Source organism: Amycolatopsis dongchuanensis (assembly GCF_039542405.1).
Lineage (GTDB): Bacteria > Actinomycetota > Actinomycetes > Mycobacteriales > Pseudonocardiaceae > Amycolatopsis_E > Amycolatopsis_E sacchari.
On sequence record NZ_BAABIB010000145.1, the window covers coordinates 1 to 55,606 of the forward strand.

Sequence of the window (55,606 nt, forward strand, 5' to 3'; positions counted from 1 at the left end):
CACCCTCGGAGCCGCCATCACCTGCTACAAGAAACTCACCAAGTGAGACAAGCTCTAACTACCGGCCTTTTGGTGTCACGTTCAGCATCATGCCTGCCAGGCCGCGTGCCCTGACGGAGAGTTGCTTCGCGACGTCCTTGAGGACCTGGGCGGCCGGGGCTTCCGGCTCGGCCAGGACGATGGGGGTGCCCGCATCGCCCTGTTCGCGGAGGCGGGGGTCGAGCGGGACCTGGCCCAGCAGCGGGACCTTGGCGCCCGTCGACTTGGAGAGGGAGTCCGCGACCGTCTGGCCGCCGCCGGAGCCGAAGATCTCCATGCGGGTGCCGTCCGGGGTTTCGAGCCACGACATGTTCTCGATGACGCCCGCCAGGCGCTGCCGGGTCTGCATCGCGATCGCGCCGGCGCGTTCGGCGACCTCGGCCGCCGCCTGCTGCGGGGTCGTCACCACGAGGATTTCGGCGTTCGGGATCAGCTGCGCGACCGAGATCGCGATGTCACCCGTGCCGGGCGGCAGGTCCAGCAGCAGGACGTCCAGGTCACCCCAGAACACGTCCGCCAGGAACTGCTGCAGCGCGCGGTGCAGCATCGGCCCGCGCCAGACCACCGGGGTGTTGCCGGGGGTGAACATGCCGATCGAGATGACCTTCACGCCGTGCGCCTGCGGCGGCATGATCATCGTGTCGACCTTGGTCGGCTTCTCGGTCGCGCCCAGCATGCGCGGCACCGAATGGCCGTAGATGTCCGCGTCGACCACGCCGACCGACAGGCCGCGCTCCGCCATCGCGACCGCGAGGTTCACCGTCACGCTCGACTTGCCCACCCCGCCCTTGCCGGACGCGACGCAGTACACCCGCGTCAGCGAGCCCGGCTGCGCGAACGGGATCACCGGCTCCGCCGCGTCGCCCCGCAGGGACTTCCGCAGCTCGGTCCGCTGCTCGTCGCTCATGACGTCGAGTTCGACCCGCACGTCCCGCACCCCGTCGAGCTTGCCGACGGCCTTCGTCGTGTCGCGGGTGATCGTGTCCTTCAGCGGACAGCCCGCGACCGTCAGGTACACCGAGACCGTGACGACCCCGTCGTCCCCGACGACGACGTCCTTGACCATGCCCAGATCGGTGATCGGCTTCTTGATCTCCGGGTCGTAGACGTCCTTCAGCGCGGCGCGGACGTCCTCGACGCTGGGGCTCTGCTGCGTGCTGGTCATACCCCCATGCTACGGACGGGTAATGGGTTCCGAACGGCTGCCTTTGGTTTTGCGCGGCTTGGTGTTCAGGTCCTCGCGGAGCTTGTCGAGCTCGCCGCGCAGGTAGTCGCGCGTGGCGACCTCGCCGATGGCCAGCCGCAGCGCCGCCAGTTCGCGTGCCAGGTACTCCGTGTCGGCCTTCGTCTGCGCTGCCCGGTTGCGGTCCTCCTCCAGCGACACGCGGTCACGGTCGTCCTGCCGGTTCTGCGCGAGCAGGATCAACGGCGCCGCGTACGCCGCCTGCGTGGAGAACGCCAGGTTGAGCAGGATGAACGGGTACGGGTCCCAGCGCAGCGCGGCCGCGCCCAGGTTGACGCCGATCCACACCACGACGATGAGGGTCTGCCAGAACAGGTACTTACCGGTGCCCAGGAACCGGGCCAGCCGCTCGGAAATCCGGCCGAACGCGTCCGGGTCGATCGAGATGACCCGGCGGGCCGCGCGCGGCTGGTCCAGCCGCCGCCTCGGGAGCAGTTCAGGCACGCTCCACCTCCTCCTTGTTGGTGACGTCGTGCAGCCCGGTCTCGCGCCAGCCCTCGGGCAGCAGGTGGTCGAGCACGTCGTCGACGGTGACGGCCCCCAGCAGGTGGTCCTGCTCGTCGACGACCGGCCCGCAGGCCAGGTTGTACGCCGCGAAGTAGCGGGTCACCTCCGCGAGCGGCGCGCTGGGCCGCAGCGCGGGCAGGTCGGTGTCGACCGCGCTCGCGACGATCTCCGCCGGCGGTTCCCGCAGCAGCCGCTGGAAGTGCACGACGCCCACGTACCGCCCGGTCGGGGTGGCCGTCGGCGGGCGGCACACGAAGACCATCGTGGCGAGCGCGGCGGGCAGGTCGGCGTTGCGGATGTGGGCGAGTGCCTCCGCGACCGTGGTGTCCGGGGTGAGGACGACGGGCTCGGGCGTCATGAGCCCGCCCGCGGTGTCGGAGGAGTAGGCGAGCAGGCGTCGGACCGGTTCCGACTCCTCCGGCTCCATCAGTTCCAGCAGGCGGCTCTGGTCGGCGGGGGCGAGTTCGGCGAGCAGGTCGGCGGCGTCGTCGGGGTTCATCGCTTCGAGGATGTCGGCGGCGCGTTCCTCCGACAGGTGCTGCAGCAGCTCCTTCTGGTCCTCCTCGGGCAGCTCCTCCAGCACGTCGGCGAGCCGCTCGTCGTCCATCGAGTCGGCGACCTCGTGCCTGCGTTTCGTCGGCAGGTCCCGCACGGTCGCGGCGATGTCGACGGCACGCATCGTGTCGAACAGCATCAGCAGCTGCCCGGCGCCCTGCGGTTGCCCGGCGAGGTCGGTGAGGCCGAGCCCGGCGACGTCACCCCACGCCACGACCTGCAGCGACGAGCGCCGGCGGCCGAGCCCGAGCCGGCCGGTGCGCTCGCGGACGGCGAGCTTGACCAGCACCCAGTCGCGCGTGCGGACGGGCTCCATCGCGGCGTCGACGACGGTGACGCGGGTGCCGTTCTCACGCAGGTGCGCGTGGGCGTCGGTGAGCTGCCCGAGGACGAGGACCTCGTTGGGGCGCTGGTGGAAGCGGCGCATGTTGACCGAGCCGGTGGCGAGCGTGACGGCGTTCGGGTCGATCGAGGTGACCCGCAGCATCGGCACGAACACGCGGCGGCGGGTGGACAGCTCGACGACGAGCCCGAGCACCCGCGGCGGCTGCTGGTCCAGCCGCAGCCCGACGACGAGGTCCCTGACCTTCCCGATGGACTCGCCGTCCGGCCCGAACACGGGCAGACCGGCCAGCTGAGCGGCGAAAACCCTGTTCACGGGGGACACGCGCCCAGGCTAGCGGGAGTCGGAACCCGCCGCCCACCTCGCGATCCGGGCGGATCACGTGGAGGAGGGCAGACGCACCGAAATGGTCCAAAGTGGACCCGGGATTCCGTTGGTGTGGCACGGTATCCGGCACGTCCTCGTGCCCGACCATGCCGTGTGGACAGTGCGGCGGCCGCCACCGGCCCACGCGCCTGCCGCGGTGCCTCCCCGGTGGGCCCGGAACAGCTCCCAGAACGCGGGGTCCAACGGGCTGTGATGGAGGTAACATCGGAGGAAGGGTCCGCTTCCCGGGGAGCTGCCATGCTGGTGGAACTCGTCTCCGCGATAGCCGTCGCCGGCATCGCCTGGTTCGGTGCGAGCGTCCGGGTCGTCAAGCAGTACGAACGCGGGCTGGTCTTCCGCTTCGGCCGGGTGCGGCCGCAGGTGCGGGAGCCGGGCCTGGCGATGCTGCTGCCGATCGCCGACCGGATGCAGAAGGTGAACATGCAGATCGTGACCCTGCCGGTGCCCGCGCAGGAGGGCATCACGCGGGACAACGTCACGGTCCGGGTCGACGCGGTCGTGTACTTCAAGGTCATCGACCCGATCGTCGCGGCGGTGAACGTGCAGGACTACCGCTTCGCCGTCGGGCAGGTCGCGCAGACGTCGCTGCGCTCGATCATCGGCAAGAGCGACCTCGACGACCTGCTGTCGAACCGGGAGCGGCTCAACCAGGGCCTGGAGCTGATGATCGACAGCCCGGCACTGGACTGGGGCGTGCACATCGACCGGGTCGAGATCAAGGACGTCGCCCTGCCCGAGTCGATGAAGCGCTCGATGTCGCGGCAGGCCGAGGCCGAGCGGGAACGCCGGGCGCGCGTCATCTCCGCCGACGGCGAGCTGCAGGCCTCGACGAAGCTGGCGCAGGCCGCCGCCGCGATGTCGGACACCCCGTCCGCGCTGCAGCTGCGGCTGCTGGAGACCGTGGTGCAGGTGTCGGCGGAGAAGAACTCGACGCTCGTGCTGCCCTTCCCCGTGGAGCTGCTCCGCTTCGTCGACCAGTTCAACCGCACCGCCGAAACCGGGCGCAAGCCGGCCCCGGAACCGCCGAACGGGCAGGCCGCGCCCGTGCCGCGCCTCCCGGAGGACGACCAGCCGGGGTAAAAATCGCGCGAACGGCTCACCCGGTGCCGGGTTCGCGTGGTTTCCTGGGCCTTGGCAGGATTGGAAGCCCGTCCGCGACGACAGCACAGGTGATGACCGTGACCGGCCCGTTCAACCCGTCCGGCCGCCCCGCACAGGGACTGCCCCGGATGCCGACCCCGCCCAGCGGCTGGCCCATCGGCTCCTACGCCACCTACGAAGAGGCGCAGCGCGCGGTCGAGCACCTCGCGGACAACGACTTCGCCGTCGAGGACGTGACGATCGTCGGCGTCGACCTGATGCTCGTCGAGCGCGTCATCGGCAGGCTGTCGTGGGGCAAGGTGCTGGGCACCGGCGCGGTGTCGGGCGCCTGGTTCGGCCTCTTCGTGGGCATCCTGCTGGGCCTGTTCAGCGGCGGCGGCCCCGGCATCCACTACCAGCCGATCCTCGTCGGCCTGATCTCCGGCATGTTCTTCGGCGTGGTGTTCGCGGCCATCTCCTACGCCTCCACCCGGGGCCGCCGCGACTTCTCCTCCGCCAGCCAGCTCGTCGCCGGGCGGTACGACGTGCTGTGCCAGCCGCGCAACGCCGAGCGGGGCCGCGACCTCCTCGCGAAGCTCGCCATGCGTCCATCCGGGTCAACGAGCTAAAGCATTGCTCAAGTTGCTTGCGGCTGATCATCTCCCGGCATAGGTTGAGTCCCCACCGATCCACAGGCACGTCGTAGTGCGGGTGCGGTCTCCCGCCGGCGTGCGCGTCGGGTAAGGAGGCCTGATGGGGAAGGGCAGGAGGCGGATCGCGGCGCTGGGCGCCGGGGTGCTCGCCGCCGGCGTGCTGACCGCGTGCGGTTCCGAGCAGGGCACCACGATCAACCTGTACTACGCGCCGGAGGACACCTTCCAGAGCGTGGTGGACAACTGCAACGCGCAGGCCGCGGGCCGCTACCACATCGTCTACAACAAGCTCCCGCGTGGCGCGGACGACCAGCGCCAGCAGATGGTGCGCAGGCTCGCCGCCGGGGACACCGGGCTCGACATCCTGGGCCTGGACGTGACGTGGGTGCCGGAGTTCGCCGAGGCGGGCTGGGCCGAGGAGTGGACGGGGGAGAACAAGGCGGCGGCCACCGCCGGTGTCCTACCCGGACCGCTGGAAACCGCCACGTGGAACGGAAAACTGTACGCGGCGACGAAGAACACCAACGTCCAGCTGCTGTGGTACGACGACCGGATCACGCCGCAGCCGCCCCAGACGTGGGACCAGATGATGGCGCAGGCGCGGCAGCTCAAGTCACAGGGCAAGCCCGGCAACGTCCTGTTCACCGGCGCCCAGTACGAGGGCCTCGTCGTCATCTACAACACGCTCGTCGAGTCCGCGGGCGGCCACATCCTCTCCGACGACGGCAAGTCCGTCGTGATGGACGCGGGCGCGGTCAAGGCGCTGGAGATCCTCAAGCAGGTCACGTCCACGGGCATCACCGACCCGTCGCTGACGAACCAGAAGGAGGACGACGTCCGCCAGGCCTTCCAGCGCGGCAACGGCGCCTTCGAGCTGAACTGGCCGTTCGTCTACGCCTCCTTCGCCAAGGAGGACCCGCAGAACCTGGCGCACTTCAAGTGGTCGACGTACCCGGCGGTGTCGCCCGGCCAGCCGGCGAAGACCACGATCGGCGGTTACGACCTCGCGGTCAGCCCGTACTCGAAGCACAAGCCGGAGGCGTTCGAAGCCGCGCTTTGCCTGCGCAACAAGGACAACCAGAAGTTCTCCGCGCTCAAGGACGGCGTGCCGCCGACGCTGGAGTCGCTCTACAGCGACACCACGCCGCTCGACCCGAGCAAGCCGGTCGACGCGAAGAACAACCCGAGCATGCAGACCACCTACCCGATGAGCGAGTCGATCCTGACCGCGGTGAAGAACGCGGCGGTGCGCCCGCTGACCCCGGCGTACCAGAGCCTGTCCACGGTGATCTCGAAGGTGCTGTCGCCGCCGTCCGCCATCGATCCACAACGGACCGCCGACGAGCTGCGCAGCCAGCTTTCCGATGCTCTGCAGTCGAAAGGGGTGATCCCGTGAGTTCCGCTGTGACAGAGCCCGTCAGGACCGGTGCGGAGACCGGGAAGAAGGGCAAGCCGGTGCTCAGCGAGGGCAAGAAGGCGGAGCGGCGGCTGGGGCTGTTGTTGTGCGCCCCCGCGGCGATCGTGATGGTGCTGGTGACCGCCTACCCGATCGGCTACTCGATCTGGTTGTCGCTCCAGCGCTACGACCTCCGCTTCCCGGCACAGCGCTCCTTCGTCGGGTTCGCCAACTACGCCGCCGTGCTGTCCAATTCGTACTGGTGGACCGCGTTCGGCGTGACGATGCTGATCACGGTGCTGTCGGTCGTGATCGAGCTCGTGCTGGGCATGCTGCTCGCGCTGATCATGCACCGCACGCTCGTCGGCCGCGGTCTGGTGCGGACGGTTTCGCTGATCCCGTACGGCATCGTGACCGTGGTGGCCGCGTTCTCGTGGTACTACGCGTGGACGCCGGACACGGGCTACCTGGCGAACCTGCTGGCGCCGGATTCGGCTCCGCTGACCCAGTTCCTGCCGTCGTTGTTCATCATCGTGCTGGCCGAGGTGTGGAAGACGACGCCGTTCATGGCGCTGCTGCTGATGGCCGGGCTGGCGCTGGTGCCGGACGACCTGCTCAAGGCCGCCGCGATGGACGGGGCGAACGCCTGGCAGCGGTTCATCAAGGTCATGGTCCCGGTGATGAAGCCGGCCATCCTGGTGGCGCTGCTGTTCCGCACGCTCGACGCGTTCCGCATCTTCGACAACATCTTCGTGCTGACGTCCGGCGCCAACGACACGTCGTCGGTGTCCATGCAGACGTACAACAACCTGCTCAAGGGCCTGAACCTGGGCATCGGCTCGACGATGGCCGTGCTGATCTTCATCACGGTCGCGCTGATCGCGTTCATCTTCGTCAAGCTGTTCGGCACCGCCGCGCCCGGCTCGGACACGGGAGGTAAGCGCTGATGGTCATGCAGGGGGCGATCACCCCGGGCCGCAAGCTGAAGTGGACGCTCATCGACATCGTCGTCGTGGTCTACGCGCTGGTGCCGGTGCTGTGGATCCTGTCGCTGTCGTTCAAGACGAAGGACACCCTCGACGACGGGAAGTTCATCCCGCGGTCGTGGACCCTGCAGAACTACGCCGACATCTTCCAGACCAACGACTTCCTCCGCGCGCTGCTCAACTCGGTGGGCATCGCGCTCATCGCGACGGCGATCGCGGTGGTGTTCGGGACGATGGCCGCCTACGCGATCGCGCGGCTGGACTTCCCCGGGAAGCGCTTCCTGGTGGGGGTCTCGCTGCTGATCGCGATGTTCCCGCAGGTGTCGCTGGTGACGCCGCTGTTCAACATCGAGCGGACGCTCGGGTTGTTCGACACCTGGCTCGGCCTGATCGTCCCGTACATCACCTTCGCGCTGCCGCTGGCGATCTACACGCTGTCGGCGTTCTTCCGCGAGATCCCGTGGGAGCTGGAGAAGGCGGCGAAGATGGACGGGGCGACCCCGGCGCAGGCGTTCCGCCGGGTCATCGCGCCGCTGGCCGCGCCGGGCGTGTTCACGACGGCGATCCTGGTGTTCATCTTCTGCTGGAACGACTTCCTGTTCGCCATCTCGCTGACGTCGACGAACGCGTCGCGCACCGTCCCGGCGGCGCTGTCGTTCTTCACCGGTGCCTCGCAGTTCGAGGACCCGACGGGGACGATCTCGGCTGCGGCCGTGGTGATCACCGTGCCCATCATCCTGTTCGTGTTGTTCTTCCAGCGCCGCATCGTGGCGGGGCTGACCTCCGGTGCCGTGAAGGGGTAGGCGCAATGGCTGAGATCGTGCTGGACAAGGTGAGCAAGCGCTATCCCGACGGCGCGCTCGCGGTGTCCGAAGTGGACCTGACGGTCGCGGACGGCGAGTTCATCATCCTCGTCGGCCCGTCCGGGTGCGGGAAGTCGACGACGCTGAACATGGTGGCGGGGCTGGAGGACATCTCCTCCGGTGAGCTGCGCATCGACGGCCGGCGGATGAACGAGCGCGCGCCGAAGGACCGCGACATCGCGATGGTGTTCCAGTCCTACGCGCTGTACCCGCACATGACGGTGCGGGAGAACATGGCGTTCCCGCTGCGGCTGGCGAAGGTGCCCGACGCGACGGTGCGCCAGAAGGTCGAGGAGGCCGCGGAGATCCTGGACCTGACCCAGCACCTGGACCGCAAGCCGGCGAACCTGTCCGGCGGGCAGCGGCAGCGGGTGGCGATGGGCCGCGCGATCGTGCGCAGCCCCAAGGCGTTCCTGATGGACGAGCCGCTGTCCAACCTGGACGCGAAGCTGCGCGGGCAGATGCGCACGTCGGTGTCGAAGCTGCAGCGCCGGCTGGGCACGACGACGCTGTACGTGACGCACGACCAGACGGAGGCCATGACGCTGGGCGACCGGGTCGTGGTGCTGCGGGCCGGGTACGTGCAGCAGATCGGGAGCCCGCAGTTCCTCTACGAGCACCCGGCGAACCTGTTCGTGGCCGGGTTCATCGGCTCGCCGTCGATGAACTTCGTGCCCGCCGCGCTCGCGGACGGGCAGCTCAAGAGCCCGCTCGGCTCGTTCGCGCTGCCGGACAGGGTGCGGCGGCTGGCGGAGGCGGCGAACGCCCCGCGTGACGTGATCATGGGTGTGCGGCCGGAGCACTTCGAGGACGCCTCGCTGGTCGACGAGTCGGCCCGGCAGCGTGGCGTGACGTTCAGCGCGCACGTGGACGTGCTGGAGTCGATGGGCTCGGAGAAGTACGCGTACTTCACGGTCGAGGGCGAGCTGGCCTCGGCGGCCGAGCTGGCCGAGCTGGCGGCGGACGCCGGTGCCGACGACGTCCCCGGCGGTGGCGGCGGCACGCAGCTGGTCACGCGCCTGTCCGCCGCGTCGCGGATCACCGAGGGCGGCCAGGCCGAGGTCTGGTTCGACACCACGAAGGTGCAGCTGTTCGACCCGTCGTCCGGGGCGAACCTCACCTACGAGGAGGAATGACCGGGCGTTGTGCATGCATGCCTGCTAGCATGAAGGCATGAGTCAGGTGACCTGGCGTGCCGAGGAGGAGCTGGTGCGGCGTGTCCAGCTCGCCGCCAAGCAGCAGGGGAAGAGCATGAACGAATACCTGACGCAGGTGCTGGACGCCGCGACCGATCCGGAGCTGGCCGGGGACGAGGCCGAGCGGGTCCGGGAGCGGCTGCGCCGCGCCGGGCTGCTGTGGGAGGGAGGCACGCCGCGGTCCCGGCCCGATCCGGCGGCGGTCGCCAGAGCCCGTGCCGCGGCCGGGCGCGGCGCCGCTCTGTCGGACCTCGTCGCCGAGGGCCGCGGTGACGACCTTCGCTGATTCCTCCGCGCTGGTGAAGATCTACGCGGACGAACCGGGGCACGAGTACGTCCGCTCGTCGCCGGTGCTGGTGGTCTCGCAGCTCGCGCGCGTCGAGGTGCCCGCGGCGTTGTGGCGCAAGCAGCGGATGGGCGAGCTGACCGTCGAGGAGACGTCTGTGCTCATCGCGGAGTTCGAGGCGGACTTCTACGGCACGTGGGACGGGCCGGGCCGGTTCGCCGTCGTGCCGGTGTCCGACCTGGTGCTGGAGACCGCCGCCCGGCTCACCGGGGTGCACGGCCTGCGGGGTTACGACGCCGCGCAGTTGGCGAGTGCCCAGCTGGCGGCGTCCGCGGACCGGGACTGCCGCACCTTCGCCGCGACGGACAAGGCGCTGCGGGCCGCCGCGGCGGGCGAGGGTTTCACGCTGCTGCCCTGACGGGCCTCAGCGGCACCAGTTGTCCATGATGTCGCGCACCTTGAGGATGTCCAGCGCGGGCAGCGGGAGCGGCGCGGGCGTGCAGGGGTTGGCGCGCAGGCTGTCGAACAGCAGTGCCGCGTACCGGCGCCACAGGTCGGGGGCGAGCTGGTGGGTGTACTCCGCCACGCCGCCGATCATCTTGAACAGCATCGGCAGGTCCTCGGGCTGGAAGTCCGCGCGGAGCTGACCGGACTTCTTCGCCCGGCAGATCAGCTCGTTGGCCAGCGGGAGGAGCCGGTCGCGTGCCTCGGCGACCTTGTCGTGCCCGAACGCCGTGCTCAACATCACGTCGTGCAGCCCGCGGTCCTCCGCGATGAGCGTGCACGCCTCCCACAGGAAGTCGACCAGCGCCTGCCAGGCGTCCGGCTTGTCCATCGACTCCGCGATCAGCCTGCCGATGCCTTCGAGCCGGTCGGCGAACATCGCGTCGATCAGGTGTTCCTTGTTGGGGAACCGCCGGTAGACCGTGCCGACGCCGAGGCCGGCGTGTGCCGCGACCTCGTCGAGGGTCGCCTCGAACCCGCGCTCGCGGAAGACCTCGCGGGCGCTGGCGATGATGCGCTGCCGGTTGCGTTCGGCGTCGCGCCTGAGCGGCCGCTTCGTTGCGGTCCGCGCTGTGTCCCGCGTCATGCTGCCCATTCTACTCCGGAAGTCGAGGTAGCTCCTCCACTTCCTGTACGGTGGATCTGGAAGGGGAGGCTTCCACTCCACATCTAGTTTAGGGGACCAGTATGACTGACTCGTCCACGGTGGTCGCCGGGTACAGAACCGGCGGCGCCACGACAGAGGACCCGCACCACGCCCGACGCTGGCTGATCCTGGTGGTCATCGCGCTGGCGCAGCTGATGGTGGTGCTCGACGCGACCATCGTGAACATCGCGCTGCCCAGCGCCCAGCAGGACCTCGGCTTCTCCAGCGACGCACGCCAGTGGGTGGTGACAGCCTACGCGCTCGCGTTCGGCAGCCTGCTGCTGCTCGGTGGCCGCGTCGCCGACCTGTTCGGCCGCAAGTACGCGCTCCTGATCGGGCTCAGCGGGTTCGCGGTGGCGTCCGTCGTCGGCGGGGCCGCGGCCAACTTCGAGATGCTCGTCATCGCCCGCGCGGCGCAGGGCGTGTTCGGCGCGCTGCTCGCGCCGGCCGCGCTTTCGCTGCTGACCACGACGTTCACCGACGTCAAGGAACGCGGCAGGGCGTTCGGCATCTTCGGGGCGATCGCCGGCGGGGGTGCCGCGATCGGCCTGCTGCTCGGGGGTGTGCTCACCGAGTACCTGGACTGGCGCTGGTGCATGTTCGTGAACATCATCATCGCCGTCATCGCGCTCTTCGGCGGGCTGACGCTGCTGCGCCACCGCCCGTCGGAGCACCGGCCGAAGCTCGACATCCCGGGCACGCTGTCGGCGTCCGCCGGCCTGTTCGCCGTGGTGTACGGCTTCTCGAACGCCGAGACCCACGACTGGTCCTCCGCCACGGTGTGGGGCTTCCTGGTCGCGGGTGTCGCGCTGCTGGGCCTGTTCGTCGTGCTGCAGACCCGGGTCTCGCACCCGCTGCTGCCGCTGCGCGTCGTGCTGGACCGCAACCGCGGCGGTGCCTACCTCGCCGTGTTCATGCTCGGCATCGGGATGTTCGGCATCTTCCTGTTCCTGACCTACTACCTGCAGCAGAACCTGGGCTTCTCGCCGATCATGTCGGGACTGGCGTTCCTGCCGATGGTCGGCACGCTGATGATCAGCGCCACCACGGCGACCGCGATGCTGCTGCCGCGGTTCGGGCCGAGGCCGCTAGTCGCGCTCGGCATGCTCATCGCCGGTGGCGGCATGTTCTGGTTCAGCGGCATCGACACCAGCAGCACCTACGCCAGCGGCGTGCTGTTCCCGTTGCTGGTCACCGGGGTCGGCATCGGCCTGTCGATGGCGCCGTCGATGAACGTGGCCACCATGGGCGTGGACCGGCACGACGCCGGTGTCGCCTCCGCGACGGTGAACACCGCGCAGCAGATCGGTGGTTCGATCGGCACCGCGCTGCTCAGCTCGATCGCGTCGGGTGCGGTCACCTCGTTCGTCGCGGGCAGGCAGCTGACCCCGCAGCTGGCGGCCGAGGCCGCGATCCACAGCTACAGCACGGCGTTCACGTGGTCCGCGGTGATCTTCGTGGCCGGCGCGGTGATCTGCGGGCTGCTGCTCAAGCCGGGGGTGGCTGAGCAGCAGGGTGAGTCCACCGCCGCCATCCACATGTGACGAGGGGGTGGTCCCGCCGGCACGGTTTTTCAGTGCCGGCGGGACCGCAACGCGTCGATCACCTCGTCGTCCCAGCGGTGGGTGCGGATCAGGCGGTAGCGCTCGGCGGCCACCCACATGTAGGCCTCGGCCTCCGGGCGCTCGCCGATCAGGTCCGCCTGCCGCAGCATCTCCACCACCGGCTGGTATTCGTCCGTGTACCACCGGTTCGCCACCGTCGCGCGGTCGAGGAACGTGCCCTCGTCCTGCATCAGCCGGAAGCCCCAAGCCTCGACGTGCTCGCCCAGCATCGCGTAGTGCCACGGGTCCGACAGCACGATGGACGCCCGCGCCTGCCCGGTCAGCGGTACCCGCTCCAGGAACAGCCGCCGGTAGTCCTTGACGATCAGATCGCCGCGGTAGCGGATGCCGCCGGGCGAGAGCTTCGTCCTCACCTCGGTCACGTACGCGTCTATTGTGGACAGACCCATCGCGAGCGCCACGGACACCCGGTGGTGCCCGTCGATGATGAAGTGCAGGTCGCCCACGCGGTAGATCTCGATGGGCGGCAGCGCCTCGCCACGCCGCGCGGCGAGCGCCAGCCGTTCCCAGCGCTCCCGCACCCGGCCCGAGGTGGGCCGGAACCGGCGGTCGAAGTCGTGCCCGCGGTCCACGCTGCCGACGATCGAGTCGAGCTTGATCACCCGCAGCCCGACGCGCCGCTCGCTGACGTACCCGAGCGCCTCCACCACCTCGTCGAACGGCAGCGTGATGTTGACGTCGTCGGGCTCGCGGCGCAGCCGGTTCGCCAGCCGCGACAGCACCTGCCGCCTGCGGGCCCGCAGGAAGTCGTGCTCGGCGTCGGCACGGGGGAAACCGGTGTCCCTGGCGGGGGTCATACGCGCACCTCGTCGAGCTCGAGAACGTGGGCGCCCACGACGTTGCGCACCCTCGTGCCGCCGAGCCGGTGCTCGGGCAGGTGCTCGCCGTAGGGGTGGATGTGCCCGTGCAGCAACCACTTCGGCCGCAGCCGCTCTACCGTCCACAACAGACAGTCGAAGCCTTGGTGGGGGAGGTCCTCGCGGTCGCCGACACCGCGGGGCGGGGCGTGCGTGAGCAGGACGTCCACGCCGCGCCCGTCCCGGCGGCGACGGCGTTCGGCGGCCCGCACCAGGCGCCGCGCGCGGCGGGTCTGCTGGGCCTGCGTCCACTGGTTGGGGCCGCCGCTGTAGCGGACCGAGCCGCCGAGCCCGGCGATGCGCAGCCCGGCGACGTCGACCACCCGCCCGTCGGCGTTCACCGCGCCGGGCGGCCCCGGCCACTGCTGCGGGAACCCGGCGCGCGTCCACAGCCCGCCGGAGCGGCGGAAGCCGGTGAGGTCCGGGTCGTGGTTGCCCGGCACGAACACGCACGGCCGGTCGACGGCGTCGGCGAGGAAGGCCAGGTAGTCGAACGGCAGATCGCCCGCCCCCAGGACGAGACCGACCTCGGCGCGGACCCCGCAGGTCCACCACCGCTCATCGACCTCATCCGCGACAACGAGGGCGCGCATGCCTCCAGACTAGAACCCCGGGGTCACAGACCACCGACTTTGACCGGGAACTTCTGGATGCTCGCGATGGTCTCGCCCGAGTCCTGCAGGACGAGGTCGACGGGGTTCTCCAGTTTGTAGGCATCACCGTTCGGTGGGAAGTTGTTGAGCCGCCCCAGCAGCTTCCCGGGGTTCTTCGTGGTCAGCACGAGCGGCTCGTCCAGCTTTTCCGGCGGGTTCTCGATGCGCAGGGTGAAGGCGAGGAACAACGTCTGCTCCCACGTCGGCGGGAACTGGGAAATGCTGCGCAACAGGCTGTCCGGCGTTTTCGCGGAATCGTCGTGCCGGAGTTCGATCTCGCCGAGGCCCTGCCGGTCCTGGCCGGTGAGCCGGAAATCGGTGACCTTGAGCTTGAGGTTCCACGGGTCGGCGGAGTCCTGCTCGGCCACCCGGAGGTGAACCTGACCCGACAGGTCCACGCTCGCGTCGGACTCCCGTACCCGCAGCCCTGTGCCGGGTGCGTCCAACCGCCAGGTGAACTCCTCGCCCACCTTCGGCGGCGTGGGGGTCTGGCGTGGCCTTGCGGCCGCCGGAGCCGCGCCGGCCAGCGGTAGCGCGACCGCGAGGGCCGCTGTCGTGGTCAGGAAGCTCCGGCGGCTCGAACCCGCAGTGCTCATCGTTCGCCCTTCTCTCACTTTCAGTGACATGTACGACACTAAATGTGAGCAAAGCCGAGCGCGAGAGCCGCCACCCGGCTCAGTGAGCGGCGCGGGCGAGTTCCGGGTGGTCGGCGATGAAGAACACGACCGCGGCGATCCACAGCAGGCTGAACGCCAGTGCCCAGAACTTGAGGTTGGTCAGGAAGCGCGACACGGGTCATCACTCCTTTCGCGAGTTTTTCAGGAGAGATCGGGGGTCACAGCCACTTGTTCTTCCTGAATATTCGGTAGAGGAGCAGGCACGTCCCGAGTATCACGAGCAGTGCCAGCGGGTAGCCGAACTGCCAGTGCAGTTCGGGCATGTACTCGAAGTTCATCCCCTCGATACCGGCGAGCATCGTGGGGACGGTGATGATCGCCGCCCAGGCGGTGATCTTGCGCATGTCGGTGTTCTGCTGCAGCGAGATCTTCGCGACCGTCGCGTCGACGAGCGTGTTGAGCAGCTCGTCGAAGTTCGCCACGCGCTCCGACACGGTGATCAGGTGGTCGTCGACGTCGCGGAAGTACGAGCGGACCTCGTCGGGCACCAGCCGCGTGAAGCCCTCGGCGAGCCGCCGCACCGGAGCGGCGAGCGGCACCACCGCGCGGCGCAGCTCCAGTACCTCGCGCTTCATCAGGTAGATCTGCTCGGCGCTGACCATCGTGCGGGGCGCGAAGACCCTGGTCTCGATCTCTTCGATGTCGTCCTCGACCGCGGCGGTCACGTCGAGGTAGTGGTCCACGACGTGGTCGGTGATGGCGTGCAGCACCGCGGCGGGCCCGAACTTCAGCCGCTCCGGGTCCTCGTCGAGGTCCTGGCGGACCCGCGCCAGCCCCGAGTGCGCGCCGTGGCGCACGGTGATGATGAAGTCGCGGCCGAGGAACGTCATGAGCTCGCCGGTCTCGACGATCTCGTTGGCCGTGGTGGGCGACTCGTGCTCGACGTACCGCAGGGTCTTGAGCACCATGAACAACGTCTCGTCGTAGCGCTCGAGCTTGGGCCGCTGGTGCGCCTGCACGGCGTCCTCCACCGCGAGCTCGTGCAGGCCGTACATCTCCGCGATGCCCTGGATCTGCTGCTCGTCCGGCTCGTGCAGGCCGATCCAGACGAACCCCTCGCGCCGCCTGCGGACCTCCTTGATCGCCTCGCCGTGCGTCCAGCGCCCTGGCAGGCGTTTGCCGTCGACGTACACCGCGCAGTCCACGACGTAGGCCGACAGCGGCACCGGGATGGGCGGCTGGATGCGCGCGCGGCCGTTGCCGCGACCGCGCAGGCCGCCGAGGGACGGAATCGCAGGCATGGGATCTCCTGGCTGACGTAGTGCGAGCTACTACGACGGCCGCGCGGGGGTGTCCGCCCGGCCTTCGACCAGCGTCCCGGGGGAACGGGTTAGCGAGGAGACCTCGGCCCGGCCGGCGGGGGAACGCTGGTTTTCCTAGGGAGCGGACTATCGCCACTGCTCATCGTGCGTTCCTCACCTCCTCAGGCCGGGGACGGGTGCTTGCGGGAGATCGTTCCGACGCGACGCTCCCGTTGGTCGAGGGTACTCCTCGGCAACAGTCACGTCGTTCCCGGCCGGTGTGGTGTTACCCGCTTTTCCAGGGGAGTCGACCTCCTCCGGTGACACGCTTAGGGTGGGAACCCGAAGCGCGCACGAACGGAAAGGCGCCGCGTGGAACTGGACGAGGTCAAACAGCGGCTGCGCACGTTCGCCGCCGGGCAGGCGGCGGGTGTGTCGCCGCTGTACGAGCACCTGGCGGGGCACGCGGCCGAGGACGACGAGATCGCCGGCCTGCTCACGGCGGCGCCGGACGAGCACGCCGACGCGGCGTTGCTGCTCGCCGCGGCGCACCGGCTCGTGCAGGCCGATCCCGTGCACCCGCTGTTCCGGTACTACCCGTCGCTCGGCGGGTCCGACGGCGTGGACGAGTCCACGTGGCCGATGTTCCGCGATTTCCTGCTGGAGCGGGCGGACCGCGTCCGCGAGCTCGTCGCGACCCGGCACGTCCAGACCAACGAGGTGGGCCGCGCGGCCGGGCTGTACCCGGCGGTCGCGCTCGCCGCGAAACAGGCCGGCGGCAAGGTCGCGCTGCTCGAAGTCGGTTGTGCGGCGGGGCTGCTGCTCGGTCTGGACCGGTTCGGCTACCGCTACCAGTGCGACGGTGGTGAGCAGCTCGCGGCGGGGCCGGCGAAGGCGGCGGTGGGCCTGCACTGCGCACTCGACCTCGGGCCGGGCGCGAAACTGCCGAAGGTGCCCAAAAAGCTCGCGGTGACGGGCAAAGTGGGGCTGGACAACGCACCGGTCGACCTGTCCGACGAGGACGAGCTCGCGTGGCTGGAAGCGTGTGTCTGGGCCGACCAGCTCGACCGCATCCGGTTGCTGCGGGCGGCCGCCGCGGCGCAGCGCAAGGACGTGCCGGAGCTGCTGGGCGGGGACGCGGTGGACGACCTGGCCGCCGCCGCGGCGCGCACCGAGGGGCCGCTGGTGGTCCTGACCAGCCGGGTGCTCGGGCACACCGGCGGGCGGGACGCGGAGTTCGTCGAGGCGCTGGCGAAGCTCGCCGCGGACCGTCCGGTGTGGTGGGTCAGCGACGAGCCGTACGAGGTGTCGCTGGTGCACGTGCTGCCGGGGCGCGGCGAACTCGCCTTCGCGGAGACCTACGGGTGCACGCTGGGTCTCACCAGCTGGCGTGACGGCGTACCCGAGGCGCGGGCGCTCGGGCAGACGTCGAAGTACGGCAACCGGATGACCTGGCTGGCGGCCTGACCGGGCAGGCACCCCGGCGGTGAGCCGGGGTGCCTGGCGGTTGATCAGTACTTCACCCACAGCAGGAGGAAGTTGCCGGTGTTGTCGGCCTTGCACTGGTAGTCGCGGCCCGGGTACTGCCGCTGGGCGTCCTGGACGCACTGAGCCAAGGAAGCCATGCTGTTGCTCCCCTGGTACCACTGCACGTACACCCAGGTCCCCGGCGACGTGGGGGGCTGGGGGGAGATCCCGATGGGGTCCTTCGGGTTGACGTCGGCCACGGCCAGACCCGAAGCGGAAGCCATCCCGGCGAACACCGCGAGTGCGACCCCGACCCCGGTCACGAGCTTGCGCAGCACCTGAACTCCTTCTGTCGAAAGGGCATCGGTGGTGGAGCTGTCCCCCACCCCCTCGGACCCAAGCAGGTCAGACAGGACGAATCGGCACTCGCTTGTGGATCTTGATCGAAGGGGCAGCCGAACCGGCCCTTCCGGCCTCAGCAGCGGGGGAGGCTGTCCCACTCCTCGAGCGCCTCGGCCAGGCCCTCGGTCAGCCGCAGCGTCCCGAAGGCCGCCGCGTCGACCCAGCGGGCCTCGTCGGCGTCGTCGCCGGGGCGGAGCGTCCCGCCGGTGACCTCGCAGGCGTAGTCGTAGATCTCGTACCGGCCCCGCACGACCATGCCGACCAGCGCGCCCGGCCGCACCTCCAGGCCGGTCTCTTCGCGCATCTCCCGCACCACGGCCTGCTCGTCCGACTCCCCGGGCTCGACCCGCCCGCCGGGCAGCGACCACAGCCCGCGCCCCGGCTCGTGCCCCCGCCGGATCACCAGCAACCGCCCGTCCGGGTCATGCAGGATGCCGCCGACGCACCGCACCGCTCCCATCCCCGCAGCGTAACGGCGTACGGACCGTTCGAGGTGTACACGGAGAGTAGCCGTGCGGTACGATCTCGAGCGGGCACTGACCCAAGCGCGGGACTTTTCTCCCGTAACGGCGCGCAGTGCGGTACAACGTTACTGGTGAGCTTGCTGAACCGATGCCGGAGCAAGAGACGGGATTGATCGTTGTGGACGTGAAGAAGATCTTGTCGATCGCGGGTATCGCGTTGGTCTTGTTCTTCGTCATTGCGCAACCAGGACAGGCCGCGAACCTCGTCGGCAACATCGTGGACTTCCTGCGCAGCTCTGCCGAGGCCGTGATCACCTTCGTCAGCAACGTGTTCAACGGGTAGCCGTGTTCGCTCCCCGGGACCCCGACGAGTACCTGCTCGACACCGAGCGGCGGGTGGTCAGGGTCCGCAGGCACTGGGCGGTCCTGGCCTGGGACACCTTCGAGGCGGTGGCGCTGCTCGCCATCTGCGTGATGGTGTCCTACCTGCTGCCCCCTTCGATGTACATCGTCCAGAACATCCTCTGGTACGCCGCGCTCCTGGTCGTGCTGGTCTACGCCTTCAAGGTGATGGAGTGGTGGGTCGAGCGGCTGGTGGTCACGGACAAGCGGTTCGTGCTCACCACCGGCGTGTTCACCACCAAGGTCGCCATGATGCCGATCAGCAAGGTCACCGACCTGACCTACCAGCGCACGGCGTGGGGCCGCATGTTCGGTTACGGCACGGTCGTGGTGGAGTCGGCGGGGCAGATCCAGGCCCTCAACCGCATCGACTTCCTCCCCCGTCCGGAGGAGTTCTACGACACCATCTCCGAGCTCGTCTTCGGTGACAAGCAGAAGCAGAGCGAGCGCTTCTCGATGATCAAGGCGCAGCGGCTGGCGCGCGGCAAGAAGATGGTCGGCTGAAGCGAGCGGGTGCGGTCTGCTCGCCGCGGAGCACCCCCGAAGGTGGTCGCCTCGCGTTGCCGGGCCCGGTTCCGCATAGGTCAGAATGGGTCCGATGCGCATCGACCTGCACACCCATTCGACCGTCTCCGATGGCACGGACAGCCCAGCCGAACTCGTCCAGGTGGCCGCACAGGCCGGCCTCGACGCGATCGCCATCACCGACCACGACACGACCGCGGGCTGGGACGCCGCGATCGCGGCGCTGCCGCCCGGGCTGACCCTCGTCCCCGGCGCCGAACTGTCCTGCGTCAGCTACCACGACGGTCCGCACGGGATCAGCGTGCACCTGCTCGCGTACCTGTTCGACCCGGCGTCGCCCGCGATCGTCGCCGAGCAGCAGCGCCTGCGCCTCGAACGGCGCACCCGGGTGCGGGCGATGGCCGAGCGCATGGCCGCCGACGGACTGCCCGTCGACGCCGACGAGATCATGGGCCTGCTGCCCGCCGACTCCCCGGCCGGGCGCCCCCACCTGGCGCAGGCGCTCGTGCGCGCCGGCCTGGTGAGGACGGTGGACCAGGCGTTCGCGGAGTACCTCGGCGCCGGCCGCGGCTACTACCTGCCCCGGCAGGACACCCCGGTCGAGGAGGCGATCGACATGATCGCCGCGGCGGGCGGGGTGACCGTGTTCGCGCACCCGTTCGCCCGCAGCCGCGGCCGCGTCGTCTCCGTCGACACCCTCGCCAAGCTGGCCGAACACGGGCTGACCGGGGTGGAGGTCGACCACCCCAACCACGACGAGGAGACCCGCGTCCAGCTGCGGGGGCTCGCCCGCGAACTGGACCTCGTACCCACCGGCTCCAGCGACTACCACGGCACCAACAAGACGATCCCGATCGGCGCCGAGACCACGCCGCCGGAATCGCTCGAAGCGCTCGTCGCCCGCTCGTCCGGCTACCGGGTCGCGGTGGGCTGAGTGTCGTTCTTCGACGTCAACGTCTTCATCGAGGCCACCATCACGCTCGTCGTGATCATGGACCCGCCCGGCACGGTGCCGGTGTTCCTCAGCCTCGTCGGCCGCAAGTCGCCCGCCGCCAGGGCCCGCGCGGCCCGGCAGGCCGTGCTGGTGTCGCTGCTGGTGATCACCCTGTTCGCGGTCGCGGGCCAGGCGATACTGGCGTACCTCGGCATCGGCATCCCCGCGTTGCAGGGCGCGGGCGGGCTGCTCCTGCTGCTGATCGCGCTGGACCTGCTCACCGGCAAGGGCGGCACGGAACCCGAGGTCGTCGAGGACGTGAACGTGGCCCTGGTGCCGCTGGGCACGCCGTTGCTCGCGGGCCCCGGTGCGATCGCGGCGACCATCGTGTTCGTGCGCGAGGCGTCCGGGCACTTCGGCGCGTACGTGGCACTGGCGCTCGCGATCGTCGTCGTGCACCTCGTGCTGTTCCTGTGCATGCAGTACTCCGGCCTGGTCATCCGGCTGATCAGGGAAAGCGGCATCCTGCTGCTGGCGAAGATCGCGGGTCTGCTGCTGGCCGCGATCGCCGTCGAACTCGTGGCGAACTCCGTGCGCGGGTTCATCGCGGGGGCCTGAGTACGGTGGTGGCGTGGAACAACTGGGCTTCGAGTTCGCGGTCGAGCCGCGGCGCCTGACGAAGGTCAGCCCGGCGCGGCTGGCGACGTTCGCCGACTGCCCCCGCCGGTACCGGCTGACGTACCTCGACCGGCCGACGCCGACCCGCACCGGTCCCTGGGCGCACAGCACGCTGGGCGCGGTCGTGCACAACGCGTTGCGCGCCCTGTTCGAGCTGCCGCCGGAGCGGCGTACCCCCGTCCGCGCCGCCCAGCTGGTCAGCGAGCACTGGCAGGACGCGGGGTTCGCGGACGCCGAGCAGGCCGCGACCTACCGGGACCGCGCCAAGACGTGGGTCATGGAGTACGTCGAGCACAACGACGTCTCCTCGACGCCGATCGGGCTGGAGCGCTGGGTTTCCGCGCCGGTCAACCCCGAGCCGGGGCAGCCGCCGTCGATGATCATCGAAGGCCGTGCGGACCGCATCGACGAGCGCGGCGCGGAGCTGGTGATCGTCGACTACAAGACCGGCCGCCGCGCGCCGGACGAGTACGAGGCCCGCAGCTCGCAAGCGCTTGCGATGTACGCCGTGGCCGCCGCCCGCACGCTGCGCCGCCCGTGCCGCCGCGTCGAACTGCACCACCTGCCGACGGGGACGGTCGCGGCGGCCGAGCACACGACCGACACCCTGCGCCGCCACCTGTCGCGGGCGGAGGAGACGGCGGAGGACGTGCGCCTGGCGACGGACACCCTGGCCGCGGGCGGGGACGGTGACGTGCTGTTCCCGGTGAACACGGGCACGCGCTGCTCGTGGTGCGACTTCCGGCCGAGCTGCCCGGAGGGGCAGCAGGCCGCGCCGCAGGCGAAGCCGTGGGAGCTGCTGGCGCCGTGAGGGAGCTTGCGAGCGAACCGTTCAGCACCACGTCCGCCGAGGAGGCCGCGTGAGTACCGAGGAACTGCAGGTCGTCGCTGTCGAGGGTGAGCGACCCCGGCGCGGGCGGTGGTGGCGCGGGCTGACGGGCTCACTGGCCGCCGGCCTGGCGGGGCTCGCCGTGATCGTGCTGGGCGCCGGCGTCGTGAGCGCGCTGCTGGGTGCGCCGGGGCCCGGGGTGTGGCTGCTGGTCGGGCATCCCGTGGCGGCCGTGCTCGCGTTGGCAGCGCAGCGTTTCGCCGACCGCCGTGACGGCGCCGTGGCGGGTGTCGCCGGAGCTGTCGTCGTCGTGGTGGTGCTGCTGGCGCTGTGGCTGTTCTGGTGGGGCTAGCGCCAGGACCGCCAGACGGGGAGCAGGACGTCGAGCAGACCGCGCGGGTTCTCCGTGTTGGGGGAGTGCGCGGCGTTCGGCACCAGCGCGAACGGGGCGCCGAGGCGTGCGGCCATGTCCTGCTGGGAAGCGACGCTCCACGCGTCGTCGCCCTCGCCCGCCACGACGAGCGCGGGCACGTCGCGCTCGCGCAGCGTTTCCGCGAGTGACGCGACGAGATCGGGTTCGTGGCGCAGGCCGTCGGCCATGCCCAGCAGTCCCTGGGGGCTGGAGGAGACGAACCGGTTGCGGTAGAACTCCTTCAGTTCCGCTGGCATCGGGAGCTGTGCGTACATCTCCTCGCGTGTGGCGTACGCGGCCTCGATGCCCTGCCGGCGCAGCAGCGGTTCGCCGAGGCTGAGCGCTGTGCGGCGAGGGCCGTCGGGGAGCGCGGCCGGTCCGCTGTCCATGAGTGTCAGCCCGGCGACCGGCGCGCCCGCGAGCACCGCGGCCCGTGCGACGAGGCCACCGTACGAGTGGCCCAGCAGCAGCACCGGTTTTCCGTCGGCGGCCAGGTGTTCGACCACGCCGGCCACGACCCGGCCGAGCGGGGCGGGCAGGTACGCGGACTCGTCTTCGGGGCCGGGCGATTCGTACTGCCCCGGCAGGTCGATCGCGACCGTGCGGAACCCGGCTTCGGCCATGCCGTCCAGCATGGGTGCGAAGTCCTCTTTGGACCCGGTGTAGCCGGGCACCAGCAGCGCGACGGCGTCGCCGGGCTTCTTCGTGACGAGCGCGGCGAGCGGGCCGGGCAGGTCGACGCGCTCGGCGGCGTGCGGGGTCAGCGGCCCGGTCATCGGAGCGCCACCAGCGTCTGGCCGCGCTGTTCGAGGAGGACGGGGCCGATCGCGGCGAGCCGGACGGGGCCGGTGTAGCCGTGGCGGTCGATGCCGAGGGTGCGGATGGTGGAGCCGTCCTGTTCGTTGAGCACGGCCAGCCCGCCCTGGATCGGCACGACGAGCTGGTGGTCGAACAACACGCCCGGCCCGAGCGCGGAGCTGAGTGTCCACTTCGGAGTGAGGTTGTCCCGGGAGAGCGCCACCAGCTTGGAGCCGGTGAACCAGTACACAGTGGACGGTGTGGACGACGTGACGGGGATCCCGTTGGCCGGGTCGTTCGCGAGGTCCTCGGGCGGCAGGTCGAGCGGGTACGCGGACACCTCGTTGCCGTCGGCGCCGTAGAGCACGAGCTGCTTCTGGTCGGCGAGGGCGACCGCGACGTAGTCGCCGGACATCGCGACGAGGCGGCCGGAGACGCCGGGCAGCAGCGTGCTGAACGACACCTGGGGCTGGTCGGCGTCCTTGGGGGCGGCGCGGTAGACGGTGAGGCGGTCGCCGGGGTCGCCGGGGCAGCGCTCGATCACGCCGACGCGGCTGGAGGCCATGGCGACGGAGCCGTAGGTGCAGCCGGTGCGGGGCTGCTTGCCGGGGTTGACCAGCGCGGGGACCTGCCCGTATTCGACGGTTTCGACGAGGTCGTCGCGCCAGGTGTTGAGCAGGGTGTGGCCGAAGGCGGTGACGTACGAGCTGTCGGCGACGAGGCCGGCGCCGAGCTGGGCGCTACCGGTGCGTTGTGCTTCGCGGTGCCCGGTGTCGGGGTCGAGTGCGATGACTTCGCTGCAGCCGGTCTCTCCGCGGAGGCCGTCCTTGCGGAACAGGGCGACGGCGCGGGACCAGCCCTCGGCGGCGGTGCAGAGCTGCAGGTCGCGGGCGTAGCGCCAGCGGACCTGCCCGGTGAGGGGGTCGCGCCCGGCGAGTTCGCCGCCGTCGGCGGTGACGACGGACTTGCCCGCGGCGATCGGTTCTGGGGCGGCGCCGCTCGGTGCCTGCCAGAGCTCGCTGAGCTGGGCGGGGACGGCGGCGGGGACTTCGGGCAGGGCGGGAGCGGGGCCGGCGGTCTCGGAGATCGTGGCGCGGCTCTCGCTGTTCGCCCAAACGGTGACACCCACGGCGACGACGGCGACCGCGATGAGCACGGCGATGACCTTGTCGCGGGGCCTGCTCCAGGGCGAACGGCGGGCGCGCTGGACGTGCCGGCGGGGCTGGCTGCGGACGATCGGGGCGGCGCCGGAGGCCGCGGCAAGGACATCCTCGACGCCGATGATGTCGGTGGCGTCGGGATCGTCGGACCGGCGCCGGTGCCGCCCAGAGCCGGGCCGGGCGTCGGGGGTGAGCGTGACGGGGCGGAGGTTGTCCCGGGTGCCGAGGGCGTGCTTGGGCTCCCGGGGGGAGGTCGGGGCTTCGGCTGGGGTGGCTGGGGTGGCAGCTTCAGCGGTGGTGGCCGCCGAGGTGCCGGTGGTGGGTGCGGCGACGTCGGAGGCAGGGGTGGTTGGTCCGGCTCCGGGGGAGACGGGACCCTCGGGCAGGGTGGCCGCGGTGCCAGGTTCAGCGATGGTGGCCTCAGGGGCGGAATCCTCCGCCTGGATCCCAGGGCCTTCCGCTGGAGTTTCGGCGCGTCCCGCCGCCTGCGCGGTAGTTGCCGGAGTTTGGGCGGTCTCCGGCCTCGAGGGCTCCATTGGAGCCTCGGCACCTTCGTCTGCAGGCGCGGGAGCCTGGGCGGTCTCCGGCCTTGAGCGCTCAGCCGCCTCGGCCGAAGGGGTGGCAAGGGCCGGAGCCTGGGCGCTTTCAGGCGCCTGCGGCTCCGAGACCACCGCCGTGGGACCGGCCACCTCCGGCCCAGAGGTCGCCTTGGTCTTCGGGGCCGTCGCTGGAGCCGAAGCCTCGGGCCCTTCCGCCTCCGGAGCCGAAGCTCCGGGCCCCTCCGTTTCCGGGGCGGAAGTCGCCGGGCGCTCGGCACCTTCCGAGCCTGAAGCCGCCGGGGGGTGTGCTTTCGGACCCGAAGCCTCGGGCCCCTCCACCTCCGGGCCTGAAGCCTCGGGCTCAGAGGTCGCCGTGGTCTCCGCGGCAGCCGCCGGACCTGGAGCCTCGGGTCCCTCCGCCTTCGGCCCCGAAGGCTCCGGAGCCGAAGCTCCGGGCCCCTCCGCTTCCGGATCCGAAGCCGCCGGGGGTGGCTTGGGCAGTGACGGTTCAGCCGTCGACGGTGCGGTTGGTTCGGGGGGACCGCCGCGCTGGGCGGTCTCCTCCTGGCGCTCGTCGTGGTTCGACGTACCCTCGGCGGGCTCCCTCACCTGCACTTCTCCCGTGATCGGCGCGACTGGCGTCCTCGCTCAGTCTGCCGAAGCAGGCGTATCGGATGCGTTTGCCGCGCCGGAGCGGCGACGACGCCTCCGCCTTGCGGGGCGCTCCGGGTTCTCACCGCCCGCTTCACGCTCGGCCGACGGCGGAGCCGTCTCGCCACTGCGCGTCCGCACCCGGCGGCGCGTCGCGGGGCGCTCCTCCGCCGAGTCCGAAGCGGCAGCCGAACCCGCGCCAGCAGCCGAGCCGGAAGCACCCGAACCCGCGCCCGAGGCCGAGCCGGAAGCACCCGAGCCCGCCCCAGCATCACTCGATCCGGTCTTCGCGGCGGCGTCCGCGGCCTCGACGGCCTCCGCCGCGGCCGCGCCACCGCGCGTCCGGCGGCGCTTGCGCGTCCGCGGCGCCGGGGACTCCGGACCGCGGCGCTTCCGGCCGCCCATCTTCTCCTCCGGCTCGGCCGCCAGCCCGGCCCGCGTCCGCTTGCCCAGCGGCAGCCTGCCGGTCGCGTCCTCCGGGATGTCGAGGTCCGTGAACAGGTGCTTCGACGTCGAGTAGGTCTCCACCGGCTCCGGGATGTCCAGGCCGAGCGTGTCGGAGATCAGCTTCCAGCGCGCTTCCTCGTCCCAGTCGACGAGGGTGATCGCGACACCCGTCTTGCCCGCGCGGCCCGTGCGGCCGATGCGGTGCACGTACGTCTTCTCGTCCTCGGGCGTCTGGTAGTTGATCACGTGCGTGACGTCGTCCACGTCGATGCCGCGCGCCGCCACGTCGGTGGCCACCAGCACGTCGACCTTGCCCGACCGGAACGCCCGCAGCGCCTGCTCACGCGCACCCTGGCCGAGGTCACCGTGCACGGCCGCCGCCGCGAAACCCCGCTCGCTGAGGTCGTCGGCCACCTTCTGCGCCGTGCGCTTGGTGCGGGTGAAGACCATCGTCAGCCCGCGGTCCTTCGCCTGCAGCACACGGGCGAGCAGCTCCGGCTTGTCCAGCGAGTGCGCCCGGTAGACGAACTGGGTGGTGCGCTCGTGCACGGCACCGGCGTCGTTCTCCTCCGCGCGGATGTGCGTCGGGCGGTTCAGGAACGTGCGGGCCAGCGTGATGATCGGGCCGGGCATCGTCGCCGAGAACAGCATCGTCTGCCGCTCCTCGGGCACCATGCCGAGGATGCGCTCGATGTCGGGCAGGAAGCCCAGGTCGAGCATCTCGTCGGCCTCGTCCAGCACCAGCGCGCGGACCTTGCCCAGCACCAGGTGCCGCTGCTCGGCGAGGTCGAGCAGCCGGCCGGGGGTGCCGATCACCAGGTCGACGCCCTTGCGCAGCGCGTCGATCTGCTGCTCGTAGGGGCGCCCGCCGTAGATGGCGAGCGTGCGGATGCCGAGGTACTTGCCCGCGTCCTGGAGGTCGTGCGCGACCTGGACGCACAGCTCACGGGTCGGCACCACGACCAGCGCCTGCGGCGTGCCGTCACCCGGAGTGGTGATGCGCTGGAGCAGCGGGACGCCGAAGCCCAGCGTCTTGCCCATGCCCGTGCGGGCCTGGCCGATCAGGTCCTCGCCCGCCATCGCGAGCGGCAGCGTCAGCGCCTGGATGGCGAAGGTGCGCTCGATACCGGCCTCGGCCAGCGCGCGCACGATCTCGGGGCGCACCTCGAACTCGGCGAAGGTCGGGTTCTCCGGCTTGACCTCGGCGCCCGCCTGCAGCGGGTGCGAGGTGTCGGTGGCGGGCACGCCGCTCTCGCTGTGCTCGAGGGCCACCGGGTCGGTTTCTGTTCGGTTGGGGGAAGTGCTCGCGGTCAGTGTGATCGCCTCTCTCGTACCAGCGCGCACAGCCTGGTCGGATCTCGGCACTCGACCGCGGAATCGTTCGGCCGGCGGGAATGCCGCAAAAAGGCTTGCACGCACACTGTGTTGTCCGAGCCGCTTCCGAACGCGGCCCGATAATCCGCCCCACAGCGGCGTCGTCCCAGGTGGAAGGCACTGTGCCTCTCGGACGGGCGCACTGTCGCCGGAGCGGAAGCTCCGTCAATACACCGACTATTGTACCGGCCGCCCCCCTGGCCTCGGCATTTCGGTCCGGCGTGTCCACGTGGGATTGGTCTCTTCCAGTGGCGACTAGGCTCACGGCCGTGACCACCCAGATCAGTGAAGGTGTCGTCGACCTGCTCGGGGTCGTCGCCTACGGTGAGCTGTCCGCATTCGATCGGATGGCGGAAGACGCCCGCACCGCGCCCACCCTGTCCGGGCGCGCGGCGCTCGCCTCGATGGCGGCCGCGGAGATCGGGCACTACGAGGTCCTGGCGCGTTACCTCGCCAAGCACGGCGTCCCGGTGGAGGACGCGATGGCCCCGTTCGTCTCGCACATCGACGCGTGGCACGCCTCCACCGCGCCGAAGTCGTGGCTGGAATCGCTGGTCAAGGCGTACGTCGGGGACGGGCTGGCGGCCGATTTCTACCGCGAGGTCGCCAGCTGGCTCGACGACGAGACGAAGGACCTCGTGCTCACGGTGCTCGACGACACGGGGCACTCGGCGTTCGCCGAGCGGGAGGTCGCGGCCGGGATCGAGGCCGACCCCAAGACGAGGGACCGGCTCGCGCTGTGGGGGCGGCGGCTGCTGGGGGAGGCGCTGACGCAGGCGCAGTACGTCGCGGCGGAACGGGACGGGCTGGCCGAGCTGATCGTGTCCGGTTCGGGTGATCTCGCGGGAATCGCGGCGCTGTTCCGGCGGTTGCAACAGGGGCACACCAAACGGATGCAGAAGCTGGGGCTCGGATAGCCTCTAGGGCAACAAGCGTGACGAAGAGATAGGCGGAGGTCACCCGTGGAGGTCAAGATCGGCATCAAGGACACCCCCCGTGAGCTGGTGGTGTCCAGTGGCCAGACGGCCGAGGAGGTCGAGGCGCTGGTCGCCGACGCGCTGAAGGCCACCGACGGCGTCTTCCGCCTCACCGACGAGAAGGGCCGCAAGTTCCTGGTCCCGTCGGACCGGATCGCCTACGTCGAGATCGCCCCGACCGACGTGCGGCGGGTCGGGTTCGCGGTCGGTTCGTAGTCCGGCTTTCACCGCGCACGAGGGACGCTCCCGCTCCGGCGGGGGCGTCCCTCGTGCGTTGACCGGGTGCGGATGGCCGTGAGCTGCGCCGACGTGGCGCCGCCGGCCAGGAGGAGGCCTGCCGGGTCGAGCCCGTCGAGGGTGGCGCGGACGGCCCCCGCGAGGGTGGTGCCGTGGTGGCGCAGCGCGGCTTCGATCAGCGGGGCCTGGTGCGGCGCCGCGGACCGGGCCGCCCGCAGGTAGTCGGCGACGATCGCCGCCGGTTCGACGTCGGCGAGTGCGAGCAGGAGCAGTGCGACCAGGCCGGTCCGGTCGCGGCCCAGGCCGCAGTGGAACAGCACGCCGCCTGGCCTGGCCTCGGCGAGAGCGGCGATCGCGGCGGCGCAGCGTTCCGGCTTCCGCGCCAGGAACAGCGGGTAGTACAGCGGGCTCCCGTCACGGCCCTCGCGTCGGACCTGGCGCCAGAACTCCACGTCGGCCACGTCGTCGAGGGGCACGTGCACGACGTCCATGCCCGGCGCGTCGTACGGCTCGATCTCGTCGTCGTTGCGCAGGTCCACGACGGTGCGGATGCCGGCTCGACGGGCGCTGCGCCAGTCCGCCCCGGGGCGAGGTGCCGCCGAGCGGAAGAAGGCGCCGTGTGCGGTCACGCCCGATCGAGTGGGCAGTCCGCCGAGGTCGTGGCAGTGGGGGAAGCCGTGCACCCGGTCAGGTTCGGGCCTGCCCCGGGGGCAAGGTCAAATCTCGGCCAGGGACTTCGGCACCGAGAACGGGGGCGTGCTCGTGCCGAGGACGCGGTACCGGCCCCACGGGTCGGGGTCGGACAGCTCACCGTGGGCCGTGCCTTCCGGCGTACGTATTTCGGCCACCTTCTTCCGGCCGCCGAGCAGCTCGTGCAGGGTTTCGTTCGCGGCGACCCGGCCGTACCAGTGGTAGTAGCCGTCGATGGGCTGGAAGTGCCCGCGCAGCTCGACCTCCACCGCGAACTCCGTGCCGTCCACGACCAGCGTCGCGGTGCCGGTGTAGCCGTCCTCGTCAGCCGACATCCGACTCCTCCTTCTTCCCCGCCGAAAGACGTACGACCTTGTTCTCCTCCAGCGGGAGGTTCGGATCGATCGTGATGCCCTGCTGGCGCGCCAGCCCGTCGATCGCGGCCCAGATGATCTGCGTCAGGTACTCCACGACGCTGTCCCGGCTCATGGAACGCCGTTCCAGCCACCACTCGCCGGTGTTCTGGACCATGCCGACGATCCCGTACGCCCAGGGTTCGGCGGCGCCCGAGTCCATGCCGAACATCCGCATGTAGTCGCCGAGCAGCGCGGTCAGCGCCGTCGCGATCAGCTCCTTGTCCTCGGCGACGACGTCGGCGTCCGCGGGCTTCTCGGTGAACGAGCCGCGCGCGAGCAGGCGGTAGAGGTTCGGGTGCTCCTCGATGACGGTGAAGAACGCGTCGAGCGCCATGCGGATGCGCGGCACCGGCGCCAGCTCGGCGTTGATCGCGGGGACGAGGCGGGAGAACAGCAGCTCCGTGCCGCGCTGGCCGAGCGCGAGGTACAGGTCGGCCTTGTCCGCGAAATGCCGGTACAGCACGGGTTTCGTGACGCCCGCGGCGACCGCGACGTCCTCCATCGCGAGGTCGGGGCCGTGCTCGTCGAGCGCCTTCAGCGCCGCCTCGACGAACTCCGCACGCCGCGCCACGCGGTGCTTGCGCCACCGGTCACGCCGGGCGTCCCCGGTCGCCGGTTCGTCGGCCTTGGGGCCCTTTCCGCTGCGCTTGACACCTTCAGCCACGGCGCTCATGCTACCAAAGGTAACTGTTACCGGTGGTTACACACAAATCCGGAGGGGCGCGATGACGCGGGCACTCGAGGACGAGGGGCGGGAGAAGACCGCCGACCGGCTGCTGAAGTCGTCGGCTGGCAAGTTCTACGACCCCGAGGTCGACATCGACTGGGGAGCACCGCTGCCGGAAGGTGGTCTGTACCAGCTGGAACACCGGTGCTCGCTGTACGGCACGCACCTGTGGGACCGGCTGACGCCGGAGCAGCGCGTGGAGCTGGGCAAGCACGAGCTGGCGAGCATCGCGAGCAACGGGATCTTCTTCGAGGTGCTGCTCATGCAGCTGCTGCTCAAGGAGGTCTACAACAGCGACCCGACCACGCGGCACGTCCAGTACGCGCTGACCGAGATCGCCGACGAGTGCCGCCACTCGACGATGTTCGCCCGCTTCGTCGAGCGCGTCGGGGCACCGCCGTACGGGCCGGTGAAGATCGTGCACCGGCTGGGCAAGCTGCTGCCGTTCATCGGGTACGGCCCCGCGCTGTACGGCTCGATCCTCGTCGCCGAGGAGGTGCTGGACCGGCTGCAGCGCGAAAGCATGGCCGACGAGGGCATCCAGCCGCTGGTGCGGATGGTCAACCGCATCCACGTCCTGGAGGAGGCCCGGCACGTCACGTTCGCCCGCGAGGAGGTCCTGCGGCGGACGCCGAAGCTGTCGAAGGCCGAGCTGGGGTACCAGCGGTGGCTCATCGCGTCCGTCAGCTTCGCGATCACGCGCAGCCTGATCAACCCGCAGGTGTACAAGGCGGTCGGGCTGCGGCCGCGCGAGGCGTGGGAGACCGCGCTGGCGAACCCGCACTTCCAGGAGACGATCCGGTGGGCGGGGGAGCGGATCATGGGCTTCCTGACGGAGGCCGGGCTCGTCGGCGCGCCGGGGATGGGCCTGTGGCGCAAGTCCTTCCTGCTCGCGAAATGACGGCGGCGAAGGTCGGTCACCGGTTCGTCACCGCTGACGGGACGGCGTTGTACGTCGACGTTTCGGGGCCAGCGGACGCTCCGGTGACGTTGGTGCTGGTGCACGCATGGACGCAGGACTCCACCGAGTGGGAGCCGATCCTGCCGCTGCTGCCCCCGGACGTCCGGGTGGTGCGGTACGACCACCGCGGGCACGGCGCGTCCGCCCCGGCCAAGCCCGGGACGGCGACGATCGCGCAGCTTGCCGACGACCTCGCCGAGCTGGTCTCCGACCGCGTGCCGGGGCGGATCGTGCTGGCGGGGCACTCGCTGGGCGGGATGACGGTGATGGAGCTGGCGGAGCGGCACCCGGAGCTGGTGCGGGAGCGTGTCGCGGGGGTCGCGTTCATCGCCACGTCGTGCTCGAACCTCGACCGCATGACGCTCGGGCTGCGGGGCGCGGCCGGACGCGCGGCGATCCGCGTCGACAAGGCGCTGGCGCGGATGCTCACGCGGTACGAGAAGGAGTCCGTCCCGGTGCCCGCGGCGCTGGCTCGCCCGGCGACGAAGTGGCTGGCGTTCGGCAGGAAGGTCGACCGCGCGGACGTGCGGGCGATGACCGCGCAGTTCCTGCGGGCGCACCCGAGGAGCATCGGCGGTTTCCGCGACTCGATCTCGCGGCACGACCGGCGTGAGGCGCTGGCGAGGCTCGCGGGCAGGCCGAGCGTCGTGCTCGTCGGCGACCGGGACCGGCTCACTCCGGTGTCCCACGCACGGGTGATCGCGGCCGAGCTGCCGGATGCGGAGTTCGTCCTGTTCCCCGGTGCGGGGCACGAGCTGCCGTACGAGCGGCGGCAGGGTGTGGCGCAGCGGCTGAGGTGGCTGGTGGAGGCCGCCCGGGGGTGAGTTCCGGCGGGTGGGCTCGCGGCGGGGTCGGGTGGCGGCGGGGTGCGCCGGTGCCGCAGGGGGGTGCCGGGGTGCTGTGCCTTGGTGCTGTGACCTGCTCGGGTGGTGGCGGGGTGTGGCCGCGGGAGGCGGTGGGGTGCGGCCGGTGCCGGGGCGGGTTGCGTGAGCGGTGGGGTGCCTGGCTGGAGAAGCGGGTGGGCGGCCGGTGGCCGGATAGGGCGAGCAGCCTCGACGCGGCCCCGGCCGCCGGAGAGCGGGTGGCCTGCCGAGGAGTGGGTGCCCGGCCCGGCCAGCTAAACCGCCGGAGCAGGCGCCCGGCCCGATCCGCCGGGGAGTGGATGCCTGGCCTGTCCGGCCCGACCTGGCGGGGAGCGAGTGCCTGGGCCCCCGGAGCGGATGCTCGGCTGCCGGAGCCGACCCGGCCCGACGGAGCGCCTGCCCCACTCGCCAAACCCGCCGGAGCGCGGCCAAACCCGCCGGAGCGCCTGCCCCACCCGCCAAACCCGCCGGAGCGGGCGCCCGGCCGCCGGCGCGCCGCTACTTGCCCTGCAGTGGGAAGCCCGCGCCGATGCCGCGCCACGCGAGTGTCGCGGTGAGGGCCACCGCCTCTTCGCGGCTCATGGTGCTGTGGTGCGTCAGCCAGAAGCGGGCGCTGACCTGGCTCATGCCCACCAGCCCGACCGCCAGCAGCCGCGCCTTCGCCTCGTCGAGGCCCGCGTCCGCGGTGATCGTCTCCGTGATGGCGTCCACGCTGGCCGACGTGGCCCTGTCGACCGCGTCCTGCACGGCCGGCTCGCCACGCAGGTCCGACTCGAACACCATCCGGAACGCGCCGGCGTCGTTGTTGACGAAGTCGAAGAACGCACCGACCGCCGCCTGCACGCGCAGCTTGTTGTCCGTCGTCGACGCCAGCGCCTCCTGGACGCGCCCCACCAGCTCGTCGACGTGGCTTTCCAGCAGCGCGATGTACAGGTCGAGCTTGCCGGGGAAGTGCTGGTACAGCACCGGCTTCGACACCCCGGCCTGCTCGGCGATCTCGTCCATCGCCGCCGCGTGGTAACCGTTCGCGGAGAAGACGCGCTGCGCCGCCGCGAGCAGTTGCGCCCGCCGCTCGGTGCGCGGCAGCCGCACGCCTCGCTGCTGGGCAGGCGCGGTTTCCGACATGTTTCCTCCCGAATAGACCCGTTCGAGATTACTCGGCGGTACCGACGAGTCGCCAAGCCCGGCCTTCCAGTTGCATGCTGGTTTGATGACCGACACCGTTCAGACCGCCGGAGAGGCCGATTCCGGCAGACGCGCCGCGGTGACGCACGTGCCTCTCTCCAAGACCCCGCTACCCGACCTCGACCCGGCACAGCGACCGTGGCCGGGCACCGTCGAAACCGCGGGCGGGGTTTCCCTGCACGTGCGCCGCACCCCCGGCGCGGCCGACACCACCGCCATCTACGTGCACGGCCTCGGCGGCTCCTCGACCAACTGGACGGATCTGGCGACACTGCTGGCCCCCTTCGCCACCGGGCTGTCCGTCGACCTGCCCGGCTTCGGCTTCTCGGAGCCCACCGAGGGCTTCCGGTTCAGCCTCGACGAGCACGCCGACGAGCTGGCCCGGTTCATCGAGGGGCTCGGCAACGGGCCCGTGCACCTGCTCGGCAACTCGATGGGCGGTGCCGTCGTGCTGCTCGTCGCGGCGCGGCGGCCGGAACTGGTGCGCAGCCTCACCCTGATCTCGCCGGCGATGCCCGACCGCAGGCCGGACCCGCGGCGGCTGTCGGATCCGCTGATGATGCTGGCGTACCTGCCGCTGGTCGGTCGCGGCGTGCGGCGGAAGCTCGCGGCGATGAGCCCGCGCGAGCGCGCCGCGCAGGTCATCAAGCTGTGCTTCGCCGACCCGGACGCGTTCCCGCAGCACCGGCTCGACGAGCTGGCCGAGGAGCACACCGCGCGGGCCGAACTGAAGTGGGCCAACGCGGCGATGGCGGCGAGCACCATGGGGATCTTCCGGACGTGGTTCGCGCGCGGGCCGAAGTCGCTGTGGTCGGTCGCGCCGCAGGTCGGTGTGCCGTCGCTCGTGGTGTGGGGGACCGAGGACAGGGTGATCTCCGTCCGGCGTGCCGCGCGCACCGCGAAGGCGCTCCAGCGGGCCCGGCTGCTCGTGCTGCCGCGCACCGGGCACGTCGCCCAGATGGAACGTCCCGTTGCCGTCGCGAAAGCCGTTTTGGGCATGTGGGAACGGGTGGAGGGGAACGCCTGGTAGGCCAACCGGGTGAAGAAAATTCGCAGTGTGCCGGGCTGGTCGCTGTGCGCAGCGCGGTGGGGGTGTGGCACCCTGGGCCCGTGAACCGGGTGAAGAACGGCGAGCAGAGCGAGGAGCAGCGGTCCCGGCACCGTTCCCCGCAACGCCGTTCACGCCGCGATTCCGCCGACCGGTACGCGCGAGGCCGCCGTCGCACGAAGGGTGAGCCGCTCAGCGCGTCCTGGCGTCCCGCCACCCCCGGCCAGCTGGAGCAGACCCCGCAGGAGGCCCGCAAGGCCCGCCGTCAGCGCGGCCGCCTGCGGCGCGTGGCGAAGGCCTACGGGTGGCGGATGTACGCGCTGCCGATCCTGGTGGTCCTCACCGCGCTCGTGGTGTTCAACACCGCGCGGGAGCCCGCCCAGCCCGCCACCGGCTCGGGTGCGTCCACCGGCACCGACGGCATCGCCGCGGACGGCGGGGTGCCCGAGAAGCCCGCGCTGCCGGCGAACCTGAACGTGCCCACCGCCCCGCTGCCCGACGGCGGCGCCTTCACGCAGGCGGGCAAGATGACGTGGCACGTCGTCCCGCTGTCCAACGACGGCACGAGCGGCAAACGGGCGGGCACCGGCGGTCGGCTGTACCACTACACGATCGAGGTCGAGGACGGCATCGACCCGGCCAGCTACGCGGGGGACGACTCGTTCGCCCGCACCGTCGAGGCCACGCTGTCGGACGCCCGCAGCTGGATCGGCACCGGCAAGGTGAGCATGCAGCGGGTCGACGCGAGCTTCCCCGACCCGGACTTCCGCGTCCGCCTGACCACGCCGGACACCGCGACGCGCGCGGACCTGTGCGGGTTCGGCATCCCGTTCCCGACGTCGTGCTACATCCGCGGGTTCCACCACAGCGTGATCATCAACCTGGCCCGGTGGGTGCGGGGCGCGCTGGCGTTCGGCGCCGACATGGGGACGTACCGGCAGTATGCGATCAACCACGAGGTCGGGCACGCGCTCGGCAACGGGCACGTGGGCTGCAAGGAGGACGGCGCGCCGGCGCCGGTGATGATGCAACAGACGTTCGGGGTCAGCAACAACTACGTCGCCGAGCTGAACCAGGTCGACATCTACAACTCGAAGGCCGTGCCCTCGGACGGCAAGACGTGCAAGCCGAACGCGTGGCCGGTGCTGAACCTCGGGGACACCGCTCCCACGGGCTGAGACAGGGGCCGGGAAGACGTCACCCCTCGCGCGCGTTGTGGATACTGGGTAGTTGGACGCGATCCGCGCGAGATGGAGGACCCGATGTCAGGCACGCTGCCGCCGCTCGTCGAGCCGGCCGCCGAGCTCACCAAGGAAGAGGTGGCCCGGTACAGCCGGCACCTGATCATCCCGGATGTCGGGATGGACGGGCAGAAGCGGCTGAAGAACGCGAAGGTGCTGGTCATCGGCGCGGGCGGGCTCGGCAGCCCGGCCCTGCTGTACCTGGCGGCCGCGGGCGTCGGCACGCTCGGCGTCATCGACTTCGACGTGGTGGACGAGTCGAACCTGCAGCGCCAGGTGATCCACGGGCAGTCCGACGTGGGCAAGCCGAAGGCCGTCTCGGCGAAGGAGTCGATCGCCGAGATCAACCCGTTCGTCGACGTCATCCTGCACACCGAGCAGCTGACCACCGAGAACGCGCTCGACATCTTCCGGCCGTACGACCTGATCCTCGACGGCACGGACAACTTCGCCACCCGGTACCTCGTCAACGACGCCGCGGTGATCCTCGACAAGCCGTACGTGTGGGGCTCGATCTTCCGCTTCGAGGGCCAGGTCAGCGTGTTCTGGGAGAACGCGCCCAACGGCAAGGGCCTGAACTACCGCGACCTGTACCCGGAGGCCCCGCCGCCCGGGATGGTGCCCTCGTGCGCCGAGGGTGGCGTGCTGGGTGTGCTGTGCGCCTCCATCGGTTCGATCATGGTCACCGAGGCGATCAAGCTGATCACCGGTATCGGGGAGCCGCTGCTCGGGCGCCTGATCAGCTATGACGCGCTGGAGATGCGCTACCGCGAGGTCAAGATCCGGAAGGACCCGGAGACGCCGAAGATCACCGAGCTGATCGACTACGAGGCGTTCTGCGGGGTGGTTTCGGACGAGGCGCAGAACGCGGCGAGCAACCACACCATCACCCCGGCCGAGCTGAAGGCGAAGTTCGACGCGGGTGAGGAGTTCGAGCTGATCGACGTCCGCGAGCCGCACGAGTACGAGATCGTGAACATCAAGGGCGCGAAGCTGATCCCGAAGGACCGCATCCTCTCGGGTGAGGCGCTGGCGGAACTGCCGCAGGACAAGCCGATCGTGCTGCACTGCAAGTCGGGGGCGCGCTCGGCCGAGGCGCTGGCCGCGTTGCACCGCGCCGGGTTCAAGGACGCCACGCACCTCGGCGGTGGCGTGCTGGCCTGGGCGAAGCAGATCGACCCGAGCCTGCCGACGTACTGAGCCGCGGCGGAAGGGCGCTTCGGGAGGCTGCTTCCCGGGGCGCCCTTTTCGTGCGGGTGGCGTCGGGGCGCGTCCCGCGTCTGCCGACGTGCTGAGTTCAAGCGGAGGGGCGTCCTGGGACGTGGTTCCGGGACGTCCCTTTTGTGCAGGTGGCCTCGGGATGCGCCACGCACCTCGGCGGCGGCGTGCTGGCCTGGGCGAAGCAGATCGACCCGAGCCTGCCGACGTACTGAGCCGCGGCGGAAGGGCGCTTCGGGAGGCTGCTTCCCGGGGCGCCCTTTTCGTGCGGGTGGCGTCGGGGCGCGACGCGAGTCTGCCGACTTACTGAGCCGCCTCGAAAGGAGCCCCGGAAAACTCTTCCGGGGCTCCTTTTTGCGCAGGTAGCCTCGGGGTCGTGCCGTCCGAGTCCCCCGTGCCGCAGCGCGTGCTGAAGGCGTTCGGCGCTCAGGGGGAGCTGGAGCGCGTTCCCGGCAGCGGCGCCTGGCGTTGCGGCGACCTCGTGCTGAAACCCGTGGCGGACAAGGCCCGTGCCGTCTGGCTGGCCGACGTCCTTGGCCGGCTCGTCGTGCCGGACCTGCGGATCGCGCGGCCCGTGCGCACCACCGACGGGCGCTGGCTGATCGGTGGCTGGGCGGCCAGCCGCTACCTGCCGGGGCAACCGGAGCACCGGCACGACGAGACGATGCTCGCCGCGTTGAAGCTCGCCCACGCCACCGCCGGGCTGCCGCGGCCCGAATTCCTCGCGCGCCGTCAGGACCCCGACGCGATCGCCGACCGCGTGGCGTGGGGTGAGGTGGACGTGCCGGTCGACGAAAACCGGGGCGGCCGCTGGTTCGAGGTGCTCGCCGTCGCGCGAAGACCCGTGCGGCTGCCGGACCAGGTCGTCCCCGGAGACCTGTTCGGTGCCGTGTTGTTCGACGGGCCGTCCCCACCCGGCGTCGTCGACTTCGAGCCCTACTTCCGTCCCGCCGAGTGGGGCGCCGCCGTCGCCGCGGTGGACGCCGTCGCGTGGGGCGGCGCACCGCCGGAGTTCCTGCGACGGTGGTCACACCTGCCCGAATGGCCGCAGCTGATCCTGCGTGCCGTGTTGTTCCGCCTCGCCGCGCACTCACTTCGGCCCCGTGCCACGGTTTCCGCGCTCGACGGCCTGCGCGTCGCCGCCGCCGCGGTCAGCGAACTCCTCTGAGCAGCGCCTTCTCACCGCGCACCCGCCGCGATTCCCGAGCAATGTCAAACGCCTGAAACATTCGGACGTTTTCAGGTAACAAGCCCTCTTACCGTCAATTGGCGTCGGATGGAGGAGGTGCACGTGACGCTGACGGCGGAACAGCGGGTCGGGACGGCCACCCACTGCCCGTACTGCGCCCTGCAGTGCGGTATGACCGTGACCGGCACCACAGTCGCACCGCGTGAGTTCCCGACCAACGGCGGCGGCCTGTGCCAGAAGGGCTGGACGTCCGGTGCGCTGCTCACGTCTCCCGCGCGCCTGACCACCCCGCTCGTCCGCGTCGACGGCGAACTCGTGCCCGCCGCGTGGGACGACGCACTCGACCTGATCGCCCGCCGCCTGACCGAAATCCAGGCGCGGCACGGGAAGGACGCGGCCGCGGTGTTCGGCGGCGGCGGCCTGACCAACGAGAAGTCCTACCTGCTCGGGAAGTTCGCCCGGATCGCGCTGGGCACCTCGCAGGTCGACTACAACGGCCGGTTCTGCATGTCCTCCGCGGCGGCCGCGGGCAACAAGGCCTTCGGGCTGGACCGCGGGCTGCCGTTCCCGCTCACCGACCTCGCCGAGGCCGACGCGGTGCTGCTCGTCGGGTCCAACCCGGCCGAGACGATGCCGCCGTTCATGCAGCACCTGCGGCACGCCAAGGAGATCGGCGGGCTGGTCGTGGTGGACCCGCGGCGCACGCCGACCGCGGAGCAGGGCAACCTGCACCTGGCGCCCTCGCCGGGCACGGATCTCGCGCTCGCACTGGGCATCCTGCACGCCGCCGTCGCCGACGGGCACGTGGACTGGTCCTATGTGGACGAACGCACGCGCGGTTTCGACGCCGTGTGGCGGATCGTCGCGCGCTGGTGGCCCGAGCGCGTCGAGCGGGTGACCGGGGTGTCGGCCGCCGACCAGCGTCGCGTCGCGGAGCGGCTGGCCAACGCGCGCAACGCCTACATCCTCACCGCGCGTGGCACGGAACAGCACGCGAGCGGTTCCGACACGGTCAGCGCCTGGATCAACCTCGCGCTGGCGCTGGGCCTGCCCGGCCGCCGCGGCTCCGGGTACGGCTGCCTCACCGGGCAGGGCAACGGGCAGGGCGGTCGCGAGCACGGCCAGAAGGCCGACCAGCTGCCCGGTTACCGCAAGATCGACGATCCGGCCGCGCGCGAGCACGTCGCGGGGGTGTGGGGTGTCCCCGCGGAGTCGCTGCCGGGGCCGGGTCGCTCGGCGTACGAGCTGCTCGACGCGCTGGGCACGGAGGACGGGCCGAAGGCGCTGCTGGTGTTCGGCAGCAACGTGGTCGTCTCCGCGCCGCGCTCGGCGCACATCGCCGACCGACTGTCCGCTTTGGACTTCCTCGTCGTGTCGGACCTGGTGCTGTCGGAGACCGCCGCGCTCGCGGACGTCGTGCTGCCGGTGACGCAGTGGGCGGAGGAGAGCGGCACGATGACCAACCTCGAAGGCCGGGTCCTGCTGCGCCGCCGCGCGCTCGAACCCCCCGCGGGCGTGCGCACGGACCTCGAAGTGCTGCAAGGGCTCGCGACGCGGCTGGGGCAGCCCGCGGAGCGCTTCCCGGTCGACGCGGAAAGCGTTTTCACCGAACTCCGCGAGGCATCGAGGGGCGGCCTCGCCGACTACTCCGGCATCACGTACGACCGCTTGCGGGCGGGGGAAGCGTTGTACTGGCCCGTTCCCGCGGAGGAGCACGAGGGCACCCCGCGCGTGTTCCTCGACCGGTTCGCGCACGCGGACGGGCGGGCGCGGTTCGTGCCCGTCGAGCACCGCGGGCCCGCCGAACCGACGGACGAGGAGTTCCCGTTGCAGCTCACCACCGGACGTGTCCTGCAGCACTACCAGTCCGGCGCGCAGACGCGGCTGGTGAGCGAACTCAACGACGTCGTCCCCGAGGCCTACGTGGAAGTGCATCCCGACACCGCCGCCCGGTGCGGGCTGAGCGAAGGCGAGTGGGCGCGGTTGGCGTCGCGGCGCGGGGAGATGACCGCACGGGTGCGGTGCGTGTCCTCGATGCGGCCGGACGTCGTGTTCCTGCCGTTCCACTTCGCCGGGGCACAGCGGGCGAACCTGCTCACCAACCCCGCGCTCGACCCGACCAGCCGCATGCCCGAGTTCAAGGTCTGTGCCGTGAAGCTGGAGGTGGCATGAGCCCGCGCAAGGTCGTCGTCCTCGGGTACGGCATGGCGGGGGCGCGGCTGGCCGACGAAATCCGCCGCCGCGACCCGGAAGGCGACGCCGTCCACCTCACCGTGATCGGCGAGGAGCCGCACCACGCCTACAACCGCGTGCTGCTGTCGGCCGTCGTCGCCGGGACGATGCACTCGGACCTCGTGCGGCTGCACGAACCCGGCTGGGCCGCGGACCACGGGATCGACCTGCGCACCTCCGTGCGGGCCACCGGCATCGACCGGGAGCAGCGGCGGGTCGCGCTCGACGACGGGTCCGCTGTGGACTACGACGCGCTCGTGCTCGCCACCGGCAGCAAGCCGTGGCTGCCGCCGGTGGAAGGGCTGACCCGCGACGACGGCACGCTCGCGCCAGGTGTCGTGACGTTCCGGACGATGGAGGACTGCGAGCGCATCCTCGACGTCGCGAAGGCCGGAGCCCCCCGTGGCAGTCCTCGGCGGCGGGCTGCTCGGCCTCGAAGCGGCTCGCGGCCTTGCGGGGCGCGGAAACCTCGTCACCGTCGTGCACCCCGCCGGCCACGTCATGGAGCGGCAGCTCGACGCGGGTGCAGGACAGGTGCTGGCGCGACTGCTCGGCACCCACGGCATCGACTTCCGCCTCAACGCCTCCGCCGCCCGGTACCTGCCGGGCAGCGGCCTCAAGCTCGACGACGGCAGCAAGGTCGCCGCCGATCTCGTCGTGGTCTCCGCCGGGGTGCGGGCGGAGACCGGACTGGCCCGGGACGCCGGGCTGACCGTCGATCGCGGGGTGGTCGTCGACGACTCCCTGCGCACCAGTGACGGGCGTGTGTACGCCATCGGCGACTGCGCCCAGCACCCGGGCACGGTGTCCGGGCTGGTGGAACCCGCGTGGCAGCAGGCGGCGGTGCTCGCCGACCTGCTCACCGGCACCAGCGTCGCCGCGCGCTACCGCGGCACGCAGGTGGTCACCAAGCTCAAGGCCCGCGGCATCGACCTGACCGCGCTCGGCGACGCGCACACCGACGTGCACGACACCGACGCGGAAGTGCTGTCCCTGACCGACCCGACCGGCGGGCGTTACACGAAACTCGTGATCCGCGAAGACCGCGTCACCGGAGCGATCCTCCTCGGCGCACCCGACGCCGCCGCCACCATCACCCAGCTCTACGACCGCGGCGTGCCCGTGCCCGCCGACCGCCTCGCCGTCCTGCTCGGCCGGGCGCTGCCCTCGGGCGCGCCCGCCGCGGCCGGGCCGGCGGACCTGCCCGCCGCCGCCGTGGTGTGCCGGTGCAACTCCGTGACCAAGGGCCGGCTCGTCGAGGCGTTCCGCGCGGGCGCGACCGACGTGACCGAGCTGGCCTCCGCGACCAGGGCGACCACCGGCTGCGGCAGCTGCCGCGACGCCGTGTGCGGCATCGCCGACTGGCTGGCGACCACTTCCTGACAGGAGCCGAAGAAATGACGACTGCGACCCGCGGCCGCCGGTGGATCGAACACTGGACGCCGGAAGACGACACGTTCTGGGCCACCACCGGGAAGAAGGTGGCAAGGCGCAACCTGTGGTTCTCCATCTTCTCCGAGCACATCGGGTTCTCCATCTGGAGCCTGTGGTCGGTGATGGTGCTGTTCATGGGCCCGAAGTACGGGTTCTCGGCGGGTGACAAGTTCCTGCTGACCTCGACCCCGACGCTCGTCAGCGCGATCGCGCGGCTGCCCTACACCTTCGCCGTGGCGAAGTTCGGCGGTCGCAATTGGACGGTCGTGAGCGCGTTGCTGCTGCTGATCCCGAGCATCGCCGCGGCGATCGTGATCGAGCCGGGCACGCCGCTGTGGGTGTTCCTGCTCGTCGCCGCGCTCGGCGGCGTCGGCGGCGGGAACTTCGCGTCCTCGATGGCGAACATCAACGCGTTCTTCCCCGAGAAGGCCAAGGGCATGGCGCTGGGCCTCAACGCGGGCGGCGGGAACCTGGGCGTCGCCGTGATCCAGCTGATCGGCCTGCTGGTGATCGCCACCGCCGGCAACAACGCCCCGCGGATCGTGTTGTTCGTCTACCTGCCGCTGATCGTGATCGCCGCGCTGTGCGCGTACCTGTTCATGGACAACATCGCGTCGATGCGGAACGACGGCAAGGGCATGCGCGAGGTGGTGAAGGAGTCCCACACGTGGGTCATGTCCTTCCTCTACATCGGCACGTTCGGCTCGTTCATCGGCTACAGCTTCGCCTTCGGGCTGGTGCTGCAGAACCAGTTCGGCCGCACCCCGCTGCAGGCCGCCGCGGTGACGTTCCTGGGCCCGCTGCTCGGTTCGCTGTCGCGGCCGGTCGGCGGCTGGCTGTCCGACCGCATCGGCGGTGGCCGGATCACGTTCTGGAACTTCGTCGGCATGGCGGCGCTGACGGTGCTGCTGATCATCGCCTCGAACGCGAAGTCGCTGGCGTTGTTCACCGCCGCCTTCATCGTGTTGTTCGTGCTGACCGGGATCGGGAACGGCTCGACCTACAAGATGATCCCGGCGATCTTCCGCGCCAAGGCGAAGGCCGCGATCGCCGCGGGTGCCGACGAGACGGCCGAGCTGCTCAACGCCCGCAAGCTGTCGGGTGCCCTGATCGGGCTCGCCGGGGCGATCGGCGCGCTGGGCGGGTTGTTCATCAACCTGGCGTTCCGGCAGTCGTTCATGAACACCGGCAGCGGGGTGCCCGCCTTCGTCGGGTTCCTCGTGTTCTACGGGATCTGCTTCGTCGTGACCTGGGCGGTGTACCTGCGCCGGTCCGAGGTCGGCGACAACCAGCTGGCACTGGCCGGATCCCGGGTCTGAAGCTGCAAGGAGGAACGGATATGACGCGCACACTGGTCGTCGCCGGCCACGGCATGGTGGGCCACCGGCTCGTCGAGGAGCTGCGGGCGGCGGACACCGAGGGGCAGTGGCGGATCGTCGTGCTCGGCGAAGAGCCGCGCCCGGCGTACGACCGGGTCGCGCTGACGTCCTATGTGGACGGCTGGGACGCGCAGGCGCTGGACCTCGGCCCGCACACCGGGGTCGAACTGCGGCTGGGCGACCCGGTGGCGAGCATCGACCGGGAGGCCCGCACGGTCACCACCGCGGGCGGGCACACCGAGCACTACGACGCGCTCGTGCTCGCCACCGGGTCCCGGCCGTTCGTCCCGCCGGTGCCGGGGCGCGACCTGCCCGGCTGCTTCGTCTACCGGACGATCGAGGACCTCGACGCGATCCGGGCGGCCGTGGACAGCGCCAAGGCCCGCAAGCGCGGCCGCGCGGCCGCGATGGTGGTCGGCGGCGGGCTGCTGGGCCTGGAGGCGGCGAAGGCGTTGCGGGACATGGGTCTCTCGCCGCACGTGGTGGAGATGGCACCGCGGCTGATGCCGCTCCAGGTCGACGAGGGTGGCGGCAGCCTGCTGCGGAAGCTGGTCACCGAGCTGGACCTGACCGTCCACACGGGAACGTCGGCGGCGAAGATCGAGCAGGACGGGGACCGGCTGACCGCGAGCCTGACGAACGGCACGGAGCTGGACCTCGACCTGATCGTGTTCTCCGCCGGTGTCCGCCCGCGTGACGAGCTGGCTCGTGAAGCCGGGCTCGCGGTGGGTGAACGCGGCGGCGTGCTGGTCGATTCCTCCTGCCGCACCAGCGATCCGTCGATCTGGGCGATCGGCGAGTGCGCGGCGGTCGACGGCCGCTGCTACGGGCTCGTCGCGCCCGGCTACACGATGGCGGAGATCGTGGCGGGGCAGCTGCTGGGCAAGGACGGCGAGTTCCCCGGCGCCGACATGTCGACCAAGCTGAAGCTGATGGGCGTGGACGTGGCGAGCTTCGGTGACGCCCACGCCGCCACCGAGGGCGCGCTGGAGGTCGTGCTCGCCGACGCGGTTTCGGGCTACTACAAGAAACTCGTCGTGTCACCCGAGGGAACGCTGCTCGGCGGTGTGCTGGTCGGCGACGCGAGTTCGTACAACCTGCTGCGCCCGCTCGTCGGCAGCCCGCTGCCCGCCGACCCGGCCGCGATGCTCGCGCCGGAGGGCGCTTCGGGTGCGGTCGGCGTGGACGCGCTGCCGGACGAGGCCGGGATCTGCTCCTGCAACAACGTGACGAAGGGCATGATCACCGAGGCCATCCGCACGCAGGGCTGTGACAGCGTCGCCGCCATCAAGGGCTGCACACGGGCGGGCACGACGTGCGGCTCGTGCGTGCCGATGCTGTCGAAGCTGCTCGACGCGTGTGGTGTGGTGCAGTCGAAGGCGGTGTGCGAGCACTTCGCGTACTCGCGGCGCGAGCTGTTCGAGATCATCAAGGCCACCCGGATCACCACGTTCGGTGAGCTCATCGCCAAGCACGGCACCGGCGCGGGCTGCGCGATCTGCAAGCCGGCGGTCGCCTCGATCCTCGCGACGATCGGGACCACCGAACGCGACGGCGGCCACGTCCTCGACGGTGAGCAGGCGAGCCTGCAGGACACCAACGACCACTTCCTGGCCAACATGCAGCGCAACGGCACCTACTCGGTGGTGCCCCGCGTGCCCGGCGGCGAGATCACCCCGGCGAAGCTCAAGGTGATCGCCGAGGTCGCGGACGAGTTCGGGCTGTACACCAAGATCACCGGCGCACAGCGCATCGACCTGTTCGGTGCGACCGTGGACCAGCTGCCGCACATCTGGAAGCGGCTCGTGGACGCGGGCATGGAGTCCGGGCACGCGTACGGCAAGGCGCTGCGGACGGTCAAGTCGTGCGTGGGCTCCACGTGGTGCCGCTACGGCGTGCAGGACAGCGTGGGCATGGCCGTGGAGCTGGAGCTGCGGTACCGCGGGCTGCGCTCGCCGCACAAGCTCAAGGCGGGGGTCTCGGGCTGCGCGCGTGAGTGCGCGGAGGCGCGGGGCAAGGACTTCGGTGTGATCGCGACGGAGAAGGGCTGGAACCTCTACGTCGGCGGCAACGGCGGCACCTTCCCCCGGCACGCCGAGCTGCTGGTGTCCGATGTGGACTCCGAGTCGCTGATCCGCTACATCGACCGGTTCCTCATGTTCTACGTCCGCACCGCGGACCGCCTCCAGCGGACGGCGCCCTGGATCGAGGAGATGGAGGGCGGGCTCGACCACCTGCGTGAGGTCATCGTGGACGACAAGCTCGGCATCTGTGAGGAGCTCGACGCGGCGATGGCCAAGCACGTGGAGAACTACGCCGACGAGTGGCGTGGCGTGCTCGAAGACCCGGAGAAGCTGGCGCGGTTCACGTCGTTCGTGAACGCGCCCGGCGCGCCGGACCCGACGATCTCGTTCAGCACCGAGCGCGAGCAGAAGGTGCCCGTCCTGCTGGGAGTTCCGGAGGTGGTGTCCCGATGACCACGATGCAGACGCGCACGGTGGCCGTGTGCGAGCTGGCGAGGCTGATCCCCGGCCGCGGGGTCGCCGCGCTGCTGCCCGACGGCAGGCAGGTGGCGGTCTTCCTGACGGCGGAGGGCGAGCTGTACGGGCTGTCCAACATCGACCCGTTCGCACGGGCGGCGGTGCTCTCGCGCGGGCTGGTCGGGGAGAGCGGGGGAGTGCCGTTCGTGGCGTCGCCGTTGCTGAAGCAGCGGTTCGACCTGCGCACCGGGGTGTGCCTCGACGACGACTCGGTCGTCATCCGCACCTACGAGGTGCAGGTCGTGGACGGTGTGGTGCACGTTTGCCCATGACTCAGATCCCGCCGCTCGCCGGGTTCGCGGTGGGCATCACCGCCGCCCGCCGCGCCGACGAGCTGGGCGCGCTGCTCGTGCGCAAGGGTGCGACGGTGCGGTACGGCCCGGCGATCCGGATCGTGCCGCTCGCCGACGACACCGAGCTGCACGCCGCGACGGCCGGGCTGCTGGAGGAGCAGGTGGACGTCGTCGTAGCGACCACCGGCATCGGCTTCCGCGGCTGGATCGAGGCGGCGGAGGGCTGGGGCCTTGGCGAGGAGCTGCTGAACCGGCTGAGCAAGGCGACGCTGCTGGCGCGCGGCCCGAAGGCGCGTGGCGCGATCCGCGCGGCGGGGCTGTCGGAGCAGTACTCCCCGGCGTCGGAGAGCAACGCCGAGCTGTTGCAGCACCTCCTGGACACCGGGGTGGCGGGCAAGCGGGTCGCGGTGCAGCTGCACGGCGAACCGTTGCCGTACTTCGTCGACTCGCTGCGTTCGGCGGGGGCCGAGGTGATCGAGGTGCCGGTGTACCGGTGGGTCGGGCCCGCCGATCCCGGCCCGCTCGACCGGCTGCTGGACGCGGTGCTCGACGGCGCGATCGACGCGATGCCGTTCACCAGCGCACCCGCCGCGGCGAGCATGCTGGCGGTGGCCAAGCGGACGGGACGGCACGCGGCGCTGGTCAACGCGTTGACGCACCGCGTGCTGGTGGCGTGCGTCGGCCCGATCACGGCGGCACCGCTGGCGGCGCTGGGAATTCCGACCGTCCAGCCGGACCGCGCCCGCATCGGGGCGCTGGCGCGGACGGTCGCGCAGGCGCTGACTGAGCGGTCGCCGCGGCTGTGCGCGGCGGGGCGGCAGATCGAGCTGCGCGGACAGGCGGCCATTGTGGACGGTCAGCTGTGTGAGATCCCGCCGGCGCCGATGGCGGTGCTGCGGGCGCTGGCGCGGGAACCGGGACGGGTGGTGTCGCGGCGGGAGCTGACGGCGGCGTTGCCCGGCGGCGGCGAGGAACACGCGGTGGAGACGGCGATCGGGCGGTTGCGGACCGCGTTGGGAGAGGGACGGCTCGTGCAGACCGTGGTGAAGCGGGGTTACCGGCTGGCGGTGGAACGATGATCGTGCTCGCCGCTCACGGCACCAGGGACCCGGCGGGGCCGCGCGTGATCACGCGGCTGGCGGCGCGGGTGTCTTCGGCGACGGGTGTGCCGGTTCGCGTGGCTTATGCCGACGTGCGGGAGCCCGACGTGACAACGGTTTTGCGCTCGGTGCGAGGTCCGGCCGTGGTGGTGCCCGCGTTCCTGGCTTCGGGTTACCACGTGCGCGTGGACATCCCGGCGCAGATCGAGGCCAGCGGGCACCCGGACGTCGTGCTGACCCCTGCGTTCGGGCCCGCGCCGGAGCTGGTTCTCGCGGTGCGTGACCGGCTCGTGTCGGCGGGGTACCGGCGCGGGGACGCGGTGGTACTGGCGGCGGCGGGGTCGAGCGATCCGCGGGCCCTGGCGGAGGTGCGGGCGGCGGCTCGGGCGCTTTCGTCCCTTTTGGACACTCGGGTACGGATCGGGTACGCGGCGACGGCGAGCCCGTCGGTGGCGGAGGCGGTCGCGTCGTGCTCCGGGCGGGTGGCGGTCGCTTCGTGGCTGCTGGCGCCCGGGTTGTTCCAGCGACGGCTCTCGGCGGCGGGGGCGGATGTGGTGGCCGAGCCGCTGGGCGTGCACGCGGGCGTGGTGGACCTGGTCGTGCGGCGGTACCGGCAGGCGGTGGCCCGGTCGGTGGCGGCGTGAGTTTCACAGCTGACTCGTAGGTTCCGCACACGGGTTTCCCAGGCGCCGGGACGAGAGTGGATCTCGTCAGCAACCGGACTTCCGCGAAGAGGGGCCCCGATGACGCACGACTCCGCGCAGCCGGACACCCGCGGCGGGCAGCCGCTTCCCGGACGGGGTGGGGTGGCGGCGTTGCCGGGACAGCCCGGCTCGGCGCCTCCCGGACAGGGCGGTGGGGCGGCGTTCCCCGGACAGCCGGGCTCGGCGCCTCCCGGACGGGGTGGCGCGGCTGCGGCGGCGTTCCCGGGACAGGGCCGTGAGGCGGCGCTTCCCGGACAGCCCGGCTCGGCGCCTCCCGGACAGGGTGGGGCGGCCGCGACGACCGCAGCCCCCACGGCGGCGCCCGCCCCACCCGCCTACTCCTGGCCCGTGCCACCGAAACCCCCGAACCGGCTCTCGGCGGGCCTCGCGGCGATCCTCGCGGCGGCGGCGCTCGTCGTCGGCGGCAGCGTGGGTTTCGTGATCGGGCACACGACCGGTTCCGACTCCGGCACCGTGCCGGACACGAGCCAGTTCGGCCCCGGTGGGAGCGGCTACGGCCCCGGCGGGATGGGCGGTTTCCCGGGGCAGCAGGACGGTACCGACCAGGGCCAGTCCGGCGATTCGACCTGATCCGCCACGGCGCCTGCCCGCGGATCCGGCTTCGGTGAGCCCTGAGCCCACCGTTCGCGAGGCTGACCGCTCGAGCCGCTCGGGGGCTCGGGCGGTCAGTCGTCACCGTCCCCAGCGCCGCGACTTCGGCAGCGGCTTCGGATAGCCCACGCGGCTCGTCCGCAGGCCCAGCGCCACCAGCGATTCCGCGAGCCGCACGGCCGCGGCGACGCCGTCGATCACCGGGATTCCCAGCTCCGCGCTGATCCGCCGGTCCAGCCCGGTCATCCCGGCGCAGCCCAGCACCACCACCTCCGCACCCCGGTCCCGCACCCGCCGCGCCGCCGTCACCAGCGCCGACGCCGTGCGCACCTCGTCGGCGAGTTCCAGCACCCCGAGCCCCGAGCCCACGACGCCGACGCAGTGCGCGGCCACCCCGGCGCCCTGTAGGCTGTCCTCGATCAACCCGCACGTTCTGTCCAAAGTGGTCACCACGCCGTACCGCCGTCCAAGCAGGCACGCGAGGTGTGCCGCGGCTTCGGTGATGTCCACGACCGGCACGTCCAGCAACTCCCGCGCACCCTCGCGGCCGTGTTCCCCGAACCCGGCGAGTACGACCGCGTCGAACGTCTCCTCCGTGGTGCGCAACAGGTCCAGCACCGCGGCGGCGGAGAGGAAGCTGTCCAGCCACCCCTCCGCGGACTCCGGCCCCCACGCCGGCGTCAACGCGACGATCTCCGTGCCGGGGCTCGCCGCCGCGCGCGCCCCGGCCTCGATCTCCTTCGTCATCGCCTCGGTGGTGTTGCAGTTGGTCACCAGGATCCTCGTCACTTCCGCGACACCGCCCAGTACGCCAGCGCCGACACCGCGGTACCGATGAACCACGAGTACGGCGCCGCCGGTTCGAAGACGGGCACCAGCGCGATCACCGCGGTCAGCGCCGCCGTCGGCACGAACACCCCGAGCGCCCGCGGGTTGACCCCGCGCCGGTAGTGGTACGGCGATCCCGCGGCCGGGTCGAACAGCGCCGCCACGTCCACCTTGCCGCGTTTGACCAGGTAGTAGTCGATGATCATGATCCCGAACAGCGGCCCGAGGAAAGCGCCGAGCCCGCCGAGGAAGTAGTTCACGACCGCGGGGGAGGAGTACAGCTTCCACGGCAGCACGCACAGCGCGAACACCGCGCTGATCATCCCGCCGGTCCGGAAGTTGATCCGCTTCGGCCAGATGTTGGCGAGGTCGTAGGCGGGAGAGACGAAGTTCGCGACGATGTTGACGCCCATCGTCGCCACGGCGAACGTCAGCGCGCCGACGATCAGCACCGGCGTGTTGTGCACCTTCGCCAGCAGCTCCGCGGGATCGGTGATGGCCTCGCCGAACACCTTCAGGCTGCCCGCCGTGACGATCACCGACAGCAGCGCGAACGCGGTCGAGTTGATCGGCAGGCCCCAGAAGTTGCCGCGCCGTACCGTCCTCTGGTCGGGCGTGAACCGAGAGAAGTCGCAGAAGTTGAGCATCAGCGTCCCGTAGGTCGCAAGGATCAGCCCGGCCGCGCCGAACCACTGCCGCACCTGCTCACCGGTGGAAAGCGCTTTCGGGCTTTCCGTGAACGAGATGCTCCAGTTCCCCGCCGCCAGAATCCACACCGCGAGCGCGATCATCACGACCCAGATCGCCGGCCCGCACCAGTCCTGGAACTTCCGCACCGACTCCATGCCGCGCGTCAGGATCAGCGCCTGCACCGCCCACAGCGCGACGAAGCAGATCCAGCCGAGCGCGTGCAGACCGAGGAAGCCGTGCTCGGTAAGCGGTTTCAGCCCCGGGTCGATGGCCAGCACGAGCACCGTGATCGCGACCGAGGCGAGGTAGGTCTGGATGCCGTACCAGAAGATCGCGATGACGGCCCTGATCAGCGCGGGCAGGTTCGCCCCGGCGGTGCCGAAGCTGATCCGCGCGACGACGGGGAACGGCACGCCGGTGCGCTGCCCGACGCGGCCCATCAGGTTCATCCCGACGTAGATGATCACGAACCCGAACAGCAGGGCCGTGAACACCTGCCACGCCGACAGGCCGAGCACGAACAGCCCGGCCGCGAACGTGTAGTTGCCGAGGTTGTGCACGTCGGACATCCACAGCGCGAAGATGTCGTAGACCTTCCACTTCCGCTCCTTGGCGGGGGCGAGGTCCTCGTTGTAGAGGCGGGAGTCGGGCGGGGCTTCGGACGTGAGGTCGACGGCGGTCACGAGCGCCTCCAGCGGTTTGGGATACCAAACTTTGGTATACCAAAGGTCGTACACTGGCGGCCGGGCGTCAAGGGAGAGGCGGGTTGCGTTCATGTTTCCGATCCGGACGGGTGGTCCGGCGTGACCGAAGCCGGCGTGAAGCCACTGGCCGCGGTACGGCAGCGGGTGGTCGACGAGCTGCGTGACCGGATCATCACCGGGCGGCTGAAGCCCGGCGACCGGCTCGTGGAGCGCGACCTCGCCGAGGACCTCGGCGTGTCCCGCCTGCCGGTGCGCGAGGCGATCCGCGCGCTGGAGTCGGAGGGGTTCCTGGAAACCCCGTCACCACGCCGCGTCGTCGTGCGTCAACTGTCCAGAGTGGACGTCGAGGAGCTGTTCGACGTGCGGGAGGCGCTGGAGGTGCTGGCCGCCGGCCTGGCCGCCGAACGCGCGGGCGAAGCGGGGCGGGCCCGGCTGGAGGCGATACTGGACGAGGCCGCGGCGGCGACCCGGAGCGGGCAGGGCAGCCGGATCACCGAGGCGAACAACCGCTTCCACGACGAGATCCTCGCCGTCGCCGACCACCGGTTGCTGTCCACGCTCATGCAGCCGCTCGAAGGCCGCCTCGCGTGGCTGACCGGCCAGAACGAGCACTGGGAGGACCTGCTGGCCGAGCACCGCAGGCTGTACGAAGCCATCGCGTCGGGCGACGCGGAGCGAGCCAGAGCGTGCGCGCTGGAGCACGTGCGGGTCAACCGCGAGGTGACCCTTTCGCTGCTCTTCCCCGTCTGACCTACCGCAACAGGGGGAGGTCGCGACATGTCCGCCCGTGACCGCCCCTCCTCCCGGTGACGAGTTCCGTCCACCGGAAGGAAGATCAGTGGTCGTTCAACAGTTGAAGCGCGCCGGGATGCTGACCCTGGCCGCGTCCGCGGTGGCGGGCGGGCTGGTGTTCACCGGCGCGGGTACGGCGTCGGCCGCGCCGTTCGTCTGCACGGGCCAGGTTTTCCTGGCACAGGGGGTGAACAACAACACCCAGGGGCAGCTCTATTCGGGCACCTTCGGCGAGGGCAACATCACCTTCAGCCCGGTCGGTGCTCCGGCGCCGGGCAATTACAACGCGATCGGTTACAACCCAGTCGACAACTACCTCTGGGGTATTCGCTTCGACAACGGCGGGCTGTGGCGCATCGATTCGGACGGCACGGCGACCGGTTTCGGCCCGCCGACCGGCCTGCCCGCTCCCGGTTCCACAGTAGGCGGCGTGACGGTCGCCGGGTACAACATCGGCGCGTTCGATGATGCGGGGCTCTTGTACGTCGCGACTTCCGAAGCCCCCTACATCTGGGTCATCAACCCGGTGACGAACAGCGTCGTCCGGCGCATCGACCTCAGCGCCAACCCGAAGGTATCCGACTTCGTGTTCGCAGACGGGTACCTGTGGGGGACCTCGCAAGCCAATGGCTCCATCGTGCGGATCAACCCGAACACCGGCGCCGTCGAGAACTTCAACGCCGGTCTGCCCGTCGGGACCTACGGTGGCGCGTTCGCCTACGGCAACGGCGACCTCGGCATGTACAACAACAACGGCACGCTGTACCGGATCGAGGTGACCAACCCGGCCTCCGCGAGTCCGACGTTCCGCGTGATCTCCACGCAGACCGGGCCCGCGTCGGGCGGGAACGACGCCACCTCCTGCGTCGCGCAGCCGACCGATCTCGGGATCATCAAGGATGGTCCTGAGCAGGTGAACAACGGCGAGACCGTCACCTACACGCTGACCGTGCTGAACAACGGTCCGGGCACGTCGACCGGTTACACCGTGACGGACTCGATCCCGGCGGGCCTGACGAACGTGACCACCAGCTCGCCCGGCTGCTCGGTGGCGAACATGGTGCTGACCTGCACCGGCGGCACGCTGGGTGTCGGCGACAGCACGACGATCACCGTCTCCGGCACCGCCGACGGCACTGTCGAGACCCTGTACAACACGGCGAACGTGCGCGGTAACGAGGAGGACCCGAACCCGGCCAACGACAACTCGAACACCGTGGTGACCCAGGTGGTGCCGATGTTCGCGGCGCCGATGGCGGCGGGGGCGTTCGCCCTCGCCGGTGGCGGTTTCGCGTTGCGCCGCCGCCGGCGTAGCGTCCGCTAGCTCCAGGTCAGGCGCAGGTCCGCGAACCCGCGGACCTGCGCCACCCTGGCGGCTTCCTCCTCGACGGCCTTCCGCGTGGCGGCGGGCAGCGGGGCGAACGGCGTGATCGTGAAGTCCAGCCGCTTGCGGCCGCTGCCCTTGGTGCGCCACGTCCCCGCGATCTCGCCGTCCGCGAGGAGCGCGCCCGGGTTGCCGAGGATCTTCCACACTTCCTTCTGCCGCGCCTTGTCCGGCACGAGCGTCGCCCGGTCACGGGACTGGAGGAACGGGTCCCACGGCGGCAGGAGCCGCACCACCGCGGGTTCGGGCGGGTCGGCCAGCAGGTCGGCGTCGGCCGCCGCGATGAACGTCTTCCGCCCCTCGAACCGGACCTCCACCAGGTCCCCGGGCCACATCCGCTTCTTCACCAGCGTCGCCGTGGTCCCGACGAACCCGGCAGCGTCAGCCGCGGTCGCCGGGCCGTGCAGGCGCAGGTAGTTCGCGACGACGCCGGCCGCCGCGGCGGCATCCGGTTCCGTGCGCGGGCGGTACTCGAAGGGCGCGAGCACCGCCGGGAACACGCCCGCCTCCAGCCCCACCCCGCCGTGGATCGCGGCCAGGCGCATGACCTGCTCCAGGATGTGCGTGGTCCCGCAGCCGCGGCACGGGTACGACAGCCCGGGTGCCACGAGCTTGGTGACCTCGGTGCTCACCGCGCCCTTGCTCATCGGCCGGTCCACCACCCGCCGCATCGCACGGGCGGCCTCGAACAGCCCGTCCGTCGCGGACCTGCCCGCCGCCTCGACCTGCCGCCGCTGCCAGCCCATGCGGGCCATCGCGTCGGCCTCCTCCAGCGGTACGAGCGAAGCCGCGACCGTCGGCAGTTCGTCGGCCCGGTGGAAGTGCGGCGCACCGCGGTGTGTCCAGGCGAGGGCGAACCGGTCATCGTCCACAAGGGACTCTTCGGTGAGCTCGCCGTCGAGCCGCGCGGCCAGTGCGATCGCGGCCGTGTCCCGCTGCGTGCTCTGCACGCCGAGGTCGAACACGGCCAGGCGGTCGGCTTCGGCCTCCGTGCGGTGCAGGCCCTGCGCGGCGATCCGGTAGGCGAGCACCTGCTCCCGGTCGACGATCACAGCTGGTAGGCGAAGGTGTAGGACATCGTCTCGCTCGCTCCCTCGATCGTCCCGACGCCGCTCAGGCCCGTCAGTTCGCCGGTGCCGGAACCCGGCACGACCGTGAACGTCCCGCGGACACCGTGTGCCGAATAACCTACCTCGTGCCGGATGACGAAACTGCCCTTCCGGCCGTCGACGCTGCCGGTGATCCGCTCGAAGCCCGGCGCGGGGCCCTCGCCCGGGTAGTACAGCAGGTAGTCGCACACCGAGCTGCCCTCGATGAGCCCCTGGTAGTCGAACGTGCAGTGCGCGTGGGCGAAGCGCGGGCCGTCCTCGGGGCCGTCGACGATCTTCTCGTCCCAGGTCTTCATGGTGAACGTGTTGGTCATGAGCACAGCTTCGCGCTCATACCTGACATCTTCTGTCAGTCTTTCCGCGAGAATGGGAACCATGCGGGCGAGCAGGTTGCTGTCGGTGCTGCTGCTGTTGCAGAACCGCGGCCGGATGACGGCCGAGGAACTGGCGGCGGAGCTGGAGGTCTCGGTGCGCACGGTGTACCGGGACGTCGAGGCGTTGTCGGCCGCCGGGGTGCCGGTGTACGCGGACCGGGGGCGGACGGGCGGGTACCAGCTGGTCGACGGGTACCGCACGCGGCTGACGGGCCTGACGGAGGAAGAGGCGCAATCGCTTTCGCTGGCCGGACTGCCCGGCGCCGCCGCGGAACTCGGCCTGGGCACGGTGCTCGCCGCGGCGCAGCTGAAGCTGTACGCCGCGCTGCCGCGGGAGCTGCGGGAGCGGGCCGGGCAGGTCGCGGAGCGGTTCCTGCTCGACGTGCCCGGGTGGTTCCGCGGCATCGAAAGCCTGCCGCAGCTCGCCGAGATCGCGCGGGCGGTGTGGGAGGGGCGGCGGATCAGCACGCGGTACCGGCGCTGGGACCGCACCGAGGTGGACCGCGTGCTGGAACCGCTCGGGCTCGTGCTGAAGGCGGGCAACTGGTACCTCGCGGCGCGGTCCGGGGACAGCGTCCGCACGTACCGGGTCTCGCGCATCGCCGATCCGGTGGTGGGGGAGCGGTTCGAGCGACCGTCCGATTTCGACCTCGCGGCGTACTGGCGCGAGTGGGGTGAGCAGTTCGAAAAGCGGCTGTACCCGAGGAAGGCAGTGGTGCGGCTGTCGCGACTGGGGCAGGACCTCGTACCTTTCTACCTGGGAGCCGTCGGTGCGCGCGCGTTGCGCGAGTGCCGGGACGAACCGGACGAGGACGGGTGGTTGCGAGTGGAGTTGCCGGTGGAACCGGGTGCTCCGGCGCTCGGCGAGTTGTTGCGCTTCGGGCCGGAGTTGCAGGTGCTCGAACCCGCCGACCTCAGAGCCGAGGTCGTCGCCGCGATCGAGCGGATGGCGGTGAACTATGGGTGACCTCAGCGGCGTGACGATCGGGGTGACCGCCGAACGGCGCGCCGAGGAGTTCATCAGTGCGCTCGAACGCAACGGCGCCACGGTCCGGCACGCGCCGATGATCCACATCGTGCCCCTGCCCGACGACGACCGCCTCCGCGCCGCGACGGACGAGGTGCTGTCCGGGGAGCTCGACGTCCTGGCGGTCACGACGGGCGCCGGGTTCCGCGGCTGGCTGGAGGCGGCCGACGGCTGGGGTGTGTCGGAGCGGCTGCTGGAGCGGCTGGGGCGGGCGCGGATCTTCACGCGCGGGCCGAAGGGCAAGGGCGCGGTGCGGGGGCGCGGGCTGACCGAGGAGTGGTCGGCGCCCGAGGAGAGCAACCGGCAGCTGTTCGCGCACCTGCTCGGGGAGGATCTCGCGGGCAAGCGGGTGGCGGTGCAGCTGCACGGTTCGCCGCTGCCCGAGCACACGGCGGCACTGCGGGAGGCCGGTGCCCGGCTGATCGAGGTGCAGCCATACCGGTGGGAGTGGCCGGCGGATCTGGCGCCGGCGCACCGGTTGCTCGACGGGGTGCTGGAGCGGCAGGTGCAGGCGCTGGCGTTCACGAGCGCCCCGGCGACGGCGAACCTGCTGGCGCTGGCCCGGCAGCGGGGTGCGTACGACGCGCTGCTGGCCGCGCTCCGGGGAGACGTCGTGTGCGCGTGCGTCGGCCCGGTGACGGCGGCGCCGCTGACGGAGGCCGGGGTCCCGACGCTCCAGCCCGAGCGGCAACGGCTCGGCGCGCTGGTGAAGCTGCTGGTGGCGGAGCTGGGCTCCTGACGGCTGGGGTGCGCGGGCCGCGCGGTGGCGGGGCCGCGGGGCGGATTGCGGCGGCTTTGGAGGGGCCACGCTGGGCGGCTGGCAGCTGTCGTGG

General features: G+C 71.1%; 56 protein-coding genes and 1 pseudogene. 36 read left to right on the forward strand and 21 right to left on the reverse strand.

The features are described 5' to 3' along the window. Nucleotides 1-58: 58 nt before the first annotated feature. The 3 genes from ABFX51_RS34250 to ABFX51_RS34260 are packed head-to-tail and all read right to left on the reverse strand — an operon-like array spanning nt 59 to nt 3,011. On the reverse strand, nt 59-1,204 hold the full coding sequence (locus tag ABFX51_RS34250) for an Mrp/NBP35 family ATP-binding protein (RefSeq protein WP_091511781.1): 1,146 nt from the start codon (nt 1,202-1,204) through the stop codon (nt 59-61). Nucleotides 1,205-1,213: 9 nt separating this feature from the next. Further along, nucleotides 1,214-1,726 (reverse strand): DUF1003 domain-containing protein, encoded by a 513-nt coding sequence (locus ABFX51_RS34255; RefSeq protein WP_091511783.1) that lies wholly within the window; start codon nt 1,724-1,726, stop codon nt 1,214-1,216. Continuing rightward, nucleotides 1,719-3,011 (reverse strand): magnesium transporter MgtE N-terminal domain-containing protein, encoded by a 1,293-nt coding sequence (locus tag ABFX51_RS34260; RefSeq protein ID WP_091511785.1) that lies wholly within the window; start codon nt 3,009-3,011, stop codon nt 1,719-1,721. Before ABFX51_RS34260 ends, ABFX51_RS34255 begins: the two co-directional genes overlap by 8 nt. Before the next feature lie 300 nt (nt 3,012-3,311). Between ABFX51_RS34260 and ABFX51_RS34265 the strand changes: the two genes are divergently transcribed. The 8 genes from ABFX51_RS34265 (at nt 3,312) to ABFX51_RS34300 (ending at nt 9,952) form a co-directional block, all read left to right on the forward strand. Beyond that, nucleotides 3,312-4,154, forward strand: coding sequence for a slipin family protein (locus tag ABFX51_RS34265; protein WP_091511787.1), 843 nt, complete (start codon nt 3,312-3,314; stop codon nt 4,152-4,154). A 92-nt stretch (nt 4,155-4,246) separates the two neighbouring features. Next, a complete protein-coding gene (locus ABFX51_RS34270) occupies nt 4,247-4,783 on the forward strand; it encodes a YflT domain-containing protein (protein ID WP_091511789.1) in 537 nt (178 codons plus the stop codon). 124 nt (nt 4,784-4,907) lie between these two features. Beyond that, on the forward strand, nt 4,908-6,203 hold the full coding sequence (locus tag ABFX51_RS34275) for an ABC transporter substrate-binding protein (RefSeq protein WP_091511792.1): 1,296 nt from the start codon (nt 4,908-4,910) through the stop codon (nt 6,201-6,203). Beyond that, entirely contained in the window at nt 6,200-7,150 is a 951-nt protein-coding gene (locus tag ABFX51_RS34280; protein ID WP_091511794.1) for an ABC transporter permease subunit, read from the forward strand. Before ABFX51_RS34275 ends, ABFX51_RS34280 begins: the two co-directional genes overlap by 4 nt. After that, on the forward strand, nt 7,150-7,992 hold the full coding sequence (locus ABFX51_RS34285) for a carbohydrate ABC transporter permease (protein WP_091511797.1): 843 nt from the start codon (nt 7,150-7,152) through the stop codon (nt 7,990-7,992). The genes ABFX51_RS34280 and ABFX51_RS34285 overlap by 1 nt, the downstream gene beginning before the upstream one ends. A 5-nt stretch (nt 7,993-7,997) precedes the next feature. Next, nucleotides 7,998-9,188 (forward strand): ABC transporter ATP-binding protein, encoded by a 1,191-nt coding sequence (locus ABFX51_RS34290; protein WP_091511799.1) that lies wholly within the window; start codon nt 7,998-8,000, stop codon nt 9,186-9,188. A 37-nt stretch (nt 9,189-9,225) separates the two neighbouring features. After that, nucleotides 9,226-9,534 (forward strand): toxin-antitoxin system HicB family antitoxin, encoded by a 309-nt coding sequence (locus tag ABFX51_RS34295; protein WP_091511801.1) that lies wholly within the window; start codon nt 9,226-9,228, stop codon nt 9,532-9,534. Beyond that, on the forward strand, nt 9,518-9,952 hold the full coding sequence (locus ABFX51_RS34300) for a type II toxin-antitoxin system VapC family toxin (protein WP_091511803.1): 435 nt from the start codon (nt 9,518-9,520) through the stop codon (nt 9,950-9,952). The genes ABFX51_RS34295 and ABFX51_RS34300 overlap by 17 nt, the downstream gene beginning before the upstream one ends. Before the next feature lie 6 nt (nt 9,953-9,958). On the opposite strand, the gene ABFX51_RS34305 is transcribed toward ABFX51_RS34300, so the two are convergent. Next, a complete protein-coding gene (locus ABFX51_RS34305; RefSeq protein ID WP_342743518.1) occupies nt 9,959-10,624 on the reverse strand; it encodes a TetR/AcrR family transcriptional regulator in 666 nt (221 codons plus the stop codon). Nucleotides 10,625-10,725: 101 nt separating this feature from the next. Here ABFX51_RS34305 and ABFX51_RS34310 point away from each other — a divergent pair, with 101 nt between their 5' ends. Continuing rightward, the gene (locus tag ABFX51_RS34310) at nt 10,726-12,228 is read left to right on the forward strand and encodes an MFS transporter (protein WP_091511808.1); all 1,503 of its coding nucleotides are present in this window, start codon (nt 10,726-10,728) and stop codon (nt 12,226-12,228) included. A 29-nt stretch (nt 12,229-12,257) separates the two neighbouring features. On the opposite strand, the gene ABFX51_RS34315 is transcribed toward ABFX51_RS34310, so the two are convergent. The 4 genes from ABFX51_RS34315 to ABFX51_RS34330 form a co-directional block, all read right to left on the reverse strand. Continuing rightward, nucleotides 12,258-13,106: a chromosome partitioning protein ParB gene (locus ABFX51_RS34315; protein ID WP_346056246.1), complete on the reverse strand. Its 849-nt coding sequence runs from the start codon at nt 13,104-13,106 to the stop codon at nt 12,258-12,260. After that, nucleotides 13,103-13,759, reverse strand: coding sequence for a metallophosphoesterase family protein (locus ABFX51_RS34320; protein ID WP_346056247.1), 657 nt, complete (start codon nt 13,757-13,759; stop codon nt 13,103-13,105). Before ABFX51_RS34320 ends, ABFX51_RS34315 begins: the two co-directional genes overlap by 4 nt. Nucleotides 13,760-13,782: 23 nt before the next feature. After that, a complete protein-coding gene (locus ABFX51_RS34325; RefSeq protein WP_218153544.1) occupies nt 13,783-14,415 on the reverse strand; it encodes a hypothetical protein in 633 nt (210 codons plus the stop codon). Nucleotides 14,416-14,654: 239 nt separating this feature from the next. Then, the gene (locus ABFX51_RS34330) at nt 14,655-15,737 is read right to left on the reverse strand and encodes a magnesium and cobalt transport protein CorA (protein WP_091511815.1); all 1,083 of its coding nucleotides are present in this window, start codon (nt 15,735-15,737) and stop codon (nt 14,655-14,657) included. A 372-nt stretch (nt 15,738-16,109) separates the two neighbouring features. Here ABFX51_RS34330 and ABFX51_RS34335 point away from each other — a divergent pair, with 372 nt between their 5' ends. Then, on the forward strand, nt 16,110-17,204 hold the full coding sequence (locus ABFX51_RS34335; protein ID WP_091511816.1) for a DUF2332 domain-containing protein: 1,095 nt from the start codon (nt 16,110-16,112) through the stop codon (nt 17,202-17,204). 44 nt (nt 17,205-17,248) lie between these two features. Here the strand turns inward: ABFX51_RS34335 and ABFX51_RS34340 are convergent, their stop codons facing one another. Both ABFX51_RS34340 and ABFX51_RS34345 read right to left on the reverse strand, forming a co-directional pair. After that, a complete protein-coding gene (locus tag ABFX51_RS34340) occupies nt 17,249-17,542 on the reverse strand; it encodes a hypothetical protein (RefSeq protein ID WP_091511819.1) in 294 nt (97 codons plus the stop codon). Between the two features lie 137 nt (nt 17,543-17,679). Beyond that, the gene (locus ABFX51_RS34345; RefSeq protein ID WP_346056248.1) at nt 17,680-18,066 is read right to left on the reverse strand and encodes an NUDIX hydrolase; all 387 of its coding nucleotides are present in this window, start codon (nt 18,064-18,066) and stop codon (nt 17,680-17,682) included. Nucleotides 18,067-18,254: 188 nt separating this feature from the next. Between ABFX51_RS34345 and ABFX51_RS34350 the strand changes: the two genes are divergently transcribed. The 6 genes from ABFX51_RS34350 (at nt 18,255) to ABFX51_RS34375 (ending at nt 21,790) form a co-directional block, all read left to right on the forward strand. Further along, nucleotides 18,255-18,413 (forward strand): hypothetical protein, encoded by a 159-nt coding sequence (locus ABFX51_RS34350; protein WP_177228847.1) that lies wholly within the window; start codon nt 18,255-18,257, stop codon nt 18,411-18,413. A 2-nt stretch (nt 18,414-18,415) separates the two neighbouring features. Continuing rightward, nucleotides 18,416-18,976, forward strand: coding sequence for a PH domain-containing protein (locus tag ABFX51_RS34355; RefSeq protein WP_091511823.1), 561 nt, complete (start codon nt 18,416-18,418; stop codon nt 18,974-18,976). 85 nt (nt 18,977-19,061) lie between these two features. After that, nucleotides 19,062-19,931 (forward strand): PHP domain-containing protein, encoded by an 870-nt coding sequence (locus ABFX51_RS34360; protein WP_091511825.1) that lies wholly within the window; start codon nt 19,062-19,064, stop codon nt 19,929-19,931. After that, nucleotides 19,932-20,549: a MarC family protein gene (locus tag ABFX51_RS34365; RefSeq protein ID WP_091511827.1), complete on the forward strand. Its 618-nt coding sequence runs from the start codon at nt 19,932-19,934 to the stop codon at nt 20,547-20,549. It abuts the gene before it with no gap. Nucleotides 20,550-20,562: 13 nt separating this feature from the next. Then, nucleotides 20,563-21,420: a RecB family exonuclease gene (locus tag ABFX51_RS34370; protein ID WP_177228851.1), complete on the forward strand. Its 858-nt coding sequence runs from the start codon at nt 20,563-20,565 to the stop codon at nt 21,418-21,420. Nucleotides 21,421-21,469: 49 nt separating this feature from the next. Next, entirely contained in the window at nt 21,470-21,790 is a 321-nt protein-coding gene (locus ABFX51_RS34375; protein ID WP_091511829.1) for a hypothetical protein, read from the forward strand. Here the strand turns inward: ABFX51_RS34375 and ABFX51_RS34380 are convergent. The 3 genes from ABFX51_RS34380 to ABFX51_RS34390 form a co-directional block, all read right to left on the reverse strand. Beyond that, nucleotides 21,787-22,626 (reverse strand): alpha/beta fold hydrolase, encoded by an 840-nt coding sequence (locus tag ABFX51_RS34380; RefSeq protein WP_346056249.1) that lies wholly within the window; start codon nt 22,624-22,626, stop codon nt 21,787-21,789. The genes ABFX51_RS34375 and ABFX51_RS34380 overlap by 4 nt on opposite strands. Beyond that, on the reverse strand, nt 22,623-23,933 hold the full coding sequence (locus tag ABFX51_RS34385; protein WP_428832524.1) for an Rv3212 family protein: 1,311 nt from the start codon (nt 23,931-23,933) through the stop codon (nt 22,623-22,625). Before ABFX51_RS34385 ends, ABFX51_RS34380 begins: the two co-directional genes overlap by 4 nt. A gap of 1,062 nt (nt 23,934-24,995) precedes the next feature. Continuing rightward, on the reverse strand, nt 24,996-26,717 hold the full coding sequence (locus ABFX51_RS34390; protein ID WP_143249932.1) for a DEAD/DEAH box helicase: 1,722 nt from the start codon (nt 26,715-26,717) through the stop codon (nt 24,996-24,998). A 371-nt stretch (nt 26,718-27,088) separates the two neighbouring features. On the opposite strand from ABFX51_RS34390, the gene ABFX51_RS34395 reads away from it, so the two are divergent. Continuing rightward, on the forward strand, nt 27,089-27,736 hold the full coding sequence (locus ABFX51_RS34395; protein WP_091511833.1) for a ferritin-like fold-containing protein: 648 nt from the start codon (nt 27,089-27,091) through the stop codon (nt 27,734-27,736). A 45-nt stretch (nt 27,737-27,781) separates the two neighbouring features. Then, nucleotides 27,782-28,012: a DUF3107 domain-containing protein gene (locus ABFX51_RS34400; RefSeq protein ID WP_091511836.1), complete on the forward strand. Its 231-nt coding sequence runs from the start codon at nt 27,782-27,784 to the stop codon at nt 28,010-28,012. A gap of 8 nt (nt 28,013-28,020) precedes the next feature. Here ABFX51_RS34400 and ABFX51_RS34405 read toward each other — a convergent pair whose 3' ends face one another. From ABFX51_RS34405 to ABFX51_RS34415, 3 genes are read right to left on the reverse strand one after another with little or no spacing between them, the layout of a single operon-like run. Further along, entirely contained in the window at nt 28,021-28,716 is a 696-nt protein-coding gene (locus ABFX51_RS34405; RefSeq protein WP_346056250.1) for a tyrosine-protein phosphatase, read from the reverse strand. Between the two features lie 33 nt (nt 28,717-28,749). Beyond that, nucleotides 28,750-29,058, reverse strand: coding sequence for a DUF4873 domain-containing protein (locus ABFX51_RS34410; RefSeq protein WP_091511841.1), 309 nt, complete (start codon nt 29,056-29,058; stop codon nt 28,750-28,752). Next, nucleotides 29,048-29,812 carry a TetR/AcrR family transcriptional regulator gene (locus ABFX51_RS34415; RefSeq protein ID WP_091511844.1) on the reverse strand — a complete coding sequence of 255 codons (765 nt, stop codon included), beginning with the start codon at nt 29,810-29,812 and terminating at the stop codon, nt 29,048-29,050. Before ABFX51_RS34415 ends, ABFX51_RS34410 begins: the two co-directional genes overlap by 11 nt. Before the next feature lie 52 nt (nt 29,813-29,864). Between ABFX51_RS34415 and ABFX51_RS34420 the strand changes: the two genes are divergently transcribed. Both ABFX51_RS34420 and ABFX51_RS34425 read left to right on the forward strand, forming a co-directional pair. Next, nucleotides 29,865-30,767 carry an AurF N-oxygenase family protein gene (locus ABFX51_RS34420; protein WP_091511846.1) on the forward strand — a complete coding sequence of 301 codons (903 nt, stop codon included), beginning with the start codon at nt 29,865-29,867 and terminating at the stop codon, nt 30,765-30,767. After that, on the forward strand, nt 30,764-31,651 hold the full coding sequence (locus tag ABFX51_RS34425) for an alpha/beta fold hydrolase (RefSeq protein WP_091511849.1): 888 nt from the start codon (nt 30,764-30,766) through the stop codon (nt 31,649-31,651). The genes ABFX51_RS34420 and ABFX51_RS34425 overlap by 4 nt, the downstream gene beginning before the upstream one ends. Nucleotides 31,652-32,188: 537 nt before the next feature. On the opposite strand, the gene ABFX51_RS34430 is transcribed toward ABFX51_RS34425, so the two are convergent. After that, nucleotides 32,189-32,815 (reverse strand): TetR/AcrR family transcriptional regulator, encoded by a 627-nt coding sequence (locus tag ABFX51_RS34430; RefSeq protein ID WP_091511851.1) that lies wholly within the window; start codon nt 32,813-32,815, stop codon nt 32,189-32,191. An 85-nt stretch (nt 32,816-32,900) separates the two neighbouring features. Here ABFX51_RS34430 and ABFX51_RS34435 point away from each other — a divergent pair, with 85 nt between their 5' ends. The 12 genes and pseudogenes from ABFX51_RS34435 (at nt 32,901) to ABFX51_RS34490 (ending at nt 47,844) form a co-directional block, all read left to right on the forward strand. Further along, complete coding sequence (locus ABFX51_RS34435) at nt 32,901-33,905, forward strand: alpha/beta fold hydrolase (protein WP_091512026.1); 1,005 nt, start codon at nt 32,901-32,903, stop codon at nt 33,903-33,905. 80 nt (nt 33,906-33,985) lie between these two features. Next, on the forward strand, nt 33,986-35,101 hold the full coding sequence (locus ABFX51_RS34440) for a DUF3152 domain-containing protein (protein WP_346056252.1): 1,116 nt from the start codon (nt 33,986-33,988) through the stop codon (nt 35,099-35,101). An 84-nt stretch (nt 35,102-35,185) separates the two neighbouring features. Then, entirely contained in the window at nt 35,186-36,364 is a 1,179-nt protein-coding gene (gene moeZ / locus ABFX51_RS34445; RefSeq protein WP_091512028.1) for an adenylyltransferase/sulfurtransferase MoeZ, read from the forward strand. A gap of 394 nt (nt 36,365-36,758) precedes the next feature. Continuing rightward, on the forward strand, nt 36,759-37,550 hold the full coding sequence (locus tag ABFX51_RS34450) for a TIGR02569 family protein (RefSeq protein WP_091511854.1): 792 nt from the start codon (nt 36,759-36,761) through the stop codon (nt 37,548-37,550). Between the two features lie 108 nt (nt 37,551-37,658). Next, the gene (locus ABFX51_RS34455; RefSeq protein ID WP_346056253.1) at nt 37,659-39,743 is read left to right on the forward strand and encodes a molybdopterin oxidoreductase family protein; all 2,085 of its coding nucleotides are present in this window, start codon (nt 37,659-37,661) and stop codon (nt 39,741-39,743) included. Continuing rightward, nucleotides 39,740-41,186, forward strand: a pseudogene (locus ABFX51_RS34460) (FAD-dependent oxidoreductase). Before ABFX51_RS34455 ends, ABFX51_RS34460 begins: the two are co-directional and overlap by 4 nt. Nucleotides 41,187-41,200: 14 nt before the next feature. Continuing rightward, nucleotides 41,201-42,556 carry a nitrate/nitrite transporter gene (locus ABFX51_RS34465; protein ID WP_346056255.1) on the forward strand — a complete coding sequence of 452 codons (1,356 nt, stop codon included), beginning with the start codon at nt 41,201-41,203 and terminating at the stop codon, nt 42,554-42,556. A 20-nt stretch (nt 42,557-42,576) separates the two neighbouring features. Then, nucleotides 42,577-45,093 (forward strand): nitrite reductase large subunit NirB, encoded by a 2,517-nt coding sequence (gene nirB, locus ABFX51_RS34470; RefSeq protein ID WP_346056256.1) that lies wholly within the window; start codon nt 42,577-42,579, stop codon nt 45,091-45,093. Next, complete coding sequence (nirD, locus tag ABFX51_RS34475; RefSeq protein ID WP_346056257.1) at nt 45,090-45,428, forward strand: nitrite reductase small subunit NirD; 339 nt, start codon at nt 45,090-45,092, stop codon at nt 45,426-45,428. The genes nirB and nirD overlap by 4 nt, the downstream gene beginning before the upstream one ends. Next, nucleotides 45,425-46,528 (forward strand): uroporphyrinogen-III synthase, encoded by a 1,104-nt coding sequence (locus ABFX51_RS34480; protein WP_091511869.1) that lies wholly within the window; start codon nt 45,425-45,427, stop codon nt 46,526-46,528. The genes nirD and ABFX51_RS34480 overlap by 4 nt, the downstream gene beginning before the upstream one ends. Beyond that, a complete protein-coding gene (locus tag ABFX51_RS34485; protein ID WP_091511872.1) occupies nt 46,525-47,193 on the forward strand; it encodes a sirohydrochlorin chelatase in 669 nt (222 codons plus the stop codon). Before ABFX51_RS34480 ends, ABFX51_RS34485 begins: the two co-directional genes overlap by 4 nt. Nucleotides 47,194-47,601: 408 nt before the next feature. Further along, entirely contained in the window at nt 47,602-47,844 is a 243-nt protein-coding gene (locus ABFX51_RS34490; protein ID WP_091511875.1) for a hypothetical protein, read from the forward strand. 102 nt (nt 47,845-47,946) lie between these two features. Here ABFX51_RS34490 and ABFX51_RS34495 read toward each other — a convergent pair whose 3' ends face one another. Next, the gene (locus ABFX51_RS34495) at nt 47,947-48,654 is read right to left on the reverse strand and encodes an aspartate/glutamate racemase family protein (protein ID WP_346056259.1); all 708 of its coding nucleotides are present in this window, start codon (nt 48,652-48,654) and stop codon (nt 47,947-47,949) included. Then, nucleotides 48,651-50,066, reverse strand: coding sequence for an NCS1 family nucleobase:cation symporter-1 (locus tag ABFX51_RS34500; RefSeq protein WP_245783220.1), 1,416 nt, complete (start codon nt 50,064-50,066; stop codon nt 48,651-48,653). The genes ABFX51_RS34495 and ABFX51_RS34500 overlap by 4 nt, the downstream gene beginning before the upstream one ends. Nucleotides 50,067-50,186: 120 nt before the next feature. Here ABFX51_RS34500 and ABFX51_RS34505 point away from each other — a divergent pair, with 120 nt between their 5' ends. Both ABFX51_RS34505 and ABFX51_RS34510 read left to right on the forward strand, forming a co-directional pair. Then, nucleotides 50,187-50,837 carry a GntR family transcriptional regulator gene (locus tag ABFX51_RS34505; RefSeq protein ID WP_091511877.1) on the forward strand — a complete coding sequence of 217 codons (651 nt, stop codon included), beginning with the start codon at nt 50,187-50,189 and terminating at the stop codon, nt 50,835-50,837. Nucleotides 50,838-50,925: 88 nt separating this feature from the next. Beyond that, nucleotides 50,926-52,203: a DUF6923 family protein gene (locus ABFX51_RS34510; protein ID WP_245783221.1), complete on the forward strand. Its 1,278-nt coding sequence runs from the start codon at nt 50,926-50,928 to the stop codon at nt 52,201-52,203. Here ABFX51_RS34510 and ABFX51_RS34515 read toward each other — a convergent pair. Both ABFX51_RS34515 and ABFX51_RS34520 read right to left on the reverse strand, forming a co-directional pair. Then, a complete protein-coding gene (locus ABFX51_RS34515; protein WP_091511883.1) occupies nt 52,200-53,315 on the reverse strand; it encodes a winged helix DNA-binding domain-containing protein in 1,116 nt (371 codons plus the stop codon). The two genes, ABFX51_RS34510 and ABFX51_RS34515, sit on opposite strands and share 4 nt — an antisense overlap. Beyond that, entirely contained in the window at nt 53,312-53,686 is a 375-nt protein-coding gene (locus ABFX51_RS34520; protein ID WP_091511885.1) for a DUF3224 domain-containing protein, read from the reverse strand. Before ABFX51_RS34520 ends, ABFX51_RS34515 begins: the two co-directional genes overlap by 4 nt. A 61-nt stretch (nt 53,687-53,747) precedes the next feature. Here ABFX51_RS34520 and ABFX51_RS34525 point away from each other — a divergent pair, with 61 nt between their 5' ends. Next, nucleotides 53,748-54,713, forward strand: coding sequence for a helix-turn-helix transcriptional regulator (locus tag ABFX51_RS34525; protein ID WP_091511888.1), 966 nt, complete (start codon nt 53,748-53,750; stop codon nt 54,711-54,713). Continuing rightward, the gene (locus ABFX51_RS34530; protein WP_091511891.1) at nt 54,706-55,512 is read left to right on the forward strand and encodes a uroporphyrinogen-III synthase; all 807 of its coding nucleotides are present in this window, start codon (nt 54,706-54,708) and stop codon (nt 55,510-55,512) included. Before ABFX51_RS34525 ends, ABFX51_RS34530 begins: the two co-directional genes overlap by 8 nt. Nucleotides 55,513-55,606: the final 94 nt, after the last annotated feature.

Coding starts and splice junctions, on each gene's coding strand:
- ABFX51_RS34290 (WP_091511799.1), top strand. CDS start 7,998: ATGGCTGAGATCGTGCTGGACAAGGTGAGCAAGCGCTATCCCGACGGC.
- nirB (WP_346056256.1), top strand. CDS start 42,577: ATGACGCGCACACTGGTCGTCGCCGGCCACGGCATGGTGGGCCACCGG.
- ABFX51_RS34525 (WP_091511888.1), top strand. CDS start 53,748: ATGCGGGCGAGCAGGTTGCTGTCGGTGCTGCTGCTGTTGCAGAACCGC.
- ABFX51_RS34275 (WP_091511792.1), top strand. CDS start 4,908: ATGGGGAAGGGCAGGAGGCGGATCGCGGCGCTGGGCGCCGGGGTGCTC.
- ABFX51_RS34530 (WP_091511891.1), top strand. CDS start 54,706: ATGGGTGACCTCAGCGGCGTGACGATCGGGGTGACCGCCGAACGGCGC.
- ABFX51_RS34330 (WP_091511815.1), bottom strand. CDS start 15,737: ATGCCTGCGATTCCGTCCCTCGGCGGCCTGCGCGGTCGCGGCAACGGC.
- ABFX51_RS34285 (WP_091511797.1), top strand. CDS start 7,150: ATGGTCATGCAGGGGGCGATCACCCCGGGCCGCAAGCTGAAGTGGACG.
- ABFX51_RS34345 (WP_346056248.1), bottom strand. CDS start 18,066: ATGGGAGCGGTGCGGTGCGTCGGCGGCATCCTGCATGACCCGGACGGG.
- ABFX51_RS34380 (WP_346056249.1), bottom strand. CDS start 22,626: ATGACCGGGCCGCTGACCCCGCACGCCGCCGAGCGCGTCGACCTGCCC.
- ABFX51_RS34310 (WP_091511808.1), top strand. CDS start 10,726: ATGACTGACTCGTCCACGGTGGTCGCCGGGTACAGAACCGGCGGCGCC.
- ABFX51_RS34360 (WP_091511825.1), top strand. CDS start 19,062: ATGGGTCCGATGCGCATCGACCTGCACACCCATTCGACCGTCTCCGAT.
- ABFX51_RS34320 (WP_346056247.1), bottom strand. CDS start 13,759: ATGCGCGCCCTCGTTGTCGCGGATGAGGTCGATGAGCGGTGGTGGACC.
- ABFX51_RS34520 (WP_091511885.1), bottom strand. CDS start 53,686: ATGACCAACACGTTCACCATGAAGACCTGGGACGAGAAGATCGTCGAC.
- ABFX51_RS34415 (WP_091511844.1), bottom strand. CDS start 29,812: ATGAGCGCCGTGGCTGAAGGTGTCAAGCGCAGCGGAAAGGGCCCCAAG.
- ABFX51_RS34420 (WP_091511846.1), top strand. CDS start 29,865: ATGACGCGGGCACTCGAGGACGAGGGGCGGGAGAAGACCGCCGACCGG.
- ABFX51_RS34435 (WP_091512026.1), top strand. CDS start 32,901: ATGACCGACACCGTTCAGACCGCCGGAGAGGCCGATTCCGGCAGACGC.
- ABFX51_RS34250 (WP_091511781.1), bottom strand. CDS start 1,204: ATGACCAGCACGCAGCAGAGCCCCAGCGTCGAGGACGTCCGCGCCGCG.
- ABFX51_RS34315 (WP_346056246.1), bottom strand. CDS start 13,106: ATGACCCCCGCCAGGGACACCGGTTTCCCCCGTGCCGACGCCGAGCAC.
- ABFX51_RS34485 (WP_091511872.1), top strand. CDS start 46,525: ATGATCGTGCTCGCCGCTCACGGCACCAGGGACCCGGCGGGGCCGCGC.
- nirD (WP_346056257.1), top strand. CDS start 45,090: ATGACCACGATGCAGACGCGCACGGTGGCCGTGTGCGAGCTGGCGAGG.
- moeZ (WP_091512028.1), top strand. CDS start 35,186: ATGTCAGGCACGCTGCCGCCGCTCGTCGAGCCGGCCGCCGAGCTCACC.
- ABFX51_RS34465 (WP_346056255.1), top strand. CDS start 41,201: ATGACGACTGCGACCCGCGGCCGCCGGTGGATCGAACACTGGACGCCG.
- ABFX51_RS34325 (WP_218153544.1), bottom strand. CDS start 14,415: ATGAGCACTGCGGGTTCGAGCCGCCGGAGCTTCCTGACCACGACAGCG.
- ABFX51_RS34455 (WP_346056253.1), top strand. CDS start 37,659: ATGGAGGAGGTGCACGTGACGCTGACGGCGGAACAGCGGGTCGGGACG.
- ABFX51_RS34295 (WP_091511801.1), top strand. CDS start 9,226: ATGAGTCAGGTGACCTGGCGTGCCGAGGAGGAGCTGGTGCGGCGTGTC.
- ABFX51_RS34265 (WP_091511787.1), top strand. CDS start 3,312: ATGCTGGTGGAACTCGTCTCCGCGATAGCCGTCGCCGGCATCGCCTGG.
- ABFX51_RS34305 (WP_342743518.1), bottom strand. CDS start 10,624: ATGACGCGGGACACAGCGCGGACCGCAACGAAGCGGCCGCTCAGGCGC.
- ABFX51_RS34425 (WP_091511849.1), top strand. CDS start 30,764: ATGACGGCGGCGAAGGTCGGTCACCGGTTCGTCACCGCTGACGGGACG.
- ABFX51_RS34480 (WP_091511869.1), top strand. CDS start 45,425: ATGACTCAGATCCCGCCGCTCGCCGGGTTCGCGGTGGGCATCACCGCC.
- ABFX51_RS34410 (WP_091511841.1), bottom strand. CDS start 29,058: ATGTCGGCTGACGAGGACGGCTACACCGGCACCGCGACGCTGGTCGTG.
- ABFX51_RS34270 (WP_091511789.1), top strand. CDS start 4,247: ATGACCGTGACCGGCCCGTTCAACCCGTCCGGCCGCCCCGCACAGGGA.
- ABFX51_RS34430 (WP_091511851.1), bottom strand. CDS start 32,815: ATGTCGGAAACCGCGCCTGCCCAGCAGCGAGGCGTGCGGCTGCCGCGC.